Origin of the sequence: Thioalkalivibrio sp. ALJ1, assembly GCF_000745395.1 — a bacterium.
GTDB lineage: Bacteria > Pseudomonadota > Gammaproteobacteria > Ectothiorhodospirales > Ectothiorhodospiraceae > Thioalkalivibrio.
The window spans coordinates 115,344-173,014 of record NZ_KN050684.1 but is presented as its reverse complement, the minus strand read 5'-3'; the positions used below and the strand labels follow the sequence as shown (position 1 = coordinate 173,014).

At 66.0% G+C, this 57,671-nt stretch carries 48 protein-coding genes, 1 other RNA gene and 1 pseudogene (1 of these 50 only partly in view); 33 read left to right on the top strand and 17 right to left on the bottom strand.

What is annotated here, in order from left to right:
* Positions 1 to 486, bottom strand: the 5' portion of a protein-coding gene (locus F462_RS03145; RefSeq protein WP_038051500.1) for a DUF4197 domain-containing protein. The gene continues 288 nt to the left of window position 1, outside the view; only the first 486 of its 774 coding nucleotides appear in the window; its start codon is at positions 484 to 486; its stop codon lies off the left edge, out of view.
* Positions 487 to 679: 193 nt separating this feature from the next.
* Here F462_RS03145 and guaB point away from each other — a divergent pair, with 193 nt between their 5' ends.
* The 7 genes from guaB (at position 680) to F462_RS03110 (ending at position 14,941) form a co-directional block, all read left to right on the top strand.
* Positions 680 to 2,140: an IMP dehydrogenase gene (guaB, locus tag F462_RS03140; protein ID WP_038051498.1), complete on the top strand. Its 1,461-nt coding sequence runs from the start codon at positions 680 to 682 to the stop codon at positions 2,138 to 2,140.
* A gap of 63 nt (positions 2,141 to 2,203) precedes the next feature.
* Positions 2,204 to 3,781, top strand: a complete 1,578-nt coding sequence (gene guaA / locus F462_RS03135) for a glutamine-hydrolyzing GMP synthase (protein WP_038051495.1) — start codon at positions 2,204 to 2,206, stop codon at positions 3,779 to 3,781.
* A 436-nt stretch (positions 3,782 to 4,217) separates the two neighbouring features.
* Positions 4,218 to 7,940: a PAS domain S-box protein gene (locus F462_RS03130; protein ID WP_081911422.1), complete on the top strand. Its 3,723-nt coding sequence runs from the start codon at positions 4,218 to 4,220 to the stop codon at positions 7,938 to 7,940.
* On the top strand, positions 7,918 to 9,777 hold the full coding sequence (locus tag F462_RS14055; protein WP_081911351.1) for an ATP-binding protein: 1,860 nt from the start codon (positions 7,918 to 7,920) through the stop codon (positions 9,775 to 9,777). The genes F462_RS03130 and F462_RS14055 overlap by 23 nt, the downstream gene beginning before the upstream one ends.
* Before the next feature lie 2 nt (positions 9,778 to 9,779).
* Positions 9,780 to 12,818 carry an ABC transporter substrate-binding protein gene (locus tag F462_RS03120; protein ID WP_256378275.1) on the top strand — a complete coding sequence of 1,013 codons (3,039 nt, stop codon included), beginning with the start codon at positions 9,780 to 9,782 and terminating at the stop codon, positions 12,816 to 12,818.
* Positions 12,819 to 12,878: 60 nt separating this feature from the next.
* Positions 12,879 to 13,262, top strand: coding sequence for a response regulator (locus tag F462_RS03115; RefSeq protein ID WP_038051486.1), 384 nt, complete (start codon positions 12,879 to 12,881; stop codon positions 13,260 to 13,262).
* A complete protein-coding gene (locus tag F462_RS03110) occupies positions 13,259 to 14,941 on the top strand; it encodes a diguanylate cyclase (RefSeq protein ID WP_038051484.1) in 1,683 nt (560 codons plus the stop codon). Before F462_RS03115 ends, F462_RS03110 begins: the two co-directional genes overlap by 4 nt.
* 357 nt (positions 14,942 to 15,298) lie before the next feature.
* On the opposite strand, the gene F462_RS03105 is transcribed toward F462_RS03110, so the two are convergent.
* On the bottom strand, positions 15,299 to 15,880 hold the full coding sequence (locus F462_RS03105; RefSeq protein ID WP_038051482.1) for a BLUF domain-containing protein: 582 nt from the start codon (positions 15,878 to 15,880) through the stop codon (positions 15,299 to 15,301).
* Between the two features lie 53 nt (positions 15,881 to 15,933).
* Positions 15,934 to 16,785: an HDOD domain-containing protein gene (locus F462_RS03100; protein WP_038051479.1), complete on the bottom strand. Its 852-nt coding sequence runs from the start codon at positions 16,783 to 16,785 to the stop codon at positions 15,934 to 15,936.
* A 131-nt stretch (positions 16,786 to 16,916) separates the two neighbouring features.
* Between F462_RS03100 and F462_RS03095 the strand changes: the two genes are divergently transcribed.
* On the top strand, positions 16,917 to 17,513 hold the full coding sequence (locus F462_RS03095; RefSeq protein WP_038051476.1) for an RNA ligase partner protein: 597 nt from the start codon (positions 16,917 to 16,919) through the stop codon (positions 17,511 to 17,513).
* Positions 17,514 to 17,564: 51 nt separating this feature from the next.
* Here F462_RS03095 and F462_RS03090 read toward each other — a convergent pair whose 3' ends face one another.
* From F462_RS03090 to F462_RS03080, 3 genes are read right to left on the bottom strand one after another with little or no spacing between them, the layout of a single operon-like run.
* Positions 17,565 to 18,665 carry an RNA ligase gene (locus F462_RS03090; RefSeq protein ID WP_038051473.1) on the bottom strand — a complete coding sequence of 367 codons (1,101 nt, stop codon included), beginning with the start codon at positions 18,663 to 18,665 and terminating at the stop codon, positions 17,565 to 17,567.
* A complete protein-coding gene (locus F462_RS03085; RefSeq protein WP_038051471.1) occupies positions 18,662 to 20,341 on the bottom strand; it encodes a Na/Pi cotransporter family protein in 1,680 nt (559 codons plus the stop codon). Before F462_RS03085 ends, F462_RS03090 begins: the two co-directional genes overlap by 4 nt.
* Positions 20,342 to 20,362: 21 nt before the next feature.
* The gene (locus F462_RS03080) at positions 20,363 to 21,763 is read right to left on the bottom strand and encodes an MBL fold metallo-hydrolase RNA specificity domain-containing protein (RefSeq protein WP_038051469.1); all 1,401 of its coding nucleotides are present in this window, start codon (positions 21,761 to 21,763) and stop codon (positions 20,363 to 20,365) included.
* Between the two features lie 193 nt (positions 21,764 to 21,956).
* On the opposite strand from F462_RS03080, the gene F462_RS03075 reads away from it, so the two are divergent.
* Both F462_RS03075 and F462_RS03070 read left to right on the top strand, forming a co-directional pair.
* Positions 21,957 to 22,388: a YbhB/YbcL family Raf kinase inhibitor-like protein gene (locus F462_RS03075; protein WP_018141867.1), complete on the top strand. Its 432-nt coding sequence runs from the start codon at positions 21,957 to 21,959 to the stop codon at positions 22,386 to 22,388.
* Positions 22,389 to 22,412: 24 nt separating this feature from the next.
* Positions 22,413 to 23,957, top strand: coding sequence for a BCCT family transporter (locus F462_RS03070; RefSeq protein WP_018141866.1), 1,545 nt, complete (start codon positions 22,413 to 22,415; stop codon positions 23,955 to 23,957).
* A 70-nt stretch (positions 23,958 to 24,027) separates the two neighbouring features.
* Here F462_RS03070 and F462_RS03065 read toward each other — a convergent pair whose 3' ends face one another.
* Genes F462_RS03065 through F462_RS03055 form a run of 3 tightly spaced genes read right to left on the bottom strand, consistent with a single transcriptional unit; the run spans position 24,028 to position 25,911 of the window.
* Positions 24,028 to 24,402: a hypothetical protein gene (locus F462_RS03065; protein ID WP_038051466.1), complete on the bottom strand. Its 375-nt coding sequence runs from the start codon at positions 24,400 to 24,402 to the stop codon at positions 24,028 to 24,030.
* A gap of 25 nt (positions 24,403 to 24,427) precedes the next feature.
* A complete protein-coding gene (locus F462_RS03060; RefSeq protein ID WP_038051464.1) occupies positions 24,428 to 24,757 on the bottom strand; it encodes a hypothetical protein in 330 nt (109 codons plus the stop codon).
* Between the two features lie 29 nt (positions 24,758 to 24,786).
* The gene (locus F462_RS03055) at positions 24,787 to 25,911 is read right to left on the bottom strand and encodes a transporter substrate-binding domain-containing protein (protein ID WP_038051461.1); all 1,125 of its coding nucleotides are present in this window, start codon (positions 25,909 to 25,911) and stop codon (positions 24,787 to 24,789) included.
* Between the two features lie 85 nt (positions 25,912 to 25,996).
* On the opposite strand from F462_RS03055, the gene F462_RS03050 reads away from it, so the two are divergent.
* The 6 genes from F462_RS03050 to F462_RS03025 all read left to right on the top strand — a co-directional run bounded on the left by F462_RS03050 (position 25,997) and on the right by F462_RS03025 (position 33,752).
* Positions 25,997 to 27,238, top strand: coding sequence for a methyltransferase domain-containing protein (locus F462_RS03050; RefSeq protein WP_038051459.1), 1,242 nt, complete (start codon positions 25,997 to 25,999; stop codon positions 27,236 to 27,238).
* Positions 27,235 to 27,990: a DUF429 domain-containing protein gene (locus tag F462_RS03045; RefSeq protein WP_038054788.1), complete on the top strand. Its 756-nt coding sequence runs from the start codon at positions 27,235 to 27,237 to the stop codon at positions 27,988 to 27,990. The genes F462_RS03050 and F462_RS03045 overlap by 4 nt, the downstream gene beginning before the upstream one ends.
* A gap of 61 nt (positions 27,991 to 28,051) precedes the next feature.
* On the top strand, positions 28,052 to 30,385 hold the full coding sequence (locus F462_RS03040) for a DNA translocase FtsK (RefSeq protein ID WP_038051456.1): 2,334 nt from the start codon (positions 28,052 to 28,054) through the stop codon (positions 30,383 to 30,385).
* A 141-nt stretch (positions 30,386 to 30,526) separates the two neighbouring features.
* The gene (gene lolA / locus F462_RS03035) at positions 30,527 to 31,180 is read left to right on the top strand and encodes an outer membrane lipoprotein periplasmic chaperone LolA (protein ID WP_018141860.1); all 654 of its coding nucleotides are present in this window, start codon (positions 30,527 to 30,529) and stop codon (positions 31,178 to 31,180) included.
* 401 nt (positions 31,181 to 31,581) lie between these two features.
* A complete protein-coding gene (locus F462_RS03030; RefSeq protein WP_038051453.1) occupies positions 31,582 to 32,979 on the top strand; it encodes a replication-associated recombination protein A in 1,398 nt (465 codons plus the stop codon).
* On the top strand, positions 32,976 to 33,752 hold the full coding sequence (locus tag F462_RS03025; RefSeq protein ID WP_026181661.1) for a TVP38/TMEM64 family protein: 777 nt from the start codon (positions 32,976 to 32,978) through the stop codon (positions 33,750 to 33,752). Before F462_RS03030 ends, F462_RS03025 begins: the two co-directional genes overlap by 4 nt.
* On the opposite strand, the gene F462_RS03020 is transcribed toward F462_RS03025, so the two are convergent.
* Complete coding sequence (locus tag F462_RS03020; protein WP_038051450.1) at positions 33,687 to 34,244, bottom strand: TMEM165/GDT1 family protein; 558 nt, start codon at positions 34,242 to 34,244, stop codon at positions 33,687 to 33,689. The two genes, F462_RS03025 and F462_RS03020, sit on opposite strands and share 66 nt — an antisense overlap.
* A 288-nt stretch (positions 34,245 to 34,532) precedes the next feature.
* On the opposite strand from F462_RS03020, the gene F462_RS03015 reads away from it, so the two are divergent.
* The 14 genes from F462_RS03015 (at position 34,533) to F462_RS02950 (ending at position 50,253) form a co-directional block, all read left to right on the top strand.
* Positions 34,533 to 34,775, top strand: a complete 243-nt coding sequence (locus F462_RS03015) for a hypothetical protein (protein WP_018141856.1) — start codon at positions 34,533 to 34,535, stop codon at positions 34,773 to 34,775.
* A gap of 114 nt (positions 34,776 to 34,889) precedes the next feature.
* Positions 34,890 to 35,246 (top strand): DsrE family protein, encoded by a 357-nt coding sequence (locus tag F462_RS03010; protein WP_017941855.1) that lies wholly within the window; start codon positions 34,890 to 34,892, stop codon positions 35,244 to 35,246.
* A 128-nt stretch (positions 35,247 to 35,374) separates the two neighbouring features.
* A complete protein-coding gene (locus F462_RS03005; protein WP_018141855.1) occupies positions 35,375 to 36,676 on the top strand; it encodes a nitrate regulatory protein in 1,302 nt (433 codons plus the stop codon).
* Between the two features lie 496 nt (positions 36,677 to 37,172).
* On the top strand, positions 37,173 to 38,465 hold the full coding sequence (locus tag F462_RS03000; RefSeq protein WP_018141854.1) for an ABC transporter substrate-binding protein: 1,293 nt from the start codon (positions 37,173 to 37,175) through the stop codon (positions 38,463 to 38,465).
* A 48-nt stretch (positions 38,466 to 38,513) separates the two neighbouring features.
* Positions 38,514 to 39,449, top strand: a complete 936-nt coding sequence (gene ntrB / locus F462_RS02995; protein WP_018141853.1) for a nitrate ABC transporter permease — start codon at positions 38,514 to 38,516, stop codon at positions 39,447 to 39,449.
* A gap of 25 nt (positions 39,450 to 39,474) precedes the next feature.
* Positions 39,475 to 40,275, top strand: coding sequence for an ABC transporter ATP-binding protein (locus tag F462_RS02990; protein ID WP_019626341.1), 801 nt, complete (start codon positions 39,475 to 39,477; stop codon positions 40,273 to 40,275).
* The gene (nirB, locus tag F462_RS02985; protein ID WP_038051445.1) at positions 40,275 to 42,755 is read left to right on the top strand and encodes a nitrite reductase large subunit NirB; all 2,481 of its coding nucleotides are present in this window, start codon (positions 40,275 to 40,277) and stop codon (positions 42,753 to 42,755) included. The genes F462_RS02990 and nirB overlap by 1 nt, the downstream gene beginning before the upstream one ends.
* On the top strand, positions 42,752 to 43,123 hold the full coding sequence (gene nirD, locus F462_RS02980) for a nitrite reductase small subunit NirD (RefSeq protein ID WP_038051442.1): 372 nt from the start codon (positions 42,752 to 42,754) through the stop codon (positions 43,121 to 43,123). The genes nirB and nirD overlap by 4 nt, the downstream gene beginning before the upstream one ends.
* A gap of 1 nt (position 43,124) precedes the next feature.
* Positions 43,125 to 45,815 carry a nitrate reductase gene (locus F462_RS02975; RefSeq protein ID WP_038051439.1) on the top strand — a complete coding sequence of 897 codons (2,691 nt, stop codon included), beginning with the start codon at positions 43,125 to 43,127 and terminating at the stop codon, positions 45,813 to 45,815.
* A 2-nt stretch (positions 45,816 to 45,817) separates the two neighbouring features.
* On the top strand, positions 45,818 to 47,275 hold the full coding sequence (gene cysG / locus F462_RS02970; RefSeq protein WP_038051438.1) for a siroheme synthase CysG: 1,458 nt from the start codon (positions 45,818 to 45,820) through the stop codon (positions 47,273 to 47,275).
* On the top strand, positions 47,272 to 48,138 hold the full coding sequence (locus F462_RS02965) for a uroporphyrinogen-III synthase (protein WP_038051437.1): 867 nt from the start codon (positions 47,272 to 47,274) through the stop codon (positions 48,136 to 48,138). The genes cysG and F462_RS02965 overlap by 4 nt, the downstream gene beginning before the upstream one ends.
* 49 nt (positions 48,139 to 48,187) lie before the next feature.
* The gene (locus F462_RS02960) at positions 48,188 to 49,129 is read left to right on the top strand and encodes an aldo/keto reductase (RefSeq protein ID WP_051918105.1); all 942 of its coding nucleotides are present in this window, start codon (positions 48,188 to 48,190) and stop codon (positions 49,127 to 49,129) included.
* A 102-nt stretch (positions 49,130 to 49,231) separates the two neighbouring features.
* Positions 49,232 to 49,891 (top strand): DUF6064 family protein, encoded by a 660-nt coding sequence (locus F462_RS02955; protein ID WP_038051435.1) that lies wholly within the window; start codon positions 49,232 to 49,234, stop codon positions 49,889 to 49,891.
* A gap of 89 nt (positions 49,892 to 49,980) precedes the next feature.
* Positions 49,981 to 50,253, top strand: coding sequence for a cupin domain-containing protein (locus F462_RS02950; protein ID WP_038051433.1), 273 nt, complete (start codon positions 49,981 to 49,983; stop codon positions 50,251 to 50,253).
* Positions 50,254 to 50,259: 6 nt separating this feature from the next.
* Here F462_RS02950 and F462_RS02945 read toward each other — a convergent pair whose 3' ends face one another.
* The 6 genes from F462_RS02945 to F462_RS02925 form a co-directional block, all read right to left on the bottom strand.
* Positions 50,260 to 50,937, bottom strand: coding sequence for a glutathione S-transferase family protein (locus F462_RS02945; RefSeq protein ID WP_038051431.1), 678 nt, complete (start codon positions 50,935 to 50,937; stop codon positions 50,260 to 50,262).
* Between the two features lie 4 nt (positions 50,938 to 50,941).
* Positions 50,942 to 51,406, bottom strand: coding sequence for an EVE domain-containing protein (locus F462_RS02940; protein ID WP_038051429.1), 465 nt, complete (start codon positions 51,404 to 51,406; stop codon positions 50,942 to 50,944).
* A 19-nt stretch (positions 51,407 to 51,425) separates the two neighbouring features.
* The gene (locus F462_RS02935; protein ID WP_038051427.1) at positions 51,426 to 52,076 is read right to left on the bottom strand and encodes a 5-formyltetrahydrofolate cyclo-ligase; all 651 of its coding nucleotides are present in this window, start codon (positions 52,074 to 52,076) and stop codon (positions 51,426 to 51,428) included.
* Between the two features lie 26 nt (positions 52,077 to 52,102).
* A non-coding RNA gene (gene ssrS / locus F462_RS13160) (6S RNA) lies at positions 52,103 to 52,288 on the bottom strand.
* Between the two features lie 371 nt (positions 52,289 to 52,659).
* Positions 52,660 to 53,097, bottom strand: coding sequence for a rhodanese-like domain-containing protein (locus tag F462_RS02930; RefSeq protein WP_018875168.1), 438 nt, complete (start codon positions 53,095 to 53,097; stop codon positions 52,660 to 52,662).
* Positions 53,098 to 53,147: 50 nt separating this feature from the next.
* The gene (locus F462_RS02925; protein ID WP_018875169.1) at positions 53,148 to 53,657 is read right to left on the bottom strand and encodes a GlcG/HbpS family heme-binding protein; all 510 of its coding nucleotides are present in this window, start codon (positions 53,655 to 53,657) and stop codon (positions 53,148 to 53,150) included.
* Positions 53,658 to 53,805: 148 nt separating this feature from the next.
* On the opposite strand from F462_RS02925, the gene aroC reads away from it, so the two are divergent.
* The 3 genes from aroC (at position 53,806) to dapB (ending at position 56,978) form a co-directional block, all read left to right on the top strand.
* Positions 53,806 to 54,909 carry a chorismate synthase gene (gene aroC, locus F462_RS02920; RefSeq protein WP_018875170.1) on the top strand — a complete coding sequence of 368 codons (1,104 nt, stop codon included), beginning with the start codon at positions 53,806 to 53,808 and terminating at the stop codon, positions 54,907 to 54,909.
* A 39-nt stretch (positions 54,910 to 54,948) separates the two neighbouring features.
* Entirely contained in the window at positions 54,949 to 56,112 is a 1,164-nt protein-coding gene (locus F462_RS02915) for an MFS transporter (RefSeq protein ID WP_038051425.1), read from the top strand.
* A 71-nt stretch (positions 56,113 to 56,183) separates the two neighbouring features.
* The gene (gene dapB, locus F462_RS02910; RefSeq protein WP_038051423.1) at positions 56,184 to 56,978 is read left to right on the top strand and encodes a 4-hydroxy-tetrahydrodipicolinate reductase; all 795 of its coding nucleotides are present in this window, start codon (positions 56,184 to 56,186) and stop codon (positions 56,976 to 56,978) included.
* A 222-nt stretch (positions 56,979 to 57,200) separates the two neighbouring features.
* Here dapB and F462_RS13935 read toward each other — a convergent pair.
* Positions 57,201 to 57,406, bottom strand: a pseudogene (locus F462_RS13935) (hypothetical protein).
* Between the last annotated feature and the right edge of the window lie 265 nt (positions 57,407 to 57,671).

Sequence of the window (57,671 nt, the reverse complement as noted above, 5' to 3'; positions counted from 1 at the left end):
GGCTGCGTCCTCGGGGCCGAGCAGGATGCTGCGGGCATCCTCAAGATCCAGCGCGAAGATGGCCCGGATGAAGGGCTCCCTCGCCTCCCAGGCGGCATCTTCGGCCGCGCGGCTCATGCGTTCCTCCAGGGCGCCCAGCGGGGCGGCCATCCCCAGGCGTCCGAGCGATCGCCGCGTCGTCGCCAGCACCTCGGGCAGGGGGATACGGACATCCGGGTTGCCATAGAAGCCGTTGCGCCGGCTCAGCGTCTCGGAGGCCGCATGGGTCGCGATGACCAGGGCCTCGTGCACCGCTTCAATCAACTCCGCGGTGGAGAGCCCAGACAGGTCGGGTCGCCGGGTGATCAAGGACATGAACATGTCCTGGCCGAAGCGCCACCAGTCGGCACGCGCGCTGGCGGGGCTGACCAGCCCCAGACCAGGGACCAGCAACAGGGCCAGCATACGGCGACGTGTGATGCGGGCCGGGGGCACGCGCTCGGGCATGGATACTCGCCTGGCGAAGGGCTCGGGGTGGATCTGCATCGTATCAGGGTACCGTGCGGGCGTCTGTGTTTGACCCGCGCCGGCGCGATTGTGCTTGTCCCGGAAGGGCCCAAATTCTATACTGAAGGGCTATTTATCTGCCTCCGGGTCTCCTCCCTCTATCGGTCCCGGTGGGCCTGGCCTGGAGTGGTGCATGCGGATACTCGGTGAAGCCCTTACGTTCGATGATGTGCTGCTGATCCCGGGACATTCGAATGTCGTTCCGCGTGATGTTGATCTGACCACGAAGATCACCCGCGAGATCAAGCTTTCCGCTCCGGTGGTGTCTGCGGCGATGGACACGGTCACTGAAGCCAATCTGGCGATCGCGATGGCCCAGGAGGGTGGGCTTGGCGTCGTCCACAAGAACATGTCGGTCGAGGCCCAGGCCGCTGAGGTCCGACAGGTCAAGAAATACGAAAGCGGCGTGATCAGCGAGCCGATCACCATCGGCCCCGAGGCCAGTATTGGTGAGGTGGTCGCGCTGACCGAGGCCAATCATATCTCCGGCGTGCCGATCGTCTCGGGTAACGATCTGATGGGCATCGTCACCTCGCGCGATCTGCGCTTCGAGACCCGCATGAACGCCCCGGTCTCCGAGATTATGACCCCGCGCGAGCGCCTGGTCACCGTGCCCGAGGGCGCCGACCGCCAGCATGTGCTGGAGCTGCTGCATAAGCACCGCATCGAGAAGGTGCTGGTGGTGAACGATGACTTCCAGCTGCGCGGCATGATTACCGTGAAGGACATCCAAAAGTCTACCGAGCACCCGAACGCCTCCAAGGACGAACGTGGCCGCCTGCGTGTGGGTGCCGCGGTAGGCGTGGGTGATGGCACGGACGAACGGGTGGCCGCGCTGGTCGAGGCTGGCGTGGACGTGCTGGTGGTGGATACCGCGCACGGACATTCCCAGGGCGTACTGGATCGCGTGGCCTGGGTGAAAAAACACTATCCGGACGTGCAGGTGATCGGTGGCAATATCGCCACGGCGGCTGCCGCGAAGGCACTGGTTGCGGCCGGGGCCGATGGGGTAAAGGTCGGGATCGGGCCGGGTTCGATCTGCACCACCCGCATCGTGGCCGGGGTTGGAGTGCCGCAGATCACCGCGATCTCCGATGTCTCCGCGGCGCTTGAGGGGACCGGCGTGCCGATGATCGCCGACGGCGGTGTGCGTTTCTCGGGTGATCTGGCCAAGGCCATCGCTGCGGGTGCCAACTGCGTGATGCTGGGTTCGATGTTCGCCGGCACCGAGGAAGCTCCGGGCGAGGTCGAGTTGTACCAAGGCCGTTCCTACAAGATCTACCGCGGTATGGGTTCGCTGGGTGCGATGCAGCAGGGCTCCTCGGATCGCTATTTTCAGGACCCGAACAGCTCGGCCGACAAGTTCGTGCCTGAGGGCATCGAGGGCCGGGTGCCGTACAAGGGTTCGATCGTTGCGATCATCTACCAGCTGATGGGCGGGCTGCGTTCGTCCATGGGCTATGTCGGCGCGCATAACATCGAGGAGATGCGGACCAAGCCGCACTTCGTGCGAGTGACTGCGGCCGGGATGCGCGAGAGCCACGTGCACGACGTCTCGATCACCAAGGAAGCCCCGAACTACCGCATGGACTGACCGGGCCTTGCCCGGTCCTCGTAAGCACCCCGGCCATCCCTGGCCGGGAAACCGGATGACCTCATGACCCAGGATCTTCACGCCCACCGTATTCTGGTGCTGGACTTTGGTTCCCAGTACACCCAGCTGATCGCCCGTCGCGTGCGCGAGGCCGGGGTGTACTCCGAGGTGCATGCCTGGGACATGCCAGCGGACGATATCCGCGCCTTCGATCCCACTGCGATCATCCTCTCCGGAGGCCCCGAATCGGTGAATATCGACAACCCGCCGCGTGCCGAGGACACCGTCTTCGAACTAGGCGTACCGGTACTGGGCATCTGCTATGGGATGCAGACCATGGCCGCGCAACTGGGCGGGCGGGTCGAGCCCTCCGAGCGCCGCGAGTTCGGTTATGCCCAGGTCCGCGCCCGCGGCCACACGCCGTTACTGCGCGATATCGAAGATCACACCACGTCGGAAGGCTTTGGGCTGCTCGACGTGTGGATGTCGCACGGCGACCACGTGACCGAACTGCCGAAGGGCTTTCGCCTGATGGCCTCCACCGAGTCGGCGCCGATCGCCGGCATGGCCGACCCGGACCGGGGCTTCTACGGCGTGCAGTTCCACCCGGAGGTGACGCATACCACCCAGGGCCAGCGCATCATCGAGCGTTTCCTGCACGAGATCTGTGGCTGCGAGGCCCTGTGGACTGCGGACAACATCGTCGCCGACATGGCCGATCGAGTGCGCGAACAGGTTGGGGGCGATCACGTGGTCCTGGGCCTGTCGGGCGGCGTCGACTCGTCGGTAGTCGGGGCGCTGCTGCACAAGGCGATCGGCGATCAGCTCACCTGCGTGTTTGTGGACACGGGCCTGCTGCGCGAGGGCGAGGGCGACCAGGTGATGGCGACGTTCGCCCGACATATGGGTGTGAAGGTGATCCGCGTGGATGCCGAGGGCCGCTTCATGAGCGCGCTGGCCGGGATCGATGATCCGGAGGCGAAGCGCAAGATCATCGGCGGGCTGTTCATCGACGTGTTCGACGAGGAGGCCGCAAAGCTCGACAACGTGCAGTGGCTGGCCCAGGGCACGATCTACCCGGACGTGATCGAGTCGGCCGACTCCAAGACCGGCAAGGCGCACGTGATCAAGTCGCATCACAACGTGGGCGGGCTGCCGGAGAACATGAAGCTGGGACTGGTCGAACCGCTGCGCGAGCTGTTCAAGGACGAGGTCCGCAAGATCGGCGTTGAGCTGGGTCTGCCCACCGAGATGGTCTATCGCCACCCGTTCCCGGGACCGGGGTTGGGCGTGCGCATCCTCGGCGCGGTGAAAAAGGAATACGCCGATCTGCTGCGCCGGGCGGACGCAATCTTCATTGAGGAATTGCGCAAGGCCGACCTGTACGACAAGACCTCGCAGGCCTTTGCCGTATTCCTGCCGGTGAAGTCGGTGGGGGTGATGGGCGATGGTCGGCGTTATGATTACGTGGTCGCGCTGCGCGCGGTGGAGACCATCGATTTCATGACTGCGCGCTGGGCGCACCTGCCGTACGAGTTTCTCGACCACGTCTCGCGCCGGATCATCAACGAGATCCCCGGCATCTCACGCGTGACCTACGACATCTCCGGAAAGCCCCCCGCCACCATCGAGTGGGAATAGTCCTCCTGGACGGCGTCTCTTAGGGAGACGCTGATTGAATCGCACGTCCGCGTTGGTGTCCCCTGTTTTCCGAGACAAGGCGCGTCGTGCAGCGGGTAGTGGTTCTACCCGCAAGCGGCGCAACGCAGGATCGGGGAACAGGGGGCGCCAACCCGACAAGTAATTGAAAGAGCGGGCTCGGCCGCTTTTGCGCGCGCACGGCGTTGCGGCTCCTTTGTGCAGAATGACTGCACGGCAGTCGCCGCGCCTTGTTCGCACGCAAAAGCGACTCGAGCGCGGACGTGCGATTCAATCAGCGTCTCCCTGGTTGGGGCAGAAAGTTGGACGTGGCAATATCGGGTATCCGCGAATCGTGCGTGGTCCAATTCCGTTGAAAACGCCTCCCTGTCCCGGCAACGAAAAAGAGCGGCTGCGAGCGCTGCGGGCTCGAGGGCTGCTGGACACCGCGGCTGAGGAGCGGTTCGACCGACTGACGCGTCTGGCGCGGCGGATGTTCGGGGTGTCCATCGCGCTGGTTTCGCTGGTGGACGAGGACCGGCAGTGGTTCAAGTCGCGGCAGGGTCTCGAGGTGGCGGAGACCGGGCGTGATATCTCCTTTTGCGGGCATACGATTCTCGGAGGCGATATCTTCGAGATTCCCGATGCGCGCGCGGACGCCCGGTTTGCCGACAACCCACTGGTGACCGGGGAGCCGCAGATCCGGTTCTACGCCGGTGCGCCACTGACAACCTCCGATGGTTACCGGATCGGGACGCTTTGCCTGATCGACGGCCGGCCGCGGCAGTTGAGCGAGGACGAGCGACGATCCCTGCGTGACCTCGCCGATGCGGTCGCGGCGGAAATCGACTCCACCGAACAGCGGGCGCTTGGCAATGCGCTGGGGGATCTGCGGCAGCTTGGCGAGGTGATTACCCGTGCGCAGTCGGCGTTTATTCGCGATGCCGATCAGGACCGTGGGCAGGTCTTTGACGGACTGCTTGCGGATTCCCTCGAGCTGACCCACAGCGAATACGGCTTTATCGGAGAGGTGCTGCACACGCCTGAAGGTTCGCCTTACCTCAAGACCAGTGCCATCACCAATATCGCCTGGGATGACGCGACCCGCGCCTTCTATGCGGCCAACGCACCCCAGGGGTTGGAGTTTCACAACCTGGAGACCCTGTTCGGCGCGGCCCTGACCGGCGCGGGGCCGGTGATTGCCAATGACCCCGCCGGAGACCCGCGCAGCGGCGGGTTGCCCGAAGGACATCCGCCGCTCAAGGCCTTTCTGGGGATACCCATCGAGTACGGGGGCGAGCGGATCGCCGTGCTGGGGATCGCCAACCGTCCGGGTGGCTACGACCCGGAACTGGTGGAGTTTCTGCAGCCGCTGCTCGCCACGCTGGGGCAGTTGGTGGATGCGGCTCGCACTCGTCGTCGTTACCGGGCGGGCCAGTTGGAGCGGGCGCGGCTGTCCCGGGTGGCGAGCGAGACGACCAATGGCGTGATCATTACCGACGCCGACGGTCGGGTCGAGTGGATCAACGACGGCTTTACCCGCTTGAGTGGCTACACCCTGGACGCAATGCTTGGCCGCCAGCCGGGTGAACTGTTGCAGGGTGCCGGGACCGATCCGGAGACGGTAGCCCGGATCGGTGGGGCGCTGGCGCGTGGCGAACCATTCGTTGAAGAGCTGTTGAACTACCACATCGACGGCCACCCGTACTGGGTGCGGATCCACTGCACCCCATTGCGCGACGAGCAGGGGGTGTTGCAGGGGTTCATCGCGATCGAGTCCGATGTGACCCGGGAACGCGAGGATGCCGAACGGATCCGCGAGAGCGAGCAACAGTTCCGCTCGCTGGTCGACAATATCCCCGGAATCACCTATCGCTGCCTGCCGGATTCGGACTGGACCATGCTCTACATGAGCGACCAGGTGGATCCGCTGTCGGGCTATCCTGCCAGCGACTTCATCGACAATGCCGTGCGCAGTTACGCCAGCGTGATCCACGAGGATGATCAGGCACGAGTCCAGGCTGCGGTGGAACAGGCCTTGAGCGCCGGCAACGACTGGTCCGTTGAATACCGTATTTGGCATCGTGACGGCAGTATCCGCTGGGCCCAGGAACGGGGCTCCGCCATTCGTGATCCGGATGGCCGAGTATGCTACCTCGACGGCTTCATCCTCGATGCGACCCGGGAACGGGAACATCGTGAACAGCATCAGCGCCAGCTGGACGCGTTCGCGGCGCTCAACGAGATTGCATCCCTGGTGGCGCTGGACCTCGATGACCAGCTCGAGCGCGCGCTACAAATGGGGGCCAACTTTCTGGGGCTGGAACTGGGCATCGTCAGCCGGATCTGCGGCGACGACTATACGGTGCGGGCGTTCGTCGCGCCGGCTGGCGCCCCCCTCGAGCGTGGTCAGCGCTTTGCGCTCGGGCGTACCTACTGTGCGCTGACCCTTGCGCACAACGACCTGCTGACGATCGAGCACATGGGCGCGTCCGAGCACCAGGGCCACCCGTGTTACGCGGACTTCGGCCTGGAAGCCTACATCGGTGTTGTGCTGGAGGTTGAGGGACAGCGCTTTGGCACCCTGAACTTTTCGTCGGCGCACCCCAGACCGGCCGCGTTCAGCGAGGGTGAACGCATGTTCGTGCGTCTGTTGGGGCGCTGGGTGGCCGCGAGCCTGGAGCGGGAGCAGTCGCACGAGCAGTTGAAGAAGCTGACCTCACTGGTCCCGGGTATGGTGTATCAGTATCGGCAGTGGCCCGACGGTCGCGCCGCCTTCCCGTACAGCAGCCCCGGCATCCGGGGCATCTACGGCATCAGCGCAGAGGCGGCACGCGAGGACGCCAGCGCGGTGTTCCGCAGTCTGCACCCGAAGGACCGGGATCGGGTGGCGCAGTCCATCGAACGGTCGCGGCGGGAACTGAGTAACTGGCATTGCGAGTATCGCACCCTGCGGGATGATGGTCGCGTGGGGTGGGTGCAGGGTCACGCCTCGCCCGAGCCCCTCGACGACGGCAGTACGCTGTGGCACGGATATATTCGGGATATCACGGATGAAAAGGAGGCCGAGCTGGCCGTCGCGGACAGCGAGGCCCGCCTGCGGGGGCTGTTCGAGCTCTCACCGGTGGGGATCGCGCTGAACGATTACGAGACTGGGATGTTTGTGGATCTCAACGCGGCCCTGTTGCGCCCGACCGGTTATACCCGCGAGGAGTTCGTTGCACTCAGCTACTGGGATGTGACTCCCCGGGAGTACGCAGCGCAGGAAGCGCAGCAACTGGAGAGCATGGAACAGACGGGCCGTTACGGCCCCTACGAGAAGGAATACATCCGCAAGGACGGCACCCGGTATCCCGTGCTGCTCAACGGAATGGTCGTGCACGACAAGTCCGGTCGCAAACTGATCTGGTCCATCATTGAGGATATCTCCGAGCGCAAGCGCATCGAGCGCATGAAAAACGAGTTCATCTCCACCGTCAGCCATGAACTGCGCACACCACTGACCGCCATCTCCGGCTCGCTGGGGCTGCTGACCGGCGGCGCGGCAGGAGCGTTGCCGGAGCGGATGCAGGAGATGCTGGAGATTGCCCACAAGAACAGCAAGCGCCTGGGGCTGCTGATCAACGACCTGCTGGACATGGAAAAGCTGGTGGCCGGCAAGATGCGCTTCGAGATGCAAGAGCAGCCGCTGTTCCCGTTGCTGGAGCAGGCTGTGCGCAGCAACCAGACTTATGCCGACCAGTACGGGGTGCACCTGAAGCTGGATGCGGAGGACGACGGGGTCCGAGTCGAGGTGGACGCCGACCGCCTGCAGCAGGTGCTGGCCAATCTGCTCTCCAATGCAGCCAAGTTCTCGCCGGAGGGTGGCGAGGTGCGGATGACGATGGAGCATGGCGAGGCGCAGGTGCGCGTCTCGGTGATCGACCACGGCCCCGGGATCCCGGAGGCGTTCCGCGAACGCATCTTCCAGAAGTTTTCCCAGGCCGATGCCTCCGACACCCGCCAGAAGGGCGGTAGCGGCCTGGGGCTGGCGATCACCCGGGAACTGGTGGAGCGCATGGGCGGCGAGGTCGGGTTCGACTCCGTGCCGGACGCGGGGGCGACTTTCTGGTTCAAAATGCCAATATCGGTTGGTCCTGATGGTGAGCCGAACCGTGGCTAAGAGGCAACCGATCAATTGGCCCCGTCTTCCATTTCTCTATTTGGCGTTTTTGCTCATTTTGGTGGTGATGGGCGCGATGGTGGTGTTCGCTCTGGAAAGGGTCAGTATCATCAATGAGCGTGCGGAAAAAATTCAGCAGCACAGCGAGCGCACTCAGGCGTTACACCTCATGCGCGATGCCGTAAGGGAACGATTTATTCGTATAAACCTAATCACTCTAAGTGATGACCCTTTTCTGACCGATGAGCTGAAGATTGATTTTGATCTTCTGGCCAGCCGGTTCATGGCGGCGCGGGCGCAACTTGATAGTGATTTATTACGGAGTTCGCAGGAACGGATTCTTTTTGACGAATTGCGTGAAATGACCAGTCATGGGGCGCCGATTCTGCAGTCCGTTCTCGATGCAGCCGTAAAAGGAGACCGCGCACAAGCCCGTACACTCCTCATCGAGGAGGCAATGCCTGTCCAGATGCCCGTCATGGCGAAAATGGATCGTATCTTCGAATATTTTGAGACACATAACCGCCGAAACCTTGGCGACCTACAGCAGGAACTCGAACGCACGCACGCGGCAATCTGGATGCTGGCGATTATTCAAGTTCTTCTGGTGCTCCTCATTGCGGGCTGGGTGGTGCAGCGCACACGGTTTCAGCAAATGGAGATGCGTCAGGAGATCGACAGGCGGCAACATAGTGAACTGGACTTGCGACGCGCCAGGGATGGACTGGAACAACAGGTCGTGGCGCGTACCGCAGACCTTAACCGCTTCAAGAGCACGCTCGACCAGACTCTGGATTGCGTGTTCATGTTCGACGCTGATGATATGCACTTTTTCTACGCCAACGAGGGTGCACTGCAGCAGGTGGGCTATAGTCAGGATGAGCTTCTGGGCATGCATCCGTATGACATTCAACCGGATCTCAATGAGATCCAGTTTCGAACGCTTGTCGCGCCGCTCCTGTCGGGCGAGCGACCATCGCTCACCTTCGAGACCGTACATCAGCATAAACAGGGGCAGCAGCTACCGGTAGAGATATTCCTGCAATACATGGCACCCGAAGGAGAACCGGAACGCTTTGTTGCCATCGTGCGCGATATCTCCGAGCGCAAGCGCATCGAGCGCATGAAAAACGAGTTCATCTCCACCGTCAGCCACGAGCTGCGCACGCCGCTTACCTCGATTAATGGCTCGCTGGGGCTGATCGCCGGCGGTGCACTGGGCGAGTTTTCCCCTCAGGCACGCTCAATGATCGACATTGCCTACAAGAACAGCCAGCGCCTGGGGCTGCTGATCAACGACCTGCTGGACATGGAAAAGCTGGTGGCCGGCAAGATGCGCTTCGAGATGCAAGAGCAGCCGCTGTTCCCGTTGCTGGAGCAGGCTGTGCGCAGCAACCAGAGCTATGCCGACCAGTACGGGGTGCACCTGATGCTGGATGCGGAGGACGACGGGGTCCGGGTCGAAGTGGATGCCGACCGCCTGCAGCAGGTGCTGGCCAATCTGCTCTCCAACGCAGCCAAGTTCTCGCCGGAGGGTGAGGAGGTGCGGATGACGGTGGAGCATGGCGAGGCGCAGGTGCGCGTCTCGGTGATCGATCACGGCCCCGGGATCCCGGAGGCGTTCCGCGAACGCATTTTCCAGAAGTTTTCCCAGGCCGATGCCTCCGACACCCGCCAGAAGGGCGGAAGCGGCCTGGGACTGGCGATCACCCGGGAGCTGGTGGAGCGCATGGGTGGCGAGGTTGGGTTCGACTCCGTGCCGGACGCGGGGGCGACGTTCTGGTTCGAACTGCCACTGACCGGGCAGGGCCGGGGCAAGCATGGGGGTGCCCAGTGAATGTGGAGAGCGTAAGGCTCGGCCTGATGCCGCCACTGACCGGCCTGGTCAGCATATACGGACCAGAAATCCTCCGCGCCGCAGAGATCGCCTGTGCCGAGATCAACGAACAGGGCGGTGTGCTGGGCCGGCCACTGGAGCTTGTGGTCGAGGATGACGGCAGTTTGCCGGAGAGCGCGGTCGCCGCGGCGGAGAAACTGGTCAAGCAGCATGGCTGCGCCGCCATCATTGGCAACCTGCTGTCCAACTCCCGTATCGCCGTTGCCTATCGCGTGGCCGAACCGAACCGGGTTCCGCAGCTCAATTTTTCCTTCCACGAAGGCAGTATCGATAGCCGCTATTTCTTCCACTTCGCCGCCCTGCCCAATCAGCAGATCGACCGCATGATCCCCTACATGCGGGAGCAGTACGGCCCGCGGTTTTTCTTTGCCGGCAACAACTACGAATGGCCCCGCGGCTCCATTGCAGCCGCCAAGGACGCGTTGGCGAAGTGCGGCGGTGAGTCGTTGGGTGAGGAATACCGCGACCTCGGCGTGGCCGTAGAGGAGATCGATCGCCTGCTCGATGTTGTTGCGGCGTCAGCCCCCGACGTCTTTGTGCCCTACTTTGCCGGAGCCGACCAGATCAACCTGCTTACGCGCTTTTCCGAGCGTGGACTCAAGTCAGGTATTGCAGTGGTTATGGGGCACTACGACGAGATGATGGCGAGCAAGCTGCCGCCAGAGGTGCGTGAAGGCCTGTACTCCAGCAACACCTATTTCATGAGCATTGACAGCGATGCCAATCGTGATTTTATGGAGCGGCTTGCACAGATGCCCGATGTCCATGGCATCTGGCCGCACGGCAATGGCACCCTTACCAACTTCAGCGAAGGCGCCTATGTCTGTGTGAAGGCATTTGCCACGGCAGCCAATGCCGCCGGCAGCACCGATTCCGAGGCGCTGGTCGACGCACTCAAGACCGTCCGCGTGACGGCGCCACAGGGCAGTGTGGTAATGGACCCGGAGACCCAGCATGCCGCGGTCAACTGCTATCTGACGCGATGCAACCGCGAGGGTGTCTTCGACATCATCCAGGCATTCGAACTACAGCCACCGGTGATTCCCGAGCGTTACCGTCACCAGAAAATCAGCAGTCACGCCACCCTGGAGGACGACATTCGTCTGCAGGCGCGTATGCTCGAGCAAATGTACGGTGGGGTGTTGCTGATCGATTCGGGCAGCCAGGCCGTCATCTACGCCAATGCCGGCGCCGAGAAGATGTTTGGATACGAGCGTGGCGGACTGGTCAACACGCCGTGGCACCAGCTCGGCCCGCCTGATCGCGAATCTGGCACCAGTCGGCTGGAGGATGTCGCCGCCCGCATCCTGCAACATGGCGCCTGGGAAGGGGAACTGCGACAGCGGCACCAGAATGGCACCGAACTCTACTGTATGGCTTCATTCAGTACCTTCACCCACCCGGTGCAGGGTGAGGTGTGGCTTGCCGTCTACACCGACATAACCGACCGCAAGCAGGCTGAACGCAAATTGCGCGAGAGCGAGCAGCGCTTCCGGGATGCCACCCAGCAGTTGACGCTGGCGACCGAGGCGGCGCATCTGGGTGTATGGGATTTGAACCTGACCAGCGGGCGGCTTGACTGGGATTCCGGGATGTTCCGTCTTTACGGCGTGTTACCCCGCGATTTTGGTCACCATGCCGATGACTGGAGGCGCGCCTTGCTGCCCGAAGACGTGGAGCACGCAGAAGCCTGCCTCGAATCGATCCTTGGACGTCCCGGGACACCCCGCGAGTTCACGTTCCGAATTCTCCGGGGCGATGGGGCGACACGTCATATTCGCGCTATGGCACAGGCGATAACCGATGCGGCAGGTGTGGTCGTGCGGGCGATTGGCGTGAACGAAGACGTAACCGAGCGTATAGAGGCGGAGCGAGCCCTGGCGGAGCAGGCGCTTCGCACGCAGACGATCATCGATAACATCGTAGACGGGATCATTACGATCGATCGCGATGGGTTGATCCAGTCGTTCAATCCGGGTGCAAGTCGCATCTTCGGGTATACGCCCCGTGAGGTTGCCGGTCGCAATGTAAGCGTGTTGATGACCGGGCCTGATCGTGAGAGCCATGACGTATACCTGCGTAATTATCAGGCCACTGGCAACCGGCGGGTGATTGGCACCAGCAGGGAACTGCAGGGGCGTCGCAAGGATGGAACCGTGTTCCCGATGGAAGTTTCTGTATCGGAGGTCAGGCAACACGGCGAACCCCTCTATGTGGGGGTTGTGCGGGACATCACCGAACGCAAGCGGGTGGAGCGCATGAAGAACGAGTTCGTCTCCACGGTGAGCCACGAACTGCGTACGCCACTGACGTCGATCTCGGGGGCCCTTGGGATGGTGGCCAGCGGGGCGCTTGGTGTATTGCCGGATAAGGTCGGCGAAATGGTCACGATTGCCCAGCGCAACAGCGAGCGGCTGACGCTCTTGATCAACGATCTGCTCGATATGGAGAAGATCGCGGCGGGCAAGCTGCACTTTAATATGCGTGCGGAGCCGCTCGAGCCGCTACTCGCACAGGCGCTCGAGAGCTATCGGGGTTATGCCGAACAGCACCAGGTCCAGCTGGTGCTCGATAGTGGCGTGCCCGGGGTTGCGGTTCGGGTCGATGACCAGCGCCTGTTGCAGGTGCTCGCCAATCTTCTGTCGAACGCAGTGAAATTCTCGCCCCCGGGCGGCAGCGTGCGGGTTTCGGTGCAGGCGTTGAATGAACCGACTGAAGGCGTCCGGGTCAGTGTGGCGGATGACGGGCCGGGTGTTCCGGACAACTTCCGCGAGCAGATCTTCGGGAAATTCGCACAGGCGGATGGCTCCGACAGCCGAACGAAGGGCGGGACCGGGCTCGGCCTCGCGATTAGCCGGGAACTGGTAGAACATATGGGCGGGCGTATAGGCTTTGACTCCGTAGAGGGCGTGGGAGCGACATTCTGGTTCGAGTTGCCGCTTGCCCGCGACACGAATGGTTATCCATCCAGTTCAGAATGAGGGTGCGGCTACGGCCGGCACGCCACGGACCCGTAGCGGTCCACCCCAGGGGAGTCGAAAATGTCCGAGTTGCAGCGCATTCTCTATGTCGAAGACGAGCCGGATATTCAGGCGATTGCCACGCTGGCCCTGGAGACGGTGGGTGGTTATACCGTGAAGACCTGTGCCTCGGGCGAGGAGGCGGTACGCGAGGCCGAGGCCTTTGCGCCGGACCTGATCCTGCTGGATGTGATGATGCCGGGGATGGACGGCCCAACGACCCTGGAGGCCTTGCGTGGCATTCCGGCACTGGCCGAGGTGCCGGTGGCGTTCATGACCGCCAAGGTGCAGCCCTCCGAGATCGCACACTACAAGTCGCTGGGGGCGCGTGACGTGATCGCCAAACCGTTCGACCCCATGACGCTTTCCGACGAGGTACGGCGGATCTGGCAGGGGGCGGCATGATGGATGCGACCGCCGAGCAGACCTTGAAAGACCGCCTGGCACAACTGCGTGCTCGGTATTTGGAACACCTGCCGGATGAGCTGGCTGCACTGAGTTCTCTGCAGGGCCGGTTGGCCGGGAAAGAGCAGGACCGCGAGGTGCTGGACGAACTGCAACAGCGTCTGCACAAGCTGGCCGGCAGCGGGGGCAGTTTCGGCTGTGCGGAGTTGAGTGCCGCCGCGCGTGTGCTGGAGCAGCGGATCGGCAGCTGGCTTGGGGCGAAGGCGCTGGCACTGGATGCTGCGAGTCGTCAGTGGCTGGCGGACGAGATCGCAGGACTCTCCCGCACCGTACCCGCCAAATCGATGGAGCCCTCGGAACAACCGGATGCGGGTGTGCTCCCCGAGACTCGACCCGCTGTGGACCGTGCCCTGAAGGTATGGCTGGTCGAAGACGATGCGGAACTGGCCGGCCAGCTCGGGCAGCAGCTCCAGTCCTTCAACTATGCGGTTCGAGTGTTCGACGGCATTGATGCGCTCAAGCGTGCAGTGGAGGGTGAGCAGCCGGATCTGCTGCTGATCGACGTGATGCTGGACGAAGGCCGTGAAAATGCAACCACCAGGCTGGTGGACTGCCCCGAGTTGAAAGCGCTGGGGTGCCCGTTGATCTTTCTCTCCGAAAAAGATGACTTTCCGTCGCGTGTGCGCGCGGTTCAGCTGGGCGCGCAGGGGTATTTCCTGAAACCGCTGGATGTACCCCGGCTCGTGAGCCGCATCTCGCAGATCTTCGAGGAGCGCCATGCACCTGCGCAGCGAGTGCTGATCGTGGACGATGATGTCGATCTTGCCGAGCATATGCGGCTGCTGCTGACCGCCGCCGGGATGGAGGCCCGGGTGCTGGATGCGCCGCGCGAGATCATGGATACGATCGCTGCGTTTCGGCCGGAACTGGTGCTGATGGATCTGTATATGCCCGAATACGCGGGCACCGACCTGGCGGGGCTGATTCGCCAGCACGAGGCCTACATCCATCTGCCGATTGTGTATCTGTCCGCGGAAACCGATATCGAGCGCCAGATCGAGGCCATGGGTCGGGGTGCGGACGACTTTCTGACCAAGCCGATTTCCGACGTGCAACTGGTGGCCGCCGCTCGCTCGCGGATCGCGCGCGCACGCCAGCTGGAGGAGCGGATCAGCAAGGACAGTCTGACCGGACTGCTCAAGCACGCCAGCATCAAGGAGGCCGCCAGTCGGGAGGTGTTGCGCGCTCGCCGGATCGGGCGACCCGTCACGTTGGCGATGCTCGACATCGACCACTTCAAGAGGGTCAACGATGCCTACGGCCATGCCGTGGGAGATGTGGTGATTATGTCGATCGCGACCCTGCTGCGGCAGCGCCTGCGCCAGTCCGACATCATCGGCCGCTATGGCGGGGAGGAGTTCGTCGCGGTGTTGCCGGAATGCGATGCGGAGAATGCCCGGCGGGTGCTCGAGGATATCCGCCGTAACTTTGCTGCTCTGAATTTCAACCATCGGGACGAGCGCTTCGGCTGCACTATCTCGATCGGCATGGTGTGTTCGGCTGACTATCCCGAGGAGGATGGTCCTGATCTACTGGTCGCTGCCGACGAGGCGCTCTACCGGGCCAAGCGGGGTGGGCGCGATCAAACCGAGCAGGCGTTCCCGGTGCCCGCACATTAGCGAAACACTGATTAGTGTACACACTCGCGTTGGCACCCCGGGTTTTCCGATACAAAGCGCGGTGCGCAATCGGTAGTGGTTCTATCGGCCCGTTTTTGACGGATTCTGGCCGCAACGCAGGATCGAGGAACCTGAGGTGCCAACCCCGAAGGGGTTTGGCCGCCCGTTGTTATCAAGAACGGGCGCGCGCACAGCGTTTCGGCTCCCTTGCGCAGAATGACTGCACGGCAGTCGCTGCGCCTTGTTCGCACGCAGAGGCGACTCGAGCGCGAGCGTGCACATAAATCAGTGTTTCCTTAAGTCACGGATTGTTGAAGGCGGTGGGCCGGCCTGCCGGTATGTTGCGATACGAGGCCTCTACGACGTGACGAGCAGGTAGGTCGCGGCTCCGATCACGCCGAGCACGATCGCCACAGCGACCAGGCCGATCCCGAACAGCGCACGGTCGCTGCCCCGCGCGGCGTTCTGCGTCTTGCGGCCCGTCGACCCCGCTCCCTCGCCGGGTGCGTTGTCCCGGCCCTGACGCAGCAGGTCCAGCATGGCGTCGATACGATCATCGTCGAAGGTGAAGGGGTCGAACCGCCGCTGGCCAAAGCGTTCGAGCAACTGGCGGACGTCCGCCGCCGCCGGGACGTATTTCATCGACCATTCGCCGAAACCTGGAGCATCCAGAGGTTGCTCACGCAATATCCGGACCTCCTCGTGGCGATCGTCACGCCGGATCCGCTCCAGGGTGTTGCGTACGGCCTCGGGTTCGCCCTCCAGGCACTGAAAAAAATGCCCGTCGCCATAGTACAGCGCCCCGACAATTCCCTGGCGCGGGTTGTTCTGGCGTGACTGCATCAGGATGCGGCTGACTTCGGGTTCGATGCCCTGGCTTGAGGAGTTCTCGCGGAAGGTGGCGCGCGAGGCGTAGACGAGCTGGAGAATGGCGGGCATACGGGCGTCCGTTCCGGGGCGGTAAGAAGAAGACCGCCCCCGCCCCGTTGGGTTCATTCGATCATCTGGTTGACGTGCTCCAGGCCGATCGCATCGTCTTCCCAGTTCAGGCGGGTGGTGCCGGACTTGGCCGCCAGGCGGCGGATGGAGGCGACCGAGCTGCGGTCGATGCTGGCAAGGCAGTGGTTCGTGGAGCTGTAGCTCTCGATGTTGGCGGCCTGCAGGATGTCGCTGTAATTGACCGGTTCGCCTTCCTCCGGCTCGCGCTTGAGGTTTTCGTGTTCGGCCACGGCGCGGATGATCTCCGGCTCGAAGTTCCAGCTCTTTAGCATCGCGCGGCCGATGGCGACGTGAGCGGCGTCGGCCGCGGCCTGCAGGGCGCGTGGATCCTCATAAATCTCTTGGGTCTTCTCGGCGCGGCGCAGGATCGGGATCATGCCGATGTCGTGAACGAGCCCTGCGAGCAGAGCGGTGTCCGGGTCCAGATGGGGGTGGCGTCGGGCCAGCAGGTAGCTGATGATCGCCACCTCCAGGCTGTGGTTCCACAGCCCCTCCATTCGGGTTCGGATGGCCTCGTTACCGCTCTGGAAGACCTCCTTCATGGACAGCGCGGTGATGGTCTGGCGGGCGCGTTCCATGCCCAGACGGGTCACCGCGGAGCGGATAGTCGCGCAGCGAGTCAGCCCGCGGTAAGCCGGGCTGTTGGCATGGCGCACCAGGCGCGACGCCAGGGCCGTGTCGCGCGAGATCAGGTTGACCAGATCGGCGATGGAGTTGGATTCGTCCTGGGTGATGAACAGCGCCTGTACTGAGACATCGGGCAGGGTCGGGATCTCGATCTGGTGACGTTCGAGATCCTCGCGCAGGCGTTCCAGGAATTTTTCGACTTCCGCTCGGGTGGCCAAGGGCAATCCGTGTCCGGCTGGGTAAAGACTCTCCGATTATGCCACAGGCGTCGGCACGGGCGGGGTGTCGTGGACCGGTTGACGGGCTGCCGGACCCTGCCGATGATGAAGGGAGCCGACAGGAGGTCGTGATGCGCCGATTCGTGCTGGATACCAGTGTCTTTACCAACCCGCATGTCGCGGGCCAGTTTGGCGAGGATCCGGAGGATATTCTGCGGACTTTCCTCAACCTGGCGCGCCACTGCCCCGCCGAGTTTTACATGCCGCTGTCGGTGTACGAGGAATTTCGCGGGATGCGCGATCTCGAGGCCATGGCGGCCGATTTCGAGACCGTCGTCTGGGTGCGTTCGCCACGGCGGTTCGCGCTTACGCTACCAAGCGACATCCTTTACGAATTTATCGACGAGGTGCGCACCCGGATCGACCGCGGCCTGCGTATTGCCGAGGAGCACACGCGCCAGGCGGGTGCGGCCGAATCCCTCAAGCCCGAACTCATTACCCAACTGCGCGAGCGCTTCCGCGAGGCGATGCGCAAGGGTCTGGTGGATTCGCGCGAAGATGTGGATGCCGTGTTGCTGGCAATGGAGCTGGATGCCGAACTGGCCAGTGCCGACGAGGGCATGCGCAAGCTGGGCAATCGCATGGGCATCAAGCTGGTGACGGCCGACTATCTCCGGCAGGTGATGGAGAACCTCTCCGAGTCGGGTCGGGGTGGAAACGCCACTTGAGACCGCGAGTCGGGGCCTTTTCCGAGTTCGCCTGCAAGCAGGCGAAGGGCCTCAGTCGTACTGACGATCGCCGGCCAAGGCCGAGGCCAGGGTACCGGTGATGCGATCGAACAGGCGTTCGAATTCCAGCACCCAGTAGCCGCCTTCCTGGTACGGGGTCCCCTCGACGAAGCGCACATGGCGCCCGCCAGTGGTCTGCATATGGTGGATGAAGCGCCGCGCGCCGGCCTCCTCACGGAAGCGGCAGCGATAGGTATGCGAGACGCGTCCCACGGTTCGGCTCTTGCCAATGGCCCCGTCCAGTCCCGCCAGCAATGCGACCCCCAGTTCCCATTCCAGGGATGCCCGATCCTCGGGCGGGTGTTCGGCTAGGTAGATCGCGAGCCGCGTCAGACGGTTGGTGAAATATTCCGGCGGCAAGTCGAGTAGCTGCTCGGCGCACACCCGGATGTCGTTGATGCAGGACTCGCCGGTCACGTATTTCGCGCGGTGGATGCCGTCGGCGGTCTTCAGCACCAGGCCCTCCGCACCCTCGGCGTCCAGTTTCCGGATCAGTTGGCCCAGGGCTTCGGTGTCCTGCGGAGTGAACTGTCCGTGCAGCGGGGCGGGCGGCAGGTGGTGGCGTTCGATCAGGGCGAACTTCTCGTCCTGGGGTAGAAAGCCGGGCTGGCCCAGGCGCATCAGGTCGAACACGAACAGTTGGACGTCCTCGCTGACCCGAGGTGTGGAACCCTCCAGGTACGGCGTGTCCGGGCCGGCGATCTCCGCACACAGCACCAGGTCCGGTTCGGCATCGAACACCGCCGGGTCGATGAAATCCGGGACCCGGTCGGTACTGAAAGCGCACACGAAACCGCCACGGCTGAAGGCGTAGAGGGCGCCGTCGAGGCGCAGCATGCGTACATTAAAACCGTCGATCTTCTCTTCCGCCCAGAACGGCTGGTCGAACTGGCGCGGGAGCCCCGCCTCCAGTGACTGGATACGGCCAATGGAGGGATACCCGGGTACCACGGCGCCCTGGGGAAGCACGACGCTACCGCGTGGGTAGTGATTGACGGGTTCCAGCAGCCGGGCGTACTCGAGGCCCTCGAATTTCAGGACCTCGGCGCGATGATGTTCGATGGCCTGTTGCAGCGTGTCGCGATCGATCATGCGTTTTCCGGTTCCAGGGTCTTGCGCAGGCCGCGGATCTGGCTTTCCAGGGCCTCGGTGTGGCGGCGCGCCTTGTCGGCCTGGGTGACCAGTCGGCGGGCCGTGCTGATGATGCGCAACTGACGTTCCATCTCGCTCATCGCCAGGGATCCAAAAGTGCCCTCGCGCAGGAGGGCGGCCTTGAGTTCGGCGTACGCTGCCTCGACGGTGGTGACGGCTTCGGTGGCCGCCAGAGCGTGCCCATCGTCACCATCGTCGGATTCCAGATTGCACAGGTCCAGGGCGCGTATGGCCTGCTCCTGCCAAGCTCGGCGCTGCTCGCTGACGTTCGGGCGAGCCTCGCCACTGGCTTCGCGCCGCAGGTCGGCGATCTGATCGGCCAGCGCTGCGACTTCGCGGTGGTAGCGGGCGATGCGCACCGTCTCTGCAATACCGTTGCCCACCGCCTCGGGCATGGGGTGGCTGGTCGTGCGAATGGCGAACTCGTTGATCGCCTGCGTGAGCTGCTCGACCGCTTGGCCTCGGCGGTCGAGGGTGCCGGCCGCGGGCGGATTGGGTTGCAGGGCCTCGCGCGCGATCGAATGGCTGATGTCGGCCAGCCGACCGGTTTCCTGCAGCATAGACTGCAGGGCCAGATCTGGGATGCCGGCGCTGTTCTTGTCGAGGTACTGCGGACGCGCGATGTCTTCCTCGGCGGTGCGGAATCGGCGTTGCAGATAGCGGATCATCGGTCCCGCAAGAGGGACCATAAGCGCCACGCCGAGCAAGTTGAAGGCGGTGTGGAACAACGCCAGCAGCATCGCAGGTGCCGGTGCCTCACCCGTGCTGCCCCAGATCCAGGCGATCGCGGCCAGGAACCACGGCAGGATCAGCAGCGCGACGATCGCGGTCAGGCCGTTGAAGATGACATGTGCCGCCGCGACGCGCTTGGCGTTAGGGGTGGCGCCGATGACCACCAGCAGGGCCTTCACCGTGGTCCCGAGGTTGGCACCGATCACTGCGGCAGCCGCAGCCTCCAGCGGTACCGCGCCGCTCATCGCGGCGGTCAGAGCCATGGCCATGGAGGCCGACGAGCTCTGCATCAGTACCGTGAGCAGGGCCCCGATGCCGACCATGATCAGCAGCCCGGCAAAGCCTGGTCGCGTTAGCGCGCCGAGGTCGACGGTAGTGCTCAGGCCCTCGAAGGCCTCGCGCAGCACATCGATGCCCAGAAACAGCAGGCCGAAGCCCGCCAGCGCCAGACCCAGGTGGCGGGGACGGGCGGCCTTCATGAACAGATAGAGCAGGGCGCCGATGCCGATGGCCGGCAGGGCGAAGGCCTCGATCCGGATGTTGAAGCCGATCAGGGCGACCAGCCAGCCGGTCATGGTGGTGCCGACGTTGGAGCCGAAGATTACCCAGACCGACTGGCCCAGCGTCAGCAGGCCGGCGTTGGCGAAGCCGATGGTGGCGACCGTGACCGCGCTGGAGGACTGCACCAGCGCGGTCACGCCCATGCCCGAGGCGAGGGCGCGCGGCCGGGTGCGGGTCCACTGCCCGAGGATATGTTGCAGGGCCTTGCCGCCGGCGGTCTTCAGGCCGTCGGTCAGCAGGGTCATCCCGAGCAGGAACAGCCCGAGACCGCCGAGGAAACCGGCGATCAGGGCGTAGGTACTGACGGCTTCGGCCTCCGGCATCGCGGCTGTGGGGGTGCGGCGTTACAGGGTGATGGTCTCGCCGAAGGCCGGCACATGCGCCTCGGCCCCCAGCTCGTCGCGCAGGCCGGCAGCCAGGGCCTCGCGCGCCTCCGGCTCGCCGTGGACCAGATGGAACACCGGCTGGTCCTGAAAGCCGCGCGCCCAGTCGAGCAGCTGGCTGCGCCCGGCGTGGGCGGAAAAGCCGCCCAGGGTGTGGATTTTGGCGTTCACCGCGACCTCGTCGCCCAGCAGCTTGACCCGTTCGGCGCCATCCACCAGACGCCGACCGAGCGTACCGGAGGCCTGGAAGCCGACGATCACCAGATGGGCCTCGCGCCGCCACAGGTTGTACTTCATGTGGTGACGGATGCGCCCGCCATTGCACATGCCGGAGCCGGCGATGATGATCGCGCCGCCGGTGATGCGGTTGATCGCCATGGATTCTTCCACCGTGCGACAGACCTGTAACGGGGGCAGATAGCCGGCCGGGTCACCGTTTGCGGCCTCGTGCAGCCGTTCCATGTCGTCAGGATCCAGGTTCCTGCGCAGACGCGCATAGAGCTCGGTGACCTTGATCGCCATCGGGCTGTCGAGGAAGACCTTCTGCTGCGGCAGGCGCCCGGCGTGGTGCAGCATGCTCAGGTGGTAGAGGATCTCCTGGGTGCGGCCGACCGCGAAGGCCGGGATCAGCACGTTGCCGCCGCTCTTGTCGGCCTCGGCCAGGACCTGCGCGAACTCCTCGACTGTCTCCTCCATCGGGCGGTGGTCGCGGTCGCCGTAGGTACTTTCCAGCAGCACGTGGTCGGCGTGTTCCGGGCGCGCGGGCTCGTGCATCAGCACGGCGTCGTCATTGCCGAGATCGCCCGAGAACACCAGGTGCCGGTCACGCCCGCCGGAGGGCACGATCAGATCCACGATCGCGGAACCGAGGATGTGCCCGGCATCGCGGAAGGTCAGGCCGATCCCGCCCGCGATCTTGCGCGCCTGGCCGTAGGGCACGGCCTCGCACAGCCCGAGGGCGGTGGCGACATCATCGATGTCGTAGACCGGCTCCACCAGCGGCTTGTCCGCCCGCCGGCGCCACTTGTTTTCCCACTCGATGTCCTTGCTCATCACGAACGCGGCATCCTCGAGCATGATCTCGAGCAGTTCCTCGGTGCCCGGCGTGCAGTAGATCGGACCGCGGTACCCGTCGCGCACCAGCTTCGGCAACAGCCCCGAGTGGTCGAGGTGGCCGTGCGACAGCACCACCGCGTCGAGGCTTTCCGCCAGCTCGGCGAGCGGGGCGCGGTTCGCCTCGTCCGCATCGCTGTTGCCCTGGTGCATGCCGCATTCCAGCAGGATGCGGGTGTCGTCGGTCTCGAGGAGATAACGCGATCCGGTGACCTCGCCGGTCGCCCCCTGAAAGGTCAGTTGTGCCATACGGTGAAGTGTACGCGCGACGCGGGTGCGATGGGCAAGCAACGGCCGGGGACTTGATCCCGATCAACCCGGGTCCGGATTGCCGTGTGCCCGGGTTGACCCGTATCCCGGCGCGGGCGAGCCTGTAACCGGGTCATGGAGGAGGATGCGGGCCATGCGATTGAGCAGTCCTGCCTTTGCCGATGGAGAACGGATGCCGATCGAGGTCTCGGCGCGGGATGCCAACCAGCTGCCGCAGCTGGAGATCCGCGAGGTGCCGGCGGGCGCGCGCAGCCTCGCGCTGATCCTGGAGGACCTGGACTCGCCGCTGGGGGAGGTCACCCACTGGCTGGTCTGGAACCTGCCGCCGGATACGCATTGCGTGGATGCCCTGCACCTGCCCCGCGAGGGGCGCGTGGGGATGGATGCCTTCGGCAAGGTCGGCTACCTCGGCCCGGTGCCGCCGGAGGGCTGTCACCACTACCGCTTCCGCCTGCTGGCGCTGGATGCCGAGCTGGAGCTGGAGGCGGGGGCGACCCGCAGCCAGTTCGATGCCGCGGCCGAGGGACACGTGCTGGACGAGGCGGATCTCACCGGGGCGCTGTGCTCCGCCGACGAGGGCGCGGATCCCGATGCGCCGGCCTGATCCGGCCCGCGGGGAGGCCGCGGCATGAGTGACTACCGCCCGGAGGCCTTCTTTGCCACGGTGAACCCGACGGTGTTCACCGCCTCCGCGATCATGGTCGTGGTGTTCGTCGCCTTCGGGGTGATCTTCCCCGCCACGGCCAGCGAGGTGTTCGCCAGCATCCACGGCTTCATCACCGAGTATCTCGGCTGGGGCTACCTGCTGGTGGTGACCTTCTTCCTCGGCTTTCTGATCTGGCTGGGCTTCAGCCGCTACGGCGTGATCCGGCTGGGGCAGCCGGATGACCGGCCGGAGTTCGGCTTTGCCGCCTGGTTCGCGATGCTGTTCTCCGCCGGCATGGGGATCGGCCTCGTGTTCTGGAGCGTGGCCGAGCCGATCCTGCACTACCAGCATCCGCCGACCGGCGATGGCGAGACCGACGCGGCCGCGCGCCAGGCGATGGTCTACACCTTCTTCCACTGGGGCCTGCACGCCTGGGCGGTGTACGTGGTTCTGGGACTGTCGGTCGCCTATTTCAGCTTTCGCCACCGTCTGCCGCTGACCATTCGCTCGATCTTCTACCCGCTGCTGGGGGACCGCATCTACGGCCCGATCGGGCATGTGATCGACATCCTCGCAGTGTTCGGCACCCTGTTTGGCCTGGCGACCTCGCTGGGATTCGGCGCGATGCAGCTCAATACCGGGCTCAACGTGCTGGTCGACATGCCGGTCTCACACTGGTGGCAGGTGGGCATCATCACCGCGATCACCGCGGTGGCGGTGCTGTCGGTGATCTCCGGGCTCGATCGCGGGCTGAAGTGGGTCAGCGTGTTCAACCTGGTACTGGCGATTAGCTTCATGCTGTTCGTCTTGGTGGCCGGGCCCACGCTGTTCATCCTGCGCTTCTTCCTCGACTCCACCGGCGGCTATCTGCAGCAGATCGTCCAGCTCAGCCTGCATACCGACGCCATCGGCGGCTCGCAGTGGCAGAAGGACTGGACCATGTTCTACTGGGCGTGGTGGATCGCCTGGTCGCCTTTCGTCGGCATCTTCATCGCGCGCATCTCGCGCGGGCGCACCATCCGCGAGTTCATCGTCGGCGTGCTCGCCCTGCCCAGCCTGTTCGTGTTCGCCTGGATGGCAATCTTCGGCGGCACCGCGCTGCATATGGAGCTGTTCGACGACGGCGCGGGCATCGCTGCGGCGGTCGCCGAGGACACCACCGTGGCCCTGTACGCAACCCTGGCCCAGCTACCCTGGACCACGATTGCCTCCGGCGTGGCGACCCTGCTGATCGCGACCTACTTCATTACCTCGTCGGCCTCCGGCACCTACGTGGTGGATGCGCTGATCTCGCGCGGTTCGAAGCACTCGCCGAAGCGCCAGCGGGTGATCTGGGGGATTACCGAGGGGGCGGTGGCGGCGACGCTGCTGATCGTCGGTGGCGAGCGCGCGCTGGACAGCCTGCAGACCGGATCGCTGACCGCCGGGCTGCCGGTGGCGATCATCCTGGTCTTCTGCTGCTTCAGCCTGATGCGGGCCCTGGGCCGCGAGTACCGCGTCGAGGGCGTGGACCCGCCCTGGCGTTGAGCCGGCGCCCAGGGCTCTCGGCCGCCCGCCCATGGTGTGCCATGCCCGCTCGGAAAGCCGTGCACTGAAGTTATGCTCTCGGCGTGGCGTCTCCGTCGGACGGACTCTGCTCCAGGGTCTTGCGCAGCTGCTCGATCTGTTCCGGCTTGATGCCGGCGATGTCCTTGATCGGCAGGGTCACAGCAAACCCGTGGCCCTGCCGGCTCAGTTCCAGTTCCGCGTCCAGGTGTTCCAGCATGCGGCGGGCCAGATCGGCCTCCAGCACCATTAACAGCACCTTGCGAACGGAGGTGTCCTTCAGGTCCATGACCGGGTTGCGCCGTAGCTGGGCGATGCTCTGGGCATCCAGTAGGGTCAGGCCGGCAGCCCCGTCGCGCTGAACGATCTCGATCGCGCGTTCGGCCAGGGTGCGCGGGATGACGGCGGCGAGCAGAACGAATTGCATGGCAGAGTCTCCGTATCCGGGCGCGTCAGGGCGTGGTGGTCAGGTGGCCGATGAACTCCATGCCCTTAAGGGCGCTCACGTCCAGGGTGAAGGCAAGCCCGTTGTAGGGCTGGAGCAGGTCGAGTTCCAGGTTCATGCGCTGCGCAATGCGTTCGGCCTGCCCGGTCTCCAGCTGCCAGATGCAGACCGATTCGTTGCCCTGGTAGGTCACCCCGAGAAAGACCATGTGCTCGGGGAAACCGAGCCCCGAACCCTGGATCACAGCACCGTCCGCGCCGCCTTCCTCCGCGGCGATGGCCAGGGCCTGCTCCTCACGGTCCTGGTCGACGATCGCGATCAGAAAGGTCTCCGCCATGATGCTTTTCCTCCCCGCGGTGGTCTGCGTCAGTTGCCGAGATAGCGCCGCAGCACCCGTTGCCAGTCGTCGGATTCCAGAATCTCAAGGATAGCGACGTTCATTGGGGCGCGCAGTGGCGACCCCTGGGGCAGTGCCAGGGCATAGTCCTGGCGCAGGAACTCGACCGGCAGGACCTCCAGTTGCCCCGCAAAGTGCTCGCGGACCTGATAGCGCAGCAGCGGAGCGTCGTAGACCATAGCGTCGGCGCGGCCCTCGGCGACTGCGCCCAGTGCGGTGGCGAGGTCAGCATGGTCGCGGTAGACAAAGCCCTGGTCGTCCAGCCAGGCGGCGGCACTGGAGCCGCCAATCGTGGCGATGCGCTGGCCCTCCAGGTCGGAGACATTCTGGATGCCGGTATCCAGCGAGCTGACGGTCAGCGTGGTCGCGATCGCGGCGGTGAAGGTGGAGACCAGGATCAGCGCCGCGAACATCCAGACCAGCGCGATCGCGCGGCCGGGCAGGGTGCGCGGAGCCTTGTCGCCATAGCCCACCGTGGTCATGGTCACGGCGGCCCACCAGAATGCGGCGCCGAGCCCTTGTGCGGCACTGCCGCCGAACTCGTCGGCGTTACGCCGGCGTTCGAACAGCCACAGCAGCGCACCCACTAGCAGGAGCAGTCCGGAGAGCGCGAGGATGACCATCAGGAAGGGTACGGAGATGAACGCGCGCAGGGCCCCGGCGATTGGATTGCCTTGTTGGGGCACGGCAATCGACAGCCCGGTGCTGTAGTACGGATGGGTGAAGTCGACCCGTTCGGCGCGTTCGGCGGTTGCGGTGAGGGCCGCGACCGAGATATCGATACGGTCGTCGCCCAGGCCCTCGATGAGTCCCTCGAGGCTGGTCTCCCGGTAGTCGGAGTCCAGTTCCATGCGTTCCGCGACCCGCTCCCACAGTTCGATGGCAATGCCGGAAGGAGCGGCGCCCGGCTCCTCCGGCGCAATCACGAACGGTGGCACGAAGCGCGTCCCCACGCGCAGGGTCGAGTCGGCGCCGATGCCGCTGGCTCCATTTTCCTTGGCCTGAGCGGACGGCAGGGTAAGCAACGTGGCGAACACGAGCACTGCGCCGGCCAGCAGCGACATAAACGGGAGCGAGCAGAGGGTGCGGGGCATGCGGACATCCGGTGGGGGCTTGCCCGTACCATAACCGGAAGATCGTCAACGAGGCAGTCTAGGGAAATACAGCGGGAGGGTGTTCATGCGGAATCCATTCGCCGATCCGAGCAACAGTGAAGCGCGCCCGACGCAGGGAATGGCGGTGGATGTCGGCTTCACGCTGGACTGGGCGAGTGCCGAGGCCCGTCACCGGGAGTGTCTGTTCCTGCCGTGGCTGGAGCCGGAACGGGACCGCTGGCCGGGCGATCTCGGGGCTGCCCTGCGCGGGTGGGGCGCGGGGGCGGCGCACGAGGCCTCCCGCGAAACCGCCGCGGCCCTGGTTCCGCAAGAGGAGCCCGACCGCGTGCTGGAGCTCCCGGCGTCGGCATTCAACCGGGACCTGCGCCGGCATCGCCGGGTGGAGCCCCATGCGGGGCGTTTCTACCCGCGTGCGTTCCTTGCCGGTCATGCGGGGATCGAGGCCGGGGATCGCGAGCTGTTCCGGATCGGGGCGCTGGAGGGTGATCACCTGGTGGCGGATCTGAATCATCCGCTGGCGGGGCACGACCTGCGGCTGCAGGCGCGGGTTATGGCGCGCCACGAGGTTGGGCGTGACGATGAGCGGACGGTGGATGTTGCCCGGCTGCTGACGGCCCGCGGGCCGGGCATGCAGGCCCGCTGGCGTGGACGACCGACCGACTTCTGGGTCGACGGGGCGCTGGGGCGCGAGGACCCGGAGTCCGATGCGGTGTTCTATGCCGCACCGCGCCGGGTGCACCACCTGGACGCGACCGCGCGGGCCGAGATCGCCGCGCTGTATTCCGCCTGCATTCCGGTGGGTGCGCGGGTGCTCGACTTGATGAGCAGCTGGGAGTCCCACCTGGACCGAGTCGAGTCGCCGGAAGCCGTGATCGGGCTGGGCATGAACGCCGAGGAGCTGGCGGACAACCCCCGGCTGACGTCATCCCTGGTGCACGACCTGAACCTCCGTCCGGAACTGCCATATGCGACGGCGAGCTTCGATGCCGTGGTCTGTACCGCGTCGGTCGAGTACCTGACGCAGCCCGAGGCGGTGTTCCGCGCGGTACGCGAGGTGCTGCGCCCGGACGGGGTGTTCATGGTCACGTTCTCCGATCGCTGCTTTCCGACCAAGGCGATTGCGGTGTGGGGGCGGTTGTACGACTTCGAACGCATGGGATTGGTATTGGATCTGTTCCTGCGGTCGGGCTTTAAGGATCTTGCGACCTGGTCCTTGCGCGGCTTGCCGCGTCCGGCGGACGACCCCTACGCCGGGCGCCTGGATCACGCCGATCCGGTGTTCGCCGTTTGGGGGCGCTGCCCGTGAGCCGGGAGGTCTGCATCATCGGTGTGGATTGCGCGACCCAGCCGCGCAAGACCGGGCTGGCGCGGGCCTCCTGGTCCGGTGACCAGATTCGCCTTGAGGAGGCGCGCCGCGCCCATCCGTCGGAGCCGGTCGCCGACGTACTGTGCGCCTGGATGAGCACGCCGAATCCGGTCCTGCTGTGCCTGGATGCCCCGCTTGGCTGGCCGGCGGCACTGGGCCAGGCGCTGTCGGGCCACCGCGCCGGGGAGGGCATCGCGGAAGCCGCGGATGCGATGTTTCATCGCCATACCGACCGCGTCATTCGGGCGCGGCTGGGCAAGCGCCCGCTGGAGGTCGGCGCGAACTTCATCGCGCGAATGGCGCTGGCGGCTGTCCAGTTGCTCCAGGAGCTGCGTGCACGAAGCGGCCTCGAGTTCGCGCTGCCGCAAAGCGCGGGGCCGATCAACGAGTCCGCCGCGATCGAGGTATATCCGGCGGCCCTGCGTCGCCTGCGGGGCTGGGACGACCGCGCGGCGGTGCACTCGGGATTGGTCGCCACGTTCGCGGACCCGATGCCGAATCTCGCGGATGTCACCGACGATGTTCAGGATGCGGTGCTTTGCGTCCTTGCCGGGGCCGATTTTCTCCGCGGACGAGCGGTGGGGCCTTCCACCGACGAGTTGGTGTTGGCCGAGCGCGAGGGCTGGATCTGGTCGGCCGATCCGGACCCGCTTCTCAGCTCCGAGTCCGGGGCCCCACGCAGGGCGTCTTAACCGGTAAACTGCAAGCTGTTTCGAGATGCCCGCAACCGCGGGCTGGACCAATGGGGAGCACATGGCCGCAAGCAAGGCCAAAACCGGGGGCAAGGGCAAGAAGACCATCGAGCCGGCCGCAGCGCCCAGTCTGAGCGGCCAGTTGCTGCGTGGGCTGCGCGAGGGCGCGCTGCTGATCTTCGGCATGCTGGCGTTGTATCTGTTGGTGGCCCTGGTGAGCTACCACCCGGGGGATGCCGCCTGGTCCACCACCGGCGATGGTGAAGGGCTGCGTAATCTGGGTGGCACCACCGGTGCCTGGTTCGCCGATATCGTCTTCCATCTGCTGGGCTATCTCGCCTACCTGATCCCGCTGGCGGTCGCCGGCATCGGCTGGTGGCTGTTCCGCCACCGCCGCGAGGCGCAGATTGCGAGCCCGATGGAGCTGACGGTGCGTGGCGTTGCCCTGATCGTCGCGCTGATCTCCGGCTCCGCGCTGGCGGCGCTGCACTTGTTGCCGGGCGGAATGCCGGTGCATGCCGGCGGCATCCTGGGAGACCTCTTCGGCGGCTGGGCGGTGGCCGGGTTGAGCCTGGTCGGCGGTACGCTGGTGCTGCTCGCGCTGTTCCTTGCCGGGGTGACGCTTTTCACCGGGCTCTCCTGGTTCCTGCTGATGGACCGTCTCGGTCAGCTGGCCGTGCGCGCCTGGGAACGCACCCGCGCGGCGATCGATTCCGCGCGCGACCGGCGCATTGGCGCCCGCGAACGCGCCGAACGCGAGACCCGCGTGGAGAAGGAGCGCAAGCGCACCGAGAAGCGTGCGCCGTCGCGGGTGGAGCCGCGCATCGAGACGCCGCCCCCCAGCCCGCGGGTACAGAAGGAGAAACAGGTCCCGCTGTTCACCGAGGGCAGCGGGGCCGATCCGCATCCTCCGCTGTCGCTGTTGGACGAGCCGCCTCCACCGCCCGAGGGTTTCTCCGAGGAGTCTCTGCAGGCGTTGTCGCGGCTGGTGGAGCTCAAGCTCAAGGACTTCGGCGTGGAGGTCGAGGTCGTGGCCGTGCAGCCGGGCCCGGTGATTACGCGCTTCGAACTGCAGCCGGCGGCTGGGGTGAAGGCCTCGCGGATTTCCGGGCTGTCCACGGATCTGGCGCGCTCGCTGTCGGTGATGGCGGTGCGCATCGTCGAGGTGATCCCGGGCAAGTCGACCGTGGGTCTGGAGATCCCGAACGAGAATCGCGAGATCGTGGCCCTGTCCGAGATCCTGCGCTCGGATCTGTTCGACTCGAACAAGTCACCGCTGACGATGGCGCTGGGCAAGGATATCGGGGGTGCCCCGGTGATGGCGGATCTGGCAAAGATGCCGCACCTGCTGGTGGCCGGGACTACCGGGTCCGGGAAGTCGGTGGGCGTGAATGCCATGCTGCTGTCGCTGCTGTACAAGGCGACCCCGGACGAGGTTCGGCTGATCCTGATCGACCCGAAGATGCTGGAGCTTTCGGTCTACGAGGGCATCCCGCACCTGCTGTGCGAGGTCGTCACTGACATGAAGGATGCCTCCAACGCCCTGCGCTGGGCAGTGGCGGAGATGGAACGGCGTTACAAGCTGATGTCGGCGATGGGCGTGCGCAACATCGGTGGCTTCAACAAGAAGGTGCGGGATGCCGAGGCGGCCGGAGAGCCGCTGAAGGACCCGCTGTTCAAGCCGGAAGAGGCGATCACCGAGACCGAGGCGCCGGAGCTGGAGACGCTGCCGTTCATCGTGATCGTGGTCGACGAGTTTGCCGACATGATCATGGTGGTCGGCAAGAAGGTAGAGGAGCTGATCGCACGGCTGGCGCAGAAGGCTCGCGCCGCCGGCATCCATCTGATCCTGGCGACCCAGCGGCCTTCGGTGGATGTGATCACCGGCTTGATCAAGGCCAACATCCCTACACGTATTGCGTTCCAGGTCTCCTCGCGGGTGGATTCACGCACCATCCTGGATCAGATGGGGGCGGAGCATCTGCTAGGGCATGGCGACATGCTCTACCTGCCACCGGGCAAGGCGATGCCCGAACGCGTCCACGGGGCCTTCGTCGGCGACAACGAGGTGCATCAGGTGGTCGAGTACCTGAAGTCCACCGGCGAGCCGGACTACAACGAGGCCATCCTCGACGAGCCGGAGGCCGGCGCGGCGAGTATTCCCGGGCTGGAGTCCCCGGGCCAGGGCGAAAGCGAGAGCGACCCCTTGTACGACCAGGCGGTGCAGATCGTGATCGAGTCGCGCAAGGCCTCGATCTCGTTCGTCCAGCGCCGGCTGAAGATCGGCTACAACCGCGCCGCGCGCATGGTCGAGGACATGGAGGCCGCCGGTCTGGTCAGCCCGGTGCAGTCCAATGGCAACCGCGAGGTGCTGGTGCCGGGGTCGAAAGACTGAGGCCTCCGACTCGAACCAAGGGCCCCAAGCGAGGTCCATGTCTCGGGTCGTGTGACACCGTTCGTCATTACCTCCAACGCTATTCACGCCGGGTTAAGCGACCGGGCGCAGCATGATTGAAACGCTTTAACCGGAGTTCGCATGAAGTCTCGTTCTTCTTCGCGCCTGTTGCTGGCCCTGGTGGCCATGGCCTCCCTGATCGTCGGCGCCGCATCGGCGGCCGAGCCGGCGGCGGATGCGCGCGCCGCGCTGGACCGCTTTGTTGATGGGCTGGAGACCTTCTCGGCCGAATTCACGCAAACGGTGCGCGATGAGACCGGCTACGTGTTGCAAGAGTCCGACGGGCAGATGCAGCTCGGCATGCCCAATCGCCTGCATTGGCAGGTGACCGAACCCTTCCCGCAGACCATCGTCTCCGACGGTCAGGACCTGTGGATGTACGACCCGGACCTGTCGCAGGCTACGGTGCGCCCGCTGGGCGATGCGTTTGACGCGACCCCGATCGCCGCGATCACCCAGCCGGAACGCCTCGACGAGCACTTCCGTATGTCGCTTCGTCCAGTGCCGGATGGCGCGGCCTTGCGGTTGGTGCTGATCCCGCGGAACGAGCAGGCGGACTTCACCAGCCTCGACCTCGATCTGACCCCCGATGGGGACCTGACCCGCATGGCCTTCCGCGACATCTTCGGGCAGACGACCGAGATCCGTTTCCATGCAACCGAACGCAACGCCGATCTCGACCCCGCGATCTTCACCTTCGAACCGCCGTCCGGCACCGACATCTACCGTCCGTAACCAAGCCCGCGCCCTGGTTATTCTCCACGAAGCTCACCAAGGCACGAAGAAGGTCAAGGGCGTTTACAGGAAGGTGGGGAGACTGCAAGGAGGGCGCTGGAAGTGTGGCGCTTTGGTCTGAATCCCGACGGCCCGGGCCACGTAACGACGTTGGTGTAACCCCGAACTCCCCACAACGCCGGACCATCCGTCATGGTGTGTCTGGACGGACGCCCTGCACGCTGTCATTCCGGCCGGAGCATTCGTACATCCTTTTTGTTGTGGAGTTCCCAACGCCAACACCAGCTCTTCTCCGTGTTCTCTGTGCCCTCCGTGGTGCAATCCGGCCTTGACCTTCTTCGTGCCTTCGTGCGCTTCGTGGTGAAAAAAGGGTTTTCGCCCGAAGGGTTACAATCTCCGTTATGAGCGATTCCCTCGATGGCGATCTGTTCGGCCCGGATCCGGACATGGCATCGCCCGAACCCGAACCGGAGCCGTCCCCCGCGGGCCCCGACCCGTCCGCGCCGCTGGCCGAGCGCATGCGTCCGGCGCGGCTGGACGAGATGCTCGGCCAGGACCACCTGGTCGGCCCCGACGCTGCGCTGCGTCAGGCGATCGAGCAGGGCCAGACGCCGTCGATGATCCTCTGGGGTCCGCCTGGGTGCGGCAAGACCACGCTGGCGCGGTTGGTCGCGGCCGCCGGTGCGCAGCGGCTGGTTACGCTGTCCGCGGTGCTCGCCGGGGTCAAGGATGTGCGCGCCGTGGTGGAGGCCGCCAAGGCGCGGCGGCGCAATGGTGTCGGGACGCTGTTGTTCATTGACGAGATCCATCGCTTCAACAAGGGCCAGCAGGATGCCCTGCTGCCGCATATCGAGGACGGGACGCTGACCTTTGTTGGCGCGACCACCGAGAACCCCTCGTTCGCTCTGAATAGTGCGTTGCTGTCGCGGGCACGGGTCTATCGCATGGGCGGGGTTGGTCCTGAGGCCATCGAGGCCTTGATCGAACGCGCGATGAATGACCCGGAGCGCGGCCTGGGTGGGCGCGGCCTGACCCTGGACCCGGAAGAACGTCAGCGTTTGGCACGGGCCGCCGACGGTGATGCCCGGCGCGCCCTGAACTGGCTGGAGACCGCCTCCGACTTGGCGCGTGAAGGCGCCATTACGGGCGACGCCCTGCGCGCGGTGATGGGGGCGCAGTCTCTGGCCTTCGATCGCCAGGGCGACGCCTTCTACGATCAGATCTCGGCCCTGCACAAATCGGTGCGCGGCTCCGATCCGAACGCAGCCGTGTACTGGCTGACCCGTATGCTGGATGCCGGCTGCGACCCGGATTACCTGGGCCGTCGCCTGCTGCGTATGGCCTACGAGGACATCGGACTGGCCGCCGTGGGCCTGGGGGCGCGGGTGCTGGCGGCCTGGCAGACCATGGAGCGCCTGGGCCGGCCGGAGGGCGATCTGGCCCTGGTGCAGGCGGTGATCGAACTGGCCGCCGCACCCAAGAGCAATAGCGCCTATTCCGCCTTGAACGGCGCGCGCGCGGCGATCCGCGACAGCGGTAGCGCGGACGTCCCGCTGCACCTGCGTAACGCCCCGACTGAACTAATGCGCGAGGAGGGCTTTGGCGCCGGCTACCGCTACGATCACGACGAACCCGACGGCTTTGCGCGCGGGCAGGTGTATCTGCCGGAGGGGCTGGAGTCGGAACGTTTCTATACCCCGCGCCACGAGGGTACTGAACGCGCACTGGCGGAACGCCTGGACCGCCTGCGCGGGGACGATGCCCTGCCCGGGAGCGCCGCGTCGGGTGGAGCCTCATGAGGATGCGCCATCACAAGCGCTGGCTGGCGGTCGCCGCGGTCCTTTCCGTGATCTCGGTGGGCTGGATTCTGCTGACCACGGAGTGGCCCAGCCTCGGGTTCCCGCTGGGCGAGGTGGAGGCCTGGCTGCGCGGTTGGGGTGCAGCTGCCTATCTGGTGTTTGTGCTGGCGTTTATGGTGCTAGCGCTGTTTCCACTGCCCAGTACCTTCTGGATTCTGTTGGGCGGGGCCTTGTTCGGGCCTTTCACCGGCGGCGCTTTGAGCCTGCTGGCGGCCACCCTGGCGGCGATCATCGCCTTCATGCTGGCCCGCACCTGGCTGCAGCCGTGGCTGGTCCCGCGCATGGGCGCGCGCAGCCACCGCCTGCGCGCGGATGTAGAGGCCGAAGGCTGGCGGGTAGTGGCCTTGACCCGGCTGGTGCCGGTGTTTCCGTTCGCGCCCACCAACTACGCCCTGGGCCTGGTGCGTCTGCCGCTGCCGGTGTTTGCGCTGACCACCGTGCTGGCACTGATGCCCAGCCTGTTCGCCTATGCCTGGCTGGGGCATGCCACGCGCGAGATGGCCGCCGGCGCCGATAGCGGCGTGCAGCTGGGGTTGGCCGTGTTGGCGGTGCTGGCCCTGCTGCTGTTGCTGCCGCGCCTGGTGCGGCGTATCTGGCTGGGTCAGAAGACGCTGCACGCCGAGGCTCCGCTGACTTCAGTGTCGCCCTCAGACCCAGGCGAGCAGGATCCCGAGACCCAGGGCGAAGAACAGCAGGGCGGCGAGCGCGCGTAGCAGTCGCAGCGGCAGGTGGCAGGCGAAGCGCTGGCCCAGCCAGACGACCGGGGCATTCGCGAGGACCATGCCGATGGTCGAACCGATCACGACGAGGACCAGGCTGTCGAAGGTCGCGGCCAGGGCGGCGGTCGCCACCTGGGTCTTGTCACCCATCTCCACCAGGAAGAACAGCACAGTGGTGGTCCAGAACACGCCGTGCTTCGAGGCGGCGGGTAGTTCGTCTTCGCCATCCGGGATCAGCACCCATGCGGCCATGATGATGAAACCGATACCCAGCCCCCAGCGCAGCCAGTCGTCCGGAACGCTGGTGCCAATCCAGATCCCGGCCAATGCCGCGAGGAAGTGATTGGCCAGGGTCGCTACCACGATGCCCCAGATAATGGGCCAGGTCTGCTGGTAGCGGCAGATCAGGAGCAGGGCCAGGAGTTGAGTCTTGTCGCCCATCTCGGCGATGGCGACGATCACGGTGGAGACGAGCAGGGCTTCCATGGCGTTCTTCCGGGCCGGGTGGGTTTGCAAGACACGTGACATCGCGTCCCCACCCGGCCAAGGATGTTGACGCAACGCCACGGGTCTCGCGGGGCCCGGTGCCGCATCGGCGGCGGGGCTGTCTGCACCACGGTCGACCAGGCGGCCGATCAAATCTGTTGATGCAGACCCCGGTGAGGTCAGGTACTCCCTGAACACCCGGGTCGCTACTCCCCTGAAGCAGGGCGAATTCTAGGTCGGCGCGGGGGTAGTCGCAAGTCGAGAGGCGCTTCAGGTAGGATGCGCGCCATGAAAGCCTTCGTAGCCTGGGTCGATCGGACGCCGTTGTGGCTGTTCGCTGTGTTCGTGGCGACCCTCGGGTTGTCACCCTATGTTCCCGAACCACACATCGTCGAGAAGATTCGCTGGCTCTTCCAGGGCGAGCTGACACGCCCGCTGGACATCTTCGACTTGATCATGCACGCCGTTCCTTGGTTGTTGATGGCTTTCAAGCTCTACCGCATGAGTATCGAGCCGAAAGACGCGCCCTGACTGGAGCGGCGCGCAGACCCGATAGAGTGACGCACTGCGCTAGTGGGAACTCGACGACACGGTTGCAGATCGCTACGGTTCCTGTGACTTTGAGACGTGACCAAGGAGAGTCCCATGCGCTTTATTGTTGCTGTCACCGCCGGTACCGACGATCCCACCCGCGCGACCCTCGGCATGATCGCCGCGAACGTCGCCAAGCAGCAGGGCCACGACGTGACCGTCTGGCTGCAGGGCGAGGCCGTGAACATCGCCAACCGCAACGTGTACGACAAGATCGTCGGCCACAACATGCCGGCGATGAAGGACATCGTGGATTCGCTGGTGAGTGAAGGCGTCCCGTTCTGGGCCTGCGAGGCCTGCGCCAAGGGTCGCGACGTCGGCGAGCACAACTTCCTGCCGAACGCCGAGATGGCCGGCATGGGCCACTACGTCCAGGCCGTCGCCGAGTTTGATCGCTCCATGAGCTTCTGACCCGGTCGAATTCCGACCCGGGCGGGGTGTGACGCCCCGCCCGTTTGCTGTACCCACCCGGTGCCAGTCATTCGACCTGGCACATTGCATGCTTGCTGGTTCCTGTGAACCTGTCACGGAACACGCGCATGACTTCGAATACCCCCCTGGACGAGACCATCGGCGATTTCCTGGTGGCTTCGCGCAAGTGCGAGGTTGTGAGCCTGGAGCGCCTGCTGGAAGCCGTGCAGTTGGTTGGACTGATCCGCGCCCTGGTGCACCAGCTGCAGCGTGAACGGGGCGCCTCCAGTCTGTGGATCGGCTCGGGCGGGCAACATTACGCGGACGAGCTCGCGCAGTACCGGGAAGATTCTGACGTGGCGGCGGCGGGCTTTAATGGCCAACTGGGTGGCTGGCTCAAGCCGGGTGCCTGCGCCCATGCTCGCAGCCGTCTTCTGGGGCGTATGGCGTTGGCCCTGCACGGCCTTTCGGGGCTGCCAAGTCTGCGCGAGGAGGTATTCGAGGGGACCCTGACCCCGATGGAGGCTATGCGCAGCTTCAGCGAACTGATCCGTACCTTGCTCGCGGTGGTCTTCGAGGCAGCGGATTCGGCCACCGATCCGGAGGTCTCGCGGGCCCTGGTTGCGCTTTTGAATTTCATGCAGGGCAAGGAGTTGGCGGGCCAGGAACGTGCGATCGGTGCCGCCGGGTTTGGTCAAGGGGGATTCGCCGGAGAGCTTCGCCAGGCCCTGTTGCATCGTATTGATGCCCAGGAGCGTTCGTTTCGCATCTTCTCCGAGTTCGCGCCGGAGCCGGCCTGTGCCGCCTGGCGCGAGCTGCAGGGTGCGGGCTTCGCGCCCGAGGTCGAACGCCTGCGCCGCCAGGCCTGCACCCAGGCCGATGGAACGCCGGATCCAGCCCGGGCCGAGGCCTGGTTTGCCTGTACCACCGCACGCATCGACACCATGAAGGAGATCGAGGACCTGCTGGAGATGCATCTGAACGAGTGTTGTGCCGCCCGGATCGAGGCGGACCGGGCCGATCTGGGTGCGGTGCGCGACCGCATCGCGCAGCTCGCCGAATCGGAACTGCGTGACAGCGTGCCCTATGCCGTGTTCTTCGGCGCCCCGGAAGGGCTGGAGCCCCAGGGCGACGGGGATGACGGCGTGCTCGACGTACCGATCGTCGGCCATTCGGTGATGGACCTGGTGCAACGCCAGGCTAGCCGCCTGCAATCCGTGGAGGATGAACTGCAGGCGGCGCGCCAGGCCCTGGCCGAGCGCAAGACCATCGAACGTGCCAAGGCGCTTCTGATCCAACACCGCGGCCTCAGCGAGGACCAGGCCTACAAGCTTCTGCGCCAGACGGCGATGAACCAGAACCGGCGACTGGCCGAGGTCGCCGAGGCGACCGTCGCAATGTCCGACCTGCTGGGCAAGGGCGGCCTGTAGCCCATTCCCCGGGAAAGAGATGCCGCTGGGCGGCGCCTCTGTGGGAGCGGGCTTGCCCGCGAAGCCCCTGCCAGTGTCCACAGTGTCCACCTCTGGCAGGGGCTTCGCCGCCAAGGCGGCTCCTACGGGGATTATCTCACTGACGCACTATTTCAGGTCATCTGCACCGCTGGCGCGCCCCACGCTGGTGCCTCCGGGGTCGGCTTCTGGCCTTCGGGCTTCCCGCAAGCGTTCGGCCCGATGTTCGAAACCATCCGATTTTTCCGCGCCATGGCGCGATTGTTTCTGTCGGGGTCGATTAGAAACGGCTAATTGGCACACCTCCTGCAGGAGTATCGGCAAGGCGAGCCAATGGCGGTTCGCCGCCTGACAACAGGGGGTCCCGATGCCCGGGACTCCCGTGGGACTGGACAAAGGCGTCCATCACTCGGCTGCGAAAGCGGTCGGGCTGATGCGACGCCTTTTTTCGTTTTTGGCCATGGGGAGCAACAAGACAATGAAATCGAACGATCGCAGTAACGGAATCTCACGCCGCCGCTTTCTGGGGGGCCTTGCCGCCGGTATCGGGGCGACCACGCTGGGCATGGCCGGCGCCGCGCCCTGGGGCTACGTCCGAGCCGGCAACGGCAAGCCGGAGACCACCGAGGCCAAGCTGGGCTTTATTGCCCTGACCGATGCCGCGCCCTTGTTCGTCGCGCTGGAGAAGGGCTTCTTCGCCGCCCATGGCATGCCCGACGTGCAGGTGTTGAAGCAGTCCTCCTGGGGCACGGTGCGCGACAACCTGGAACTGGGCTCGCGCCGCGGCGGCATCGACGGCTCGCACATTCTGACCCCGATGCCCTACCTGATCCATCGTCGCGGTACGCCGATGAGCATCCTCGCGCGGCTGAACCTGGCCGGGCAGTGCATCTCGGTGGGCGATGAGTACTCCGATCTGAAGGTCGGCCTGGATACCGGGGAGTTCAAGGAGGCGCTGGCGGAGAAGCGCGCCGGCGGCGACGAGGTCCGCGCGGCGATGACCTTCCCCGGCGGCACCCATGACCTGTGGATTCGCTACTGGATGGCGTCCGGCGGGATCGACCCGAACCGCGACATCTCCACCATCGTCGTGCCGCCGGCGCAGATGGTCGCCAACATGCGGGTCGGCTCGATGGACACTTTCTGTGTCTGCGAGCCCTGGAACATGCAGCTGATCAACCAGGGCATCGGCTACACCGCGAACACCACCGGCGAGCTTTGGCACAACCATCCGGAGAAGGCGCTGGGCATGCGCGCGGACTGGGTGGAGGCGAACCCGAACGCGGCCCGCGCCCTGGTCATGGCGGTGATGGAGGCGCAGATGTACTGCGAGGACCCGGCGAACATCGAGGAGGTCGCCGAGATCTGCTCGCGCCGGCGCTACATCCATGCCCCGTACGGCGACATCATCGACCGCATGCAGGGGCACTTTGACTACGGCACCGGCCGCGTGGTCGAGGACCACCCCGATCGCATGCGCTACTGGAACGATCAGGCCTCCTATCCCTTCAAGAGCCACGACCTGTGGTTCCTCACCGAGGACATCCGCTGGGGCTACCTGCCGCCGGACCTCGACATGCAGGCCCTGGTGGACGAGGTCAACCGCGAGGACATCTGGCGCGAGGCGGCCGACACGCTTGGCATCGATTCGGCCGACATCCCCGACTCCACCTCGCGCGGCAAGGAGGAATTCTTCGACGGCAAGATCTTCGACCCGGAAGACCCGCAGGCCTACCTCGACAGCCTGGAGATCAAGGCGCTCGCGTCCTGACGCGAAGGCCCGACGCCCCCTGCACAGACGATTCAAGAGGATTCGATGATGAGTGCCATTCTCGATCGCAATATGACCTTCGGCGCCGGGCGCGAACGCCCGGCGGCAGCGGCGACCCCCACAGACCCAGTGGCCCGCCCCGCCCCGCCGTCGGACCGGTCCGGCGGTGCCCCGCCGCCCGACCCCGGGCTCTGGGGCCGGCGTATGCGCCACGCCGCCACCGTGGTCCTGCCCCCGGTGATAGTGACCGCGATTTTTTTGTTTCTGTGGGAAATGATGACGTCCTCCCAGGGAGCCGTACTGCCCGGCCCGAGTCAGGTGATCACCGACACCTGGGAACTGATCATCGATCCGTTCTATGACTACGGCGGCAACGACGTGGGCATGGCCTGGCAGCTGCTCGCCAGTCTGGAACGTGTGGCCTACGGCTACGCCCTGGCGGTAGTCGCCGGGATCGGTCTCGGGGTGCTGGTCGGCCAGTCCACCTGGGCGATGCGCGGGCTGGATCCGCTGTTCCAGGTGCTGCGCACCGTGCCGCCGCTGGCCTGGCTGCCGATCTCCCTGGCCGCGTTCCAGGCCAGCAACCCGTCGGCCATCTTCGTGATCTTTATCACCGCGATCTGGCCGATCATCATCAACACCTCGGTCGGCATCCGGAACATCTCGCAGGACTACGTGAACGTGGCCCGCGTGCTGCGCCTGAACGGCTTCGAGTACTTCACCAAGATCATGCTCCCGGCCGCCGCGCCGTATGTCTTCTCCGGTCTGCGCATCGGCATCGGCCTCGCCTGGCTGGCGATCGTCGCCGCCGAGATGCTGATCGGCGGGGTCGGCATCGGCTTCTTCATCTGGGATGCCTGGAACGCCTCCATGCTCAGCGACATCGTGCTGGCCCTGGTCTACGTCGGCCTGGTCGGGTTCTTCCTCGACCGTCTGGTCGCGATCGTCGGCAAATGGGTCACCCGCGGCACGCAGGCCGGCTGATCCGGCCCCTCACAGGAGAATCATCATGACCAGCTATCTCTCCATCGAACACGTCCACAAGACCTTTGGCGAAGGCCCGACGGCCAGCGAGGTGCTGCGCGACGTCGACCTGCACGTGGACCGCGGCGAGTTCATCTCCATCATCGGCCATTCCGGCTGCGGCAAGTCGACGGTGCTCAACATCGTCGCCGGGCTGCTGGAGACCAGCACCGGCGCGGTGATCCTGGACGGCAAGGAGGTCAGCAAGCCGGGTCCGGATCGCAGTGTCGTGTTCCAGAACCACTCCCTGCTGCCCTGGCTGACCGTGCGCGACAACGTGGCGCTGGCCGTGGACAAGACCTTCAAGGGCACCAAGTCCGCCGCCGAGCGCCGCGAGTGGATCCTGCAGACGCTGGATATGGTCGGCATGAGCCACGCGCTGGACAAGCGCCCGGACGAGATCTCCGGCGGTATGAAGCAGCGTGTGGGCATCGCCCGGGCGCTGGCGATGGAGCCGAAGGTCCTGCTGATGGACGAACCCTTCGGTGCGCTGGATGCGCTGACCCGGGCGCACCTGCAGGACGAGGTGATGCGCATCCAGTCGGAGCTGGGCAACACCGTGCTGATGGTCACCCACGACGTGGACGAGGCGGTGCTGCTGTCCGATCGCATCGTGATGATGACCAACGGCCCGGCCGCGACCATCGGCGAGATCCTGGAGATCGACCTGCCGAAGCCGCGCGAGCGCCTGGTGATGGCCGACAACGCGCAATACAACCACTACCGAGCCGAGGTGCTGCGCTTTCTCCACGAGCGCCACAAGAACCCCGAGTCGGAGGCCGCGTGATGGATACCGCGAACGAGAAGCCGCGGCTGGTCCTGATCGGCAACGGCATGGCCGGGATGCGTACGGTCGAGGAGCTGCTGAAGCTCAAGCCGGACATGTACGACATCACCGTGTTCGGTGCCGAGCCCTGGGGCAACTACAACCGCATCATGCTCTCGCCGGTGCTGGCCTCGGAGAAGACCGTCGACGAGATCATGCTGAACGACGATGCCTGGTATGCCGAACGCGGCATCACCCTGCACAAGGGCCGACGCATCGAGCGGATCGACCGCGTGAACCGGCGGGTGATCGCCGAGGACGGCACCGAGGCGCCCTATGACCGCCTGCTGCTGGCGACCGGCTCCGACCCGGTGATGATCCCGGTGCCGGGGCACGAACTGGAGGGCGTGGTCGCCTTCCGCGACATCCACGACGTGGACGCGATGCTCGCCGCCAGCGGCGCACACCAGCATGCGGTGGTGATCGGCGGCGGCCTGCTGGGCCTGGAGGCCGCCAACGGGCTGATGCGCCAGGGCATGGAGGTCACCGTGGTGCACCTGATGGACCACCTGATGGAGCGCCAGCTGGATGCCGAGGCCGCCGGGATGCTGCGCGGCTCGCTGGAGGAGCGCGGCATGCGTTTTCGCATGGCGCATCAGACCGAGACGATCCTGGGCGAGGGCCGCGTCACCGGCGTGCGCTTCACCGACGGCAGCGAGGTCGAGGCGGATCTGGTGGTGATGGCGGTCGGCATCCGCCCGAACACGGCGCTGGCCGAGTCCGCCGGGCTGCACTGCGAGCGCGGCGTGGTGGTGAACGACACGATGCAGACCTATGACCCGTCGATCTACGCGGTCGGCGAGTGCGTGCAGCACCGTGGCGCCACCTACGGCCTGGTCGCCCCGCTGTGGGAGCAGGCGAAGGTCTGCGCCAACCACCTGGCCGAGTACGGCATCGGGCGCTACGAGGGCTCGATGACCTCCACCAAGCTGAAGGTGACCGGGATCGACCTGTTCTCCGCCGGCGACTTCACCGGCGACGAGAACACCGAGGACCTGGTGTTCAAGGATGCCGCGCGCGGCGTCTACAAGCGCCTGGTGCTGAAGGACAACCGCATCCAGGGGGCCGTGCTGTACGGCGATACCCTGGACGGCTCCTGGTACTTCCAGCTGATGCGGGACGGAACGCCGGTGGCCGACATCCGCGAAAATCTGCTGTTCGGCCAGGCGCATATCGGCGACTCCGGTCACGGCGACGAGGCCTCGCGGGTCTCAGCCATGCCCGACGAGGCCGAGATCTGCGGCTGCAATGGCGTGTGCAAGGGCGAGATCGTCCAGGCGATCAGCGAGCACAAGCTGTTCACGCTGGAGGACGTGCGCGCCCACACCAAGGCGTCGAACTCCTGTGGCTCCTGCACCGGGCTGGTGGAGTCCGTGCTTGCCACCACGCTGGGCGGCGACTACTCCGACGCCCCGGCAAAAAAGCCGGTCTGCGCCTGCACCGATCACAGCCACGACGAGGTGCGTGCGGCCATTGCCCGCGACGGCCTGAAGACCATGGACGCGGTGTTCGAGGCACTCGACTGGAAGACCCCGAACGGCTGCCATGTCTGCCGTCCGGCGCTCAACTACTACCTGCTGGCGGCCTGGCCGAAGGACTACCAGGACGACGCCCAGTCGCGCTTTATCAACGAGCGCGCGCACGGCAACATCCAGAAGGACGGCACCTATTCCGTCGTGCCGCGCATCTGGGGCGGGGTGACCACGCCGGACGAGCTGCGCGCGATTGCCGAGGTGGCTGAGCGGTACCAGGTGCCCACGGTCAAGTTCACCGGCGGCCAGCGCATCGATCTGCTGGGGGTGAAGAAGGCCGACCTGCCGGCGATGTGGCGCGATCTCGGCGCCGCCGGGTTTGTCTCCGGCCATGCCTACGGCAAGGCCCTGCGCACGGTGAAGACCTGTGTCGGCTCCGAGTGGTGCCGCTTCGGCACCCAGGACTCGACCGGGCTCGGCATCCAGCTGGAGCGGATGACCTGGGGCTCCTGGACCCCGCACAAGTTCAAGATGGCGGTCTCCGGCTGTCCGCGTAACTGCGCCGAGGCGACGATCAAGGACCTGGGCGTGGTCTGCGTGGACTCGGGCTACGAGCTGCACGTGGGCGGCAACGGCGGGGTGAAGGTGCGCGCCACCGACTTCCTCTGCAAGGTGGAGACCGAGGCCGAGGTGCTCGAATACGCCGGGGCCTTTATGCAGTTCTACCGCGAAGACGCGCGCTACCTGGAACGCACCGCCCCGTGGATCGAGCGCGTCGGGCTGACCCGGGTGAAGGAACGCCTGGTGGACGACGCCGAGAACCGCGCGGCGCTGTACGCCCGCTTCCTGGAGTCGCAGGAGGTGGCGCAGGTGGACCCCTGGGCCGAACGCGCCGCCGGAAATGCGGCGCACGAGTTCATCCCGATCAAGCCGGTGGACGCGGCCCCGCGCCAGGGGGTGTCGGCATGAGCTGGCTTGCGATCTGTCCGCTCGAGGACATCCCGCCGCTGGGGGCCCGCGTGGTGGCGGGCCCGAACGGCGACATCGCCGTGTTCCGCACCGCGGATGACCGCGTGTTTGCCCTGCGCGACCAGTGCCCGCACAAGGGCGGGCCGCTGTCGCAGGGCATCGTCCACGGCGAGCGCGTGACCTGCCCGTTGCACAACTGGGTGATCGACCTGCAGTCCGGCGAGGCCACCGGGGCGGACAGTGGCTGCACCCATGCCTTCCCGATCCGGGTGACCGACGGTCAGGTGTGGCTGGACCTCTCCGGTGCCACGGCCCACTCCGCGGACGATTCCGCTGCGGCACCGGTCGCCTGCCGCGAGGCGGGCTGAGATGGCCACGGCTGAGCCGGTGACCCGCACCACCTGCCCCTATTGCGGGGTGGGCTGCGGCGTGGAGGTGACCGCGACGCCGGGCGGCGAGTTTCCGGTCGCGGTGCGCGGTGATCCCGCCCATCCGGCGAATGCCGGGCGCCTGTGCTCCAAGGGCGCGGCACTGGCCGAGACCCTCGGCGACGAGGGCCGGCTGCTGCACCCGGAGATCGGCGGGCGGCGTGTCGACTGGGAGGCCGCGCTGGATCATGTGGCGAACGGCTTTCGCGAGACCATCGCGGCACACGGGCCGGATGCGGTCGCCCTGTACGTCTCCGGGCAGATCCTGACCGAGGACTACTACGTCGCCAACAAGCTGATGAAGGGCTTCATCGGCTCGGCCAATATCGACACCAACTCCCGCCTCTGCATGTCCACGGCCGTGGCCGCCCACACCCGCACCTTCGGCGTGGACGGCGTGCCCGGGAGCTATACCGACCTCGAGCAGGCGGATCTGGTCGTGGTCACGGGCTCCAACATGGCCTGGGCCCACCCGGTCCTGTTCCAGCGCCTGCAGGCGGCCCGCGCGGCGCGCCCGGATATGAAGCTGGTGGTGATCGACCCGCGGCGCACGGCCACCGCCCAGGCGGCCGACCTGCACCTGCCGCTGGCGCCGGGCACGGATGGCTGGCTGTTCAACGGCCTGCTGGACCATCTGCGCCGGGAGGATGCGCTGGACCCCGGCTTCCTGGAGCGCCATGTCGACGGCTTCGCCGATGCCCTGGCGGCCGCGCGGGCCTCCAGCCCATCGATCGCCGCGACGGCAGAGGCCTGCGAGCTGGAGCCGGAGGACGTGGCGACGTTCTTCCAGTGGTTTGCCCGTACCGAGCGCACCGTGACCGCCTTCTGCCAGGGCATCAACCAGTCCGACAGCGGCGTGGACAAGGCTGGGACGATCCTCAATGTGCACCTGGCCACCGGCCGTATCGGGCGCGCGGGCATGGGCCCGTTCTCGCTGACGGGCCAGCCGAACGCGATGGGCGGGCGCGAAGTCGGCGGACTGGCCAGCCAGCTGGCCGCCCACATGGGCTTCGACGACGCGGCCCTGGACCGGGTCGGGCGTTTCTGGGGCGCACCGACCCTCGCGCGCCAGCCGGGGCTTAAGGCGCTGGACCTGTTCCGTGCGGTCGAGTCGGGGCAGGTGAAGGCGGTCTGGATCATCGGCACCAATCCGCTGTTCAGCCTGCCCGAGGCCGCGCGCTTCGAGCAGGCCCTGGCCGCATGCCCGCTGGTCGTGGTCTCCGACTGCGTGCGCGAGACCGAGACCACGCGGGTGGCCGACGTCCTGCTGCCGGCGACTACCTGGGGCGAGAAGGACGGCACGGTAACCAACTCCGAGCGCCGCATCTCGCGCCAGCGCCCGTTCCGGGCGCCCCCGGGCGAGGCCCGTCACGACTGGTGGGCGCTGGTCTGGGTCGCGCAGCGGCTGGGTTTCGCCGACGCCTTTCCCTACACCCGCCCGAGCGAAATCTTCCGCGAGCATGCGGCGCTGTCCGCCTTCGAGAACCACGGCACGCGCGACTTCGATATCGGCGCCCTGGCCGGGCTGTCCGACGCCGAGTACGAGGCCCTGGAGCCGGTGCAGTGGCCGCTGCCGGCGGGGAGTCGGACGGGCGCCGAACACCTCTATGCCGATGGCCGTTTCTTCACCGCCAATGGCCGGGCGCGGCTCGCGGCCGTGACTCCGCAGGCCCCGACCGACCCGGTCGCTGCCGACTATCCGCTGCGCCTGAACACCGGCCGCATCCGCGACCAGTGGCACAGCATGACCCGCACCGCACGCACCCCGCGCCTGAGCGCGCATCAGCCGGAACCGTTCGTCGAGATCCATCCGGTGGATGCCGGGCTGTTCCGTCTCCAGGGCGGCGATCTCGCCGAGGTGACCAGTCGCCACGGACGCCTGCTGGCGCGGGTACAGACTAGCCGCGAGCAGCGCCCGGGCAGCGTGTTCGTGCCCATGCACTGGAGCCGTCCGATCGCGCGGCTCGCCCGGGTCGATGCGCTGGTGCCCGCGCATGTCGACCCGGTCTCCGGCCAGCCGGCGTTCAAGCACACGGCCGTGGCTGTGCGCCCGGCGATGTTGGACTGGCACGGCTTCGTGCTGAGCCGCGAGCCGATCGCCGCGCCGGAGGCGGACTATGCGGTCACCGCCCGCGGTCCCCGACACCTGCGCACCGAACTGGCCGGGCGGGGCGCATTGCCCACGATGGATGCGTGGCGCGAACGCCTGGACGGGCCGGGGGAATGGCTGGAGTTCGCCGACCCCGCCGGGGGGCGCTACCGCGCCGCGCGGATCCATGAAGGGCGGCTCGCCTGCGTGCTGTTCGCGAGCCCCGACCGGGGCTTGCCCGAGCGCGAGTGGCTGGCCGGCCTGTTCGCGGCCGAGACGATCAGCGATACCGATCGCATGGCGCTCCTGACCGGGCGTCCACCGAACGGCCAGGCCGCGCGCGGGCGCATGGTCTGCGCCTGCTTCGGCGTGGACGAGACGCGCATCCGCACTGCGATCCGCGAGCAGGGGCTGGCCACCTGCGAGGCCGTGGGTTCGGCCCTTGAGGCGGGGACCAACTGTGGCTCCTGCCGACCCGAGATCCAGACCCTGTTGAACGAGGAAGCCGAGGCGCCCACGGACCCCGTGGCGCGGGAGGGATAAGCATGGAACACCTGCCGATCTATATGCAGTTGCACGGCCGCGAGGCCCTGGTGGTCGGGGCTGGACCGGTCGCCACGCGCAAGGCGGCGCTGCTGCTGGAGGCCGGGGCGCGGGTGCGCCTGCGGGCCCCCGAGTACAGCGACGCCGCCGAGCGCCTGCTGCGCGAGCAACCGGAGTCGATCAGCCGCGATCCGGGGGTCTATCACACCGAATGCCTGGATCGTGTGGCGATCGTGATCGCTTCCACCGACGATGCGGCGGTGAACCGCCAGGTCTCGGAGGATTGCGTTGCGCGCTCGATCCCGGTGAACGTCGCCGACCAGCCCGAGCTGTGCAGCTTCATCCTGCCGGCGATCGTCGAGCGCGGGCCGCTGACCATCGCGGTTGGCTCGGGTGGCCGCGCCCCGGTGCTGGTGCGCCTGCTGCGCGCGAAGATCGAGAGCCTGATCCCGGCCGGCTATGGCCGGCTGGCCGATCTCGCCGGGCGGCTGCGCGACCGGGTGCGCGCCCGTTTCGATCATGTAAACGCCCGCCGCGCCTTCTGGGAGCGGGCCTTTGCCGGGCCCGCCACCGAGCTGGCCCTGGCCGGTCGCATGGACGCGGCCGAGGCGCGCCTGGAGCAGGAACTGGCGGACGGCGCGGCTAGCACGCCGGGCGAGGTCTACCTGATCGGCGCCGGGCCGGGCGATCCCGACCTGCTGACCTTTCGCGCGCTGCGCCTGCTGCAGCAGGCGGATGTGGTCGTCTACGACCGGCTGGTGTCCTCCGAGGTGGTGAACCTGGCCCGGCGCGAGGCCGAGCGCTTCTATGTCGGCAAGGAGCGCGACCACCACTGCGTGCCGCAGGAGGAGATCAGCGCGCTGCTCTCCCGGCTGGCGCGCGAGGGCAAGCGGGTGGCGCGGCTGAAGGGCGGCGACCCGTTCGTGTTCGGCCGTGGTGGCGAGGAGCTGGACGTGCTGGCGCGCGACGGCGTGGCCTACCAGGTCGTGCCCGGCATTACCGCGGCCAGTGGCTGCGCCGCCTATTCGGGGATCCCGCTGACCCATCGTGATCATGCCCAATCCGTGCGGTTCATTACCGGGCATACGCGCGAGGGCCGCCTGGATGTGGACTGGGACCAGCTAAACAATCCACATGAGACGCTGGTGTTCTACATGGGACGGCGCGCCCTGCCGGCAATCTGCCAGGGCCTGAAGGGGGTGGCGCAGCGCGCCGGGTCCACCCCGGCCGCGATCATCGAGAATGGCACCACTAACCAGCAACGGGTGGTGTCGGGCACATTGGATACGCTGGCCGCCCAGGCGGAGCGCGCTGGGGTCGGTTCGCCGAGTCTGATCGTGGTGGGCGATGTGGCGGCCTGCCACCAGCGCCTGGCCTGGTTTAAACCGGATGTCGGTGCCGATGCCGCCTTCCCGCAGCCGATGCCAGAGCCGCAGACGCCGGCCGCGAGCGCCGCGTGACGGCCGTCGCTCAGGAGGTGGGGCAGGCAGTGACGGGCGAACTGGCCGGACGTCGGATTGCCATCCCGGAAAGTCGCGCCCTGGAGGTGCTGGCTGGTCTGCTGGAGCGGCGTGGGGCCAAGGTGTGGCGCTGTCCGCTGGTGGCAATCCACGATAGTCCGGATCGCACGGCGGTCGAGGCCTGGCTGCGCGAGGCGATTGAACGGCCATTCGACCGGATGATCTTCCTGACCGGCGAGGGCTTTACCCGCCTGACCGGTTTTGCCCAGCGCTCCGGCCTGGAAGGCCCGTGGCTGGCGGCCGTGGGCGCGACCCCGACCTTGGTGCGCGGGCCGAAACCCGGAAGGGCGATGAAGCCGTTCGGCGTGGTGCCGGATACGGTGGCCGCAGTGCCGACCACGGAGGGCATCATCCACACCCTGGCCGAGGTGGGTCTGGCTACCGGCAAGGACATGGCGCCACGCATCGGCGTTCAGCTCTATGGGGAGGAACCCAACTGGAGATTGGTCGACTTCCTCGAGAACCGTGGGGCCGAGGTGCGCTGCGTGGCGCCTTATCGCTACGCGGATGGTGCAGAAACCGATCGTGTGGCGGAATTGGTCGTGGCCCTGGCCGATGGGAGACTGGATGCCATCGCCTTCACCAGCCAGGCCCAGGTCCGGCGGTTGTTGCGCGTTGCAAGAGATCTGAGGTGCGAAGAAGCGCTCATTGCCGCTCTGCATCGAACCGTGGTGGCTGCTATTGGCCCGGTGGTTGCAAACGAGCTGCGCTCGGCGGGTATCGTGCCCGGTGTAATCCCGGACGCCCAGTACTTCATGAAGCCCCTGGTCACGGCGCTGTCGAAGCATTGGTCGGGAACTTGAGGCCCGTGGCTGGAGACCACGTAAACAAGTTCCTCGTAATGGGTGAGGCATGTCTATGGTCGACCACGGGCAGTCCCGGCGCTCCTTTTTACGATGGGTGGCTGGTTCGCTAGCGGGTGCATGGGCCGGCATCCCTCTGCTGACAAATGCCAACGAGGGGCGGGTGCCGAACCTGAAGCCGATTCCGTCGTCGGGTGAGGAGATCCCGGTGATCGGGATGGGGACGTGGATTACCTTCAACGTGCCGGAGAGCCCGGATCCGCTGGCGGTGCGTACGGAAATTCTGGACACGTTCTTTCGGCGTGGCGGCGGCATGATCGACTCCTCTCCGATGTACGGACGCGCCGAAGCGGTGGTAGGCCATGGCCTGCGCGAGCTGGACTACCCCGAGGGCCTGTTTGCGGCGACCAAGGTCTGGACCCGAAGTACCTCCACGGGGCGCGAGCAGCAAGCGGATTCCCTGGACCTGTGGGGTGTGAGTCGCCTGGACCTGCAGCAGGTGCACAACCTGCAGAACTGGGAGGCGCACCTTGAGACGCTGCGCGAACGGCGCGAGGCCGGGGAGATTCGCTACATCGGTATCACCACGTCGCATGGGCGGCGGCATGACGAGATGGAACGGATCATGCACTCGGAGGACCTCGATTTCGTGCAGCTGACCTACAACATCCTGGATCGCCAGGCGGAGCAGCGCCTGCTGCCGTTGGCGGCCGAGCGCGACATTGCGGTCATCGCCAACCGCCCGTTTCGGCGCAAGGCGTTGATCGAGCGTTTTGAAGGGCACCCGCTGCCGGATTGGGCGGACGAGATCGAGTGCGAGAACTGGCCACAGTTTCTGCTCAAGTTCATCGTGTCCCATCCGCATGTCACCTGCGCGATACCGGCGACTTCGGTGGTCGCGCACATGGAGGAGAATATGGGTGCCCTGTACGGGCCCCTGCCGGATGCCGACATGCGCGAACGCATGGTCGCCTACGTCGGCGACCTGTAGGAGGCCAGCCCTCTGGCCGATTCGGCGTGCGACAAGACTTATCGGCCAGAGGGCTGGCCTCCCACAGTAATGATCTTCAACCCACGGATACGGGGTAGATAAATGCTGCCGTTTGACGGACCCACCTGGCTGGCGATTCTCGACCAGTACAACCAGGCGATCTGGCCGCTGCATGGGGTGGCGGCCTTGTTCGTGCTGGTATCGATCGCGATGGCGCTTTTCAGTGGGCATTTCGCGGGTCGCGCGATCGGACTGTTGATGGGCGTGCTGTGGGCCTGGATCGGACTGACGTTCTTTGGTGGTTCGCTGGCGCCGTATCACTTCGCCGCCCATTGGCTGGCTGGGGTGTTCGTGGCGCAGGGGTTGATGATGGTGTTCGCCCTGACGGTGATGGGGCGCGGTGCCTTCGCCTGGCCCGGCGGATGGGCGGGTTTGTTGGCCGTTGTACTGATGTTTTACGCAGTCGTCGCCTATCCCCTGGTTGGACTTGCGCTAGGGGATACGTCCTGGTCGCAACTGTCGTATGTGGGGGTGGCGCCGGGCCCGACCATGTTGCTGACCCTGGGGTTGTTGCTGCTCGGGTACCCGCGACCGCCGCTGATCCTGGCGATCATCCCGTGTCTCTGGGCGCTGGTCACCGCCTATATGGCCTGGGAACTGGGAATGCCCCTCGATTACATATCGGCCGGACTCGGCATTGTGGCTTTCGTGCTGCTGGTTGTGCGCCGTTTCCGGCGCGAGGAGAGGCGGCTGTTTCGATAGCCCGGATTGCCCGGGCTGGCCGGTGACGCAGCGAGACGGTAGGGTCTTGCGCGATTCCCAATACGACGCAGCGCAACGCAGGAGGCGCCATGTCCATTGAAGTCATCCATCGCCCCGAGCACGATCACCTGGAACGCCTGGGGGTGTTCGACTGGCCCGTCTGGGAGAAGGAGGTCTCGAGCTTTCCCTGGCACTACGACGAGCGCGAGGTCTGCTACATCCTGGAAGGTCAGGTGACGGTGACGCCAGAGATGGGCGATCCGGTGACGGTCGGCGAGGGTGATCTGGTTACCTTCCCGGCCGGCATGGCCTGCACCTGGGAAATCCACCGCGATATCCGCAAGCACTACCGCTTCGGCTGAGTTTCCTTACCGGGCGAGCCAGTGGGTGTCGAGGGGGGTGTTGAAGGTCTCCTCGACGCGGCGCAGGTAGTAGAGCATGTCGACGGGCAGGTTGATGCCGTCGTGCATCTGCAGGGGATAGAGGTCGGCGGCGATCACGCAGTCGGCGATCGACGGCTGGCCAAGGTAGAAGCGGTTGGCGGCCAGGTGCTTGGCCAGCTCCGGCAGGTGGCTGAGCTTGGCGAGCTGGTTGTAGCCGTCATAGCGGTCGTTGGCGAGTTCTTCCAGCGCCATGCCGAAGCGGTGCTGCACGTGGGCCTTGAAGTCGGCCAGGGCCTCGGCGCTCTCGCCGATGCCGTGAAAGCCCGGCGCCAGCGGGGCGTAGAGTCGATCCAGCACGATCTCCACCTTGGCGCGCCAGTCGACGAGTGCCTGCCAGGCATCCTCGGCAATCACGCCTTCAGATAACGGCTCGCCGGTTGGGAACAGGCGGTCGATGTCGCGCAGCACCGTGAGCGTATTGGTGTGCACGACGCCGTCGTCGGTTTGCAGGATCGGCGACTGGCGCGCCACGCCCAGTTCGAAGAAGGTCTCGTCGTCGAACCAGTCTAGCGGGCGGGTCTGAAGTCGCACCCCTTTGTAGCCGAAGGCCAGGCGCAGGCGGTCGGCCTTCGCGTCGTGCGGGAAGTGGTAGACCGTGGCCACGCGCTTACTGGCCGCGCTGGGCGTGGCTCAGGATGAAGTCCCACTGGTCCTGGGTGATGGGCATGACCGACAGGCGGTTGCCGCGGCGCACCAGCGGGCAGTCCTCGAGCTGCGGCTGCTGCTTCAGCCAGTCGAGGGTGATGATGTCGCCGAATTTTTCCTCGAAGGCGACGTCGACCCGCAGCCAGCGCGGGTTGTCCGGGTCGCTCTTCGGGTCGTAGTGCGGGTCTTCGGGGTCGAAGGCGCAGGAGTCCGGGTAGGCCTCTTTCTCGATGCGCAGGATGCCGACGATGCCCGGGGGCTTGGCGTTGGAGTGGTAGAAGAAGGCCAGATCGCCCTTCTTCATCTCGTCGCGCATCATGTTGCGCACCTGGTAGTTGCGGATGCCGTCCCAGGGCTCCACGCCCACGCGTTCCAGGTCGTCGATGCTGAACTCGTCGGGCTCGGACTTCATCAGCCAGTAGGCCATGCGTCTTCCTCGTGCGGTATCAGGGGTTGAGCGTATTGTGCCGCGGGCGATCGGGCAGCGCATGCCAGCCTTGCTCCGTGACGACACCATCCAGGGGTACATCCCAGGGCTGCGTCGGGAGGACGGGCACACCCTGCAGCGAATGGGCCACGCCGATCAGTTTCGGTCGCCGGATGCCGAAGCGGCGCCGGGCGAAGTAGCGGTCGTAGTAGCCCGCGCCCATGCCCATGCGATTGCCGGCACTGTCGAAGGCGACCAGCGGCATCAGTACCACCTGCATCTCGCGGCGCCAGATGCGCGCGGCATCCGCGCAGGGCTCGGCGATGCCGAAGCCGTTGTGGCACAGCGCGTCGCCCGGGGCCCAGGCGTGGAAATGCATGCGCCCAGGGCGTTTGTCATCCATCACCGGTAGTGCAACGCGAGTGCCGCGTTGGGCGAGGGCGACCGTTAACGGGGTCAGGTCGACCTCGCCGCGCAGCCCGCGGTAGGCGCCGACGCAGCGCGGCTGCCAGCGCTCGAACCAGCGCAGCAGGTGGGCGCAGATCGCGGCGGAATGGCCGTCGAGTTGGTGATCGGACAATGCAGCGCGTTCACGGCGCAGACGCAGGCGCAGGGCGCGCAGATCGTCGGGCGATAGCGAGTCGTGGACGGAGGCGATTTCCGAAGACATAGGAAGCGAGCTTGAAAAGAAGTGGACGCGCCCCGCGGGCGCCGGTGTGACCTTCGACCTTGAACCTGAGGTTCAGGTGGGAGAAGTCTCCGAATCTTTAGGCTTTCCGCTCGAAGACGGACCTGCACAGCGAAACGGAAGTACTCGGTCCCGTGGTGAAGAATTAAGGCTCAAGGGTACCACCAGGCCACTTTCGAACGCCGCAGTAACGCGTCCGGTTCCATTATGGACCAATCCCCCCAGGCTGCGTGCAACCCCCGTTACAGTAGGGGAAACTGCGGCTCTAGGGAAACACTGATGAATGTACACGCTCGCGCTCGAGTCGCTTTTGCGTGCGAACAAGGCGCGGTGACTGCCGTGCAGTCATTCTGCACAAGGGAGCCGCAACGCTGCGCGCGCGCCCGTTTTCGATTAACAACGGGCGGCCGAGCCCCTGCTTTCAATGGTTTGTGGGGTTGGCACCCCAGGTTCCCCGATCCTGCGTTGCGCCGCTTACGGGTAGAACCACTACCCGCTACGCGACGCGCCTTGTCTCGGAAAACCTGGGGTACCAACGCGAGCGCGTACATTCATCAGTGTTTCCCTAGCACTGTTCCCAGGGGAGGCCGTGGTAACGCCAGCCACCGCGTGTCGAGCGGCGATGGTGTTCGTCCAGCGGGCCTTCGAAGCCCTCTTCAACCGAGTAGACATGTTCGATGCCAGCGTCCACAAGGGCTTGACCGGCGTCCAGTGTGCGCTTGCCACTGCGGCAGATCAGATACAGGGCCGGCGCCTCGTCGGTGTGGTCACTGACCCCGCCCAGGAGGAGCTTGCGCACCTGGGGCACGAAGTGAGGGTTCACGGTCCAGTCGGGCTCATCGATCCATGGGATGTGAATCGATCCGGTGGGGTGGCCGACGAATAAATGCTCCATGGTCGAGCGGACGTCGATCAGCAAGTCGCGCGGGCGGTTCTGCAGACGCTCGTAAGCTTCGATCGGAGAAATCCTTTCGGGGGCTCGGGATGGATGATCTGAGGTCATGGTTTGAATCCGGGACTTGAGGTGGGCGCCATCCGTGGCGCTCGCGTTGCCTACATGGCGAAGTCGAGGCGCTCCTGCACCCGGTCGATCCCCGCCTGGGCGCATTCCTCGTCGAGGTCGCCGCCTGGCGCACCGGAGACCCCAACGGCACCGACCATGCTGCCCGCGGCTTCGATCGGCAGGCCGCCGGCCAGCATGATGATGCCGTCGACGTGGTTCATCTCCATGCGAATGTCTTCACGGTTATCGCGGAAGTTGCCCGAACTGGTGCCGGACATCGTCACCGCACGCGCCTTGTCGCCGGCGATCTGGATGGTCTGCACACCGGCCATGCGGTCGCGCATCACGACCTGGTCGTTACCACTGCGATCGACCACGACGGCCGTGGCTCGATGGCCCATCTCGCGGCAGGCTTCGACTGCACCCATGGCGATGTCGTTGGCCAGTTCCAGGGTCATGAAGCGTTGGGTGTAGATGTCGTCGGCCTGAGCCGTGCTGGCCAGGCCAAGGCAGACCGCAGCAATGGCGCCCGTGGCCAGGCGTGACAGGGGTTTCGGCATGATGATCCTCCTCGTCTTGTTAGGTGGTGCCAGTCGATCATGGCAGATAGGGGACGTGCGTGCCGAGTTCGCCATTCCGCCTGCGACTGACCGGCTTCGCGGTGGGGGAACAGGCGACAGCCGCGCCACCCGCGGCTACACTACGCGCATGTCGGGAAACAGCTATGGGCGACTCTTCGTCGTCAGTACCTTTGGTGAGAGTCACGGGCCAGCCCTGGGCGCGGTGGTGGACGGCTGTCCGCCCGGTCTGGAGCTGTGCGAGGCGGACCTGCAGTTCGACCTGGACCGGCGCCGTCCGGGGCAGTCGCGCCACACTACCCAGCGGCGCGAGCCGGATCAGGTGCGCATCCTGTCCGGGGTGTTCGAGGGACGCACGACCGGCACGCCGATCGGCCTGCTGATCGAGAACGTCGATCAGCGCTCCAAGGACTACAGCGAGATCAAGGATCGCTTCCGTCCCGGGCATGCCGATTACACCTATCACCAGAAATACGGCCAGCGCGACTATCGTGGCGGCGGGCGCAGCTCGGCGCGCGAGACCGCGCTGCGGGTGGCGGCAGGTGGTATCGCCCGGCGTTATCTGGAGCAGCGCTACGGCATCACCATCCGCGGCTGGTTGTCGCAGTTGGGTCCGATCCCTCTTGAGGCAAAGCAGCCGGAGACCGCCAACGACAACCCGTTTTTCTCCCCGGACCCGGACAAGGTGCCGGAGCTCGAGGACTACATGGACGCCCTGCGCAAGTCGGGCGATTCCATCGGCGCGCGGGTGACGGTCGAGGCGACCGGGGTCCCGGCCGGTTGGGGCGAGCCGGTGTTCGACCGTCTGGATGCTGAGCTGGCGCACGCCCTGATGAGCATCAACGCGGTGAAGGGCGTGGAGATCGGCGCGGGCTTCGAATCGGTGACCCAGCGCGGCACCGAGCACCGCGACGAGATCACCCCCGAGGGCTTCCTGTCCAATCATGCCGGCGGGGTGCTGGGCGGGATCAGTACGGGGCAGGCGGTGCGGGCCAGCATCGCCATGAAGCCGACCTCCAGCATCCGTTTGCCCGGGCGCAGCATCAATACCGCCGGCGAGCCGGTGGAGGTGGTTACCAAGGGTCGCCATGACCCTTGTGTCGGCATCCGCGCGACCCCGATCGCCGAGGCGATGATGGCCCTGGTGCTGATGGACCATGCCCTGCGCCATCGCGCACAAAACGCCGATGTGCCCGACACCGGCCTGGAGCTGCGCGACCACCCGGACGTATGACGCGGATCCCGCGTCGCCCCATGACCCGGTGACGGCCCCATGAGGGTGACGCAGAACGTGCGCCTGTCCGGCGTCTACTTCTTCTACTTCGCCAGTCTCGGTGCCTTCATGCCGTTCTGGGGGCCGTATCTCTCCGAGGAGGGGTTCAGCGGCGCCCAGATCGGCGAGCTGATGGCGATCGTACTGGCGACCAAGATCATTGCCCCCAACGTCTGGGGCTGGCTGGCCGATCGCGCGGGCGCGCACATGCCAGTCGCGCGCTGGGGTGCGCTGGGCGGGGCCGTAGCCTTTTCCGGGGTGTTGCTCTACACCGGGTACTGGTGGTTGGCGGTGGTGATGGCCGCCTACAGCTTCTTCTGGAACGCGATCCTGCCGCAGTTCGAGGCGACCACCATGCGCTCGTTGGGGCAGGATGCCCACCGCTATGCACTGGTCCGGCTGTGGGGGTCGGTGGGCTTTATCGTCGCCGTCGCGTTGCTCGGCTGGGCGTTCGATCACATCGCCGTGGCCTGGCTGCCGTGGATCGTGCTGGCGGTGCTGATTGCGGTGGTGGTGGCGTCCCAGTTTGTCCGCGAACCCGAGCGCGATCACCACGCGGACAATAACGCCCCACCGCTGATGTCGGTGTTGCGCCGCCCCGAGGTGATCGCGCTATTCGTGGCCTGCTTCTTCATGCAGGCCAGCCACGGCCCGTATTACGCCTTCTTTACCCTGTATCTGGAGGAGGCCGGGTATTCGCGCTCGGTGGCCGGACAGTTGTGGGCGCTGGGGGTCGCGGCCGAGGTGGTGCTGTTCCTGCTGATGCCGCGGTTGATCCTGCGCTTTGGTGCTTGGCTGTTGGTCTCCGCGGCACTGGTGCTGACCACAATGCGGTGGGGGTTGCTGGCGGCGGTACCGGAATCCCTGCCGATGTTGCTGTTCATTCAGGTCCTGCATGCGGCTAGCTACGGGGTCTATCATGCGGCGGCGATCTCGCTGATTCACTACTTCTTCCCTGGGCGGTTGCAGGGGCGCGGGCAGGCCCTCTATTCCTCGCTGGCCTTCGGGCTGGGCGGCGCGATGGGGTCGCTGGTCGCCGGTTACATGTGGGATGGCATCAGTCCGGCCTCGGTCTATGTGTTCGCGGCCTTCCTGGCCGCCGCGGGCGTCATCGCCTCGGTGTACGGGGAGTGGCGCTTCCGTACGCCGGTGCGGACGTTGTGACTGGCGCATTGCGATAAAGCTTCGTAGGGTGCGCGTAACCCGATGGAACGACAGAACTCGATGGAGCAACGATGATTCGAATTGCGATTGCAGGCGCGAGCGGGCGCATGGGCCAGAACCTGGTGCAGGCGGTGGACGAACACCCCGAAGCCCGGTTGGGGGCGGCCAGTGAGCGCCCGGGCAGCGATTCTATTGACCAGGGTGTGGGGCAGGAGGGTCAGGTGCGCGTGGTCGATGATCTAGCGCGTGTGGCGGACGACTTCGACGTGCTGATCGATTTCACCAGCCCTCAGGCGACGATGCAGCATCTCGATCTGTGTGCCCGCGCCGGCAAGGCCCTGGTGGTCGGGACCACGGGGCTGGACGCGGAGCAGGAGCAACGGCTGCGCGATGCCGGTCGCGATCTGCCGGTCGTCTATGCCCCGAACATGAGTGTCGGGGTCAATCTGACCTTCAAGCTGGTGGAGCTGGCCGCGCGGGCGTTGGGTGACAGCGTGGATGTGGAGATCCTGGAGGCGCATCACCGGCACAAGGTGGATGCCCCGTCCGGGACGGCGCTGAAGCTTGGCCGTGTGGTGGCCGAGACCCTGGGGCGTGATCTGGAACACGATGCGGTCTACGGCCGAGAGGGCCAGACCGGTGCCCGTGACCGGCGCACCATTGGCTTTGCCACGGTCCGAGGTGGTGACATTGTGGGCGAGCACACGACGCTGTTCGCCGGTGACGGCGAGCGTGTGGAGATCACCCACAAGGCCTCCAGCCGAACGGTGTTTGCGTCCGGTGCGGTGCGCGCTGCCGTCTGGCTGGCCGGCGCCGGCAACGGGCTGTTCGATATGCAGGATGTGCTGGGCCTGCGCGACCTCTAGTCGGTTGGGGCTCCGTTTGGCGAAGGCTAGGCCTGGTTCGTCCTCCGGTGTTTACGGTGCCTCCGGTCCACAACCTGCCGAGCGCTGACTCGCCAGCGCGCCGCGAGGTCCTTTCTTGCTTGCCCAAGAAAGGACCCAAAGAAGGGCACCCGGATTTCGCCCGGGAACCTTGCTCCAGGGCTCCCGGGCCGGCGGCGCTGAACTCGCTACGCTGCGCTTCGCTCAGACATCCAGCGCCTTCTCCCGGCCCATCACGCCCTCCACGAGGGGCTCCATACGGGGGGAGGAAGGTCAAAACAGGAGGTATCCCAACCTTCCTGCCTAACCTCGCTCATCGCTGTTCGAAAGCCCCCCGGCGCCCGCGTTGCGGGCGCGGCACGCTATGGCCGCAGGCCGAGCGTGCCCAAGATGTTCGAAGACCTAGCTATCTTCCACTGGCAAGACCGTCGGGACGGCCGTTGTCTTGACCTTGAGCCCCCCGTTGTCGTCGTGCCGAGTGGAGAGGGTTTTCGCGGGAGACAAGGCGCTGGATGTCTGAGCGGAGCCGAAGGCGCAGCGAGTTCAGCGCCGCCCGCGAAAAGCCTCGGAGCGAGGGAAACCCCGGCCCGCTCCGCGGGCCGGGGTCGCGGCAGTCGGGCGTGTTTCTTGGGTACTTCTTTGCACGAGCAAAGAAGTACCTCGCGGTGCGCTCGC

Excerpts from the sequence above, each read along its gene's own strand:
- guaB (WP_038051498.1), top strand. The coding sequence starts at position 680 with ATGCGGATACTCGGTGAAGCCCTTACGTTCGATGATGTGCTGCTGATC.
- guaA (WP_038051495.1), top strand. The coding sequence starts at position 2,204 with ATGACCCAGGATCTTCACGCCCACCGTATTCTGGTGCTGGACTTTGGT.
- F462_RS14055 (WP_081911351.1), top strand. The coding sequence starts at position 7,918 with ATGGTGAGCCGAACCGTGGCTAAGAGGCAACCGATCAATTGGCCCCGT.
- F462_RS03115 (WP_038051486.1), top strand. The coding sequence starts at position 12,879 with ATGTCCGAGTTGCAGCGCATTCTCTATGTCGAAGACGAGCCGGATATT.
- F462_RS03110 (WP_038051484.1), top strand. The coding sequence starts at position 13,259 with ATGATGGATGCGACCGCCGAGCAGACCTTGAAAGACCGCCTGGCACAA.
- F462_RS03105 (WP_038051482.1), bottom strand. The coding sequence starts at position 15,880 with ATGCCCGCCATTCTCCAGCTCGTCTACGCCTCGCGCGCCACCTTCCGC.
- F462_RS03095 (WP_038051476.1), top strand. The coding sequence starts at position 16,917 with ATGCGCCGATTCGTGCTGGATACCAGTGTCTTTACCAACCCGCATGTC.
- F462_RS03090 (WP_038051473.1), bottom strand. The coding sequence starts at position 18,665 with ATGATCGATCGCGACACGCTGCAACAGGCCATCGAACATCATCGCGCC.
- F462_RS03085 (WP_038051471.1), bottom strand. The coding sequence starts at position 20,341 with ATGCCGGAGGCCGAAGCCGTCAGTACCTACGCCCTGATCGCCGGTTTC.
- F462_RS03080 (WP_038051469.1), bottom strand. The coding sequence starts at position 21,763 with ATGGCACAACTGACCTTTCAGGGGGCGACCGGCGAGGTCACCGGATCG.
- F462_RS03075 (WP_018141867.1), top strand. The coding sequence starts at position 21,957 with ATGCCGATCGAGGTCTCGGCGCGGGATGCCAACCAGCTGCCGCAGCTG.
- F462_RS03070 (WP_018141866.1), top strand. The coding sequence starts at position 22,413 with ATGAGTGACTACCGCCCGGAGGCCTTCTTTGCCACGGTGAACCCGACG.
- F462_RS03065 (WP_038051466.1), bottom strand. The coding sequence starts at position 24,402 with ATGCAATTCGTTCTGCTCGCCGCCGTCATCCCGCGCACCCTGGCCGAA.
- F462_RS03060 (WP_038051464.1), bottom strand. The coding sequence starts at position 24,757 with ATGGCGGAGACCTTTCTGATCGCGATCGTCGACCAGGACCGTGAGGAG.
- F462_RS03055 (WP_038051461.1), bottom strand. The coding sequence starts at position 25,911 with ATGCCCCGCACCCTCTGCTCGCTCCCGTTTATGTCGCTGCTGGCCGGC.
- F462_RS03050 (WP_038051459.1), top strand. The coding sequence starts at position 25,997 with ATGCGGAATCCATTCGCCGATCCGAGCAACAGTGAAGCGCGCCCGACG.
- F462_RS03040 (WP_038051456.1), top strand. The coding sequence starts at position 28,052 with ATGGCCGCAAGCAAGGCCAAAACCGGGGGCAAGGGCAAGAAGACCATC.
- lolA (WP_018141860.1), top strand. The coding sequence starts at position 30,527 with ATGAAGTCTCGTTCTTCTTCGCGCCTGTTGCTGGCCCTGGTGGCCATG.
- F462_RS03030 (WP_038051453.1), top strand. The coding sequence starts at position 31,582 with ATGAGCGATTCCCTCGATGGCGATCTGTTCGGCCCGGATCCGGACATG.
- F462_RS03025 (WP_026181661.1), top strand. The coding sequence starts at position 32,976 with ATGAGGATGCGCCATCACAAGCGCTGGCTGGCGGTCGCCGCGGTCCTT.
- F462_RS03020 (WP_038051450.1), bottom strand. The coding sequence starts at position 34,244 with ATGGAAGCCCTGCTCGTCTCCACCGTGATCGTCGCCATCGCCGAGATG.
- F462_RS03015 (WP_018141856.1), top strand. The coding sequence starts at position 34,533 with ATGAAAGCCTTCGTAGCCTGGGTCGATCGGACGCCGTTGTGGCTGTTC.
- F462_RS03010 (WP_017941855.1), top strand. The coding sequence starts at position 34,890 with ATGCGCTTTATTGTTGCTGTCACCGCCGGTACCGACGATCCCACCCGC.
- F462_RS03005 (WP_018141855.1), top strand. The coding sequence starts at position 35,375 with ATGACTTCGAATACCCCCCTGGACGAGACCATCGGCGATTTCCTGGTG.
- F462_RS03000 (WP_018141854.1), top strand. The coding sequence starts at position 37,173 with ATGAAATCGAACGATCGCAGTAACGGAATCTCACGCCGCCGCTTTCTG.
- ntrB (WP_018141853.1), top strand. The coding sequence starts at position 38,514 with ATGAGTGCCATTCTCGATCGCAATATGACCTTCGGCGCCGGGCGCGAA.
- F462_RS02990 (WP_019626341.1), top strand. The coding sequence starts at position 39,475 with ATGACCAGCTATCTCTCCATCGAACACGTCCACAAGACCTTTGGCGAA.
- nirB (WP_038051445.1), top strand. The coding sequence starts at position 40,275 with ATGGATACCGCGAACGAGAAGCCGCGGCTGGTCCTGATCGGCAACGGC.
- nirD (WP_038051442.1), top strand. The coding sequence starts at position 42,752 with ATGAGCTGGCTTGCGATCTGTCCGCTCGAGGACATCCCGCCGCTGGGG.
- F462_RS02975 (WP_038051439.1), top strand. The coding sequence starts at position 43,125 with ATGGCCACGGCTGAGCCGGTGACCCGCACCACCTGCCCCTATTGCGGG.
- cysG (WP_038051438.1), top strand. The coding sequence starts at position 45,818 with ATGGAACACCTGCCGATCTATATGCAGTTGCACGGCCGCGAGGCCCTG.
- F462_RS02960 (WP_051918105.1), top strand. The coding sequence starts at position 48,188 with ATGTCTATGGTCGACCACGGGCAGTCCCGGCGCTCCTTTTTACGATGG.
- F462_RS02955 (WP_038051435.1), top strand. The coding sequence starts at position 49,232 with ATGCTGCCGTTTGACGGACCCACCTGGCTGGCGATTCTCGACCAGTAC.
- F462_RS02950 (WP_038051433.1), top strand. The coding sequence starts at position 49,981 with ATGTCCATTGAAGTCATCCATCGCCCCGAGCACGATCACCTGGAACGC.
- F462_RS02940 (WP_038051429.1), bottom strand. The coding sequence starts at position 51,406 with ATGGCCTACTGGCTGATGAAGTCCGAGCCCGACGAGTTCAGCATCGAC.
- F462_RS02935 (WP_038051427.1), bottom strand. The coding sequence starts at position 52,076 with ATGTCTTCGGAAATCGCCTCCGTCCACGACTCGCTATCGCCCGACGAT.
- F462_RS02930 (WP_018875168.1), bottom strand. The coding sequence starts at position 53,097 with ATGACCTCAGATCATCCATCCCGAGCCCCCGAAAGGATTTCTCCGATC.
- F462_RS02925 (WP_018875169.1), bottom strand. The coding sequence starts at position 53,657 with ATGCCGAAACCCCTGTCACGCCTGGCCACGGGCGCCATTGCTGCGGTC.
- aroC (WP_018875170.1), top strand. The coding sequence starts at position 53,806 with ATGTCGGGAAACAGCTATGGGCGACTCTTCGTCGTCAGTACCTTTGGT.
- F462_RS02915 (WP_038051425.1), top strand. The coding sequence starts at position 54,949 with ATGAGGGTGACGCAGAACGTGCGCCTGTCCGGCGTCTACTTCTTCTAC.
- dapB (WP_038051423.1), top strand. The coding sequence starts at position 56,184 with ATGATTCGAATTGCGATTGCAGGCGCGAGCGGGCGCATGGGCCAGAAC.